Below are 57,671 nucleotides of genomic sequence, written 5' to 3'. Positions count from 1 at the left end.
CTATTTTTTCCGTAAAATGAGTTGGGTGAATAGTACCCTTTACTATTGAGGTTTTCTTTTTGGGATCCTTATTTACTTTTTGAAATTTATCGGAAACTACTACACCGTTTATGGGTTCTGCTGGAAAACTAGGCCACCAACCGACTAAGTTACTTTTTAAACCTTGGTTATGGAATATATTCCAGAGCGCTCTTACCTTTCTTGAGTTTACAGTTACAGGCCGTATGCCATTACCGTCAGGATTAACTTCAATAAATCCAAGAACACCATGTTTGTCTGGGGTTTTACCAGTAGCTACTGAACTCCAAAGCATGGGTGAATATGGAGGATTCATGGTGCTCATATTACCATATACACCACGAGACATTAAACTTTTAAGAGCAGGCATTTGTCCACTGTTAACCAGTGGCCAAATAATTTTCCAATCGGCAGCATCCCAACCAATCAGTAATACTTTTGGTTTCTTCATTCATTGTTTTTATTGGTTACATTTTGCTTTACCTTTCTCCACTCCCGTAAACCTATGTCACCATACGCTAAAAGCCCAAGAGAACCCTTTTCGGTTATAACAAATGTTTTTGGATTCTGTTCTTCATTTTTATTTTGCATATCAACTACTTTTTACGGTTAACAAATTTAAATGATATTTTAAGGATTAATGAATATCATCTATTGTTAAATAGATAAAATTTGAATTTAAAATATTGTAATTTGATAATTAACTAGCTTAATATCAAATTATTCAATAAGGAACTATATTTTTTAATTAAAAATGTCTAACTTTAAAACTAGATATATTTAAATATTTTACAGCTTATGAAAAAAATTACTTCAAAAAAATTACTGAAATATAGTGCTCTTTCTGCGGCAATTGCAGGAATTGCTGATGTTAATGGTCAAATCGTTTATACAGACATAGCAGATTTTACAGGTGGTGGAGCTGTTGATTACAATCTTGATTTGAACAATGACTCTACAATTGATTTTATAGTTAACGCTAGTTCATACAATTCCTCGATTTTTGCGGTTTTTTTAAACTCTTCTAGCTTATCAACAAATTCATTTCTAGGCTCACAGCCCAATTATACATATCCTTTTGCCATGAATGCAGGAGATGCAATTAGTTCTGGGCAAACTGGATGGTATAATATTGGCACATTAAATTATGTCAGTTGCTATAATGGTACAGGAAGTAGCAACTGGTGCGGAGTATCTGATAAGTTTATAGGCCTAAGATTTGATATTGGAGGGAATACTCACTATGGCTGGGCCAGACTTGACGTGAGTGCCTCTGGTGATAGCTTTACAGTTAAAGATTATGCTTATAATTCCACGCCTGGAGAAGCTATTAACGCTGGGCAAACGACCTTAAGCATAAATGAATTCGAAAATAGTAATACACGTATTGTACCTATAAATAAGAGCATAGGCTTATACAATTTACCTGCGTCTACAGAATATAGAATTATTGACATTACAGGAAAATCTGTTCTTAACGGTAGTTTAGAAACTGACTCTTATGTTATTGAAGCAAATTCTCTTTCTAACGGTGTATATATCGTAGAGCTGAACGATGTAAATTCTAAGGCCGTTATTCGCAAGAAAATTGTTTTATAAATTCAGGTTTAAAAACGAATAAAAGCCTAAAGCAATAACTTTAGGCTTTTTTATTACCCTTTATTAGCCAACTGCCCACAAGCAGCATCAATATCTTTTCCTCTGCTTCGTCTTACGGTCACAGTAATATTATTAGCTTCAAGAACATTAACATACATATCCAATGCTTTAGGGTTGGCTTGTTGAAATTCACCATCATCAATAGGATTGTATTCTATTAAATTAACTTTACTTGGTGCAAATTTGCAGAATTCCACCAACGCATCTACATCCTTTCGCTTGTCATTAATCCCCTCCCAAACTACATATTCGTAAGTAATTCTATTTTTTGTTTTGGAATACCAATACTCAAGTGCTTCTCGCAAATCTTTTAACGGAAACGTAGCATTAAAGGGCATTATAGAAGTTCTTACCTCATCAATTGCAGAATGCAACGACACTGCTAGCTTAAACTTCACTTCATCATCTGCCATTTTTTTTATCATCTTAGGCACTCCAGAAGTAGAAACCACAATCCGTTTTGGCGACATGCCCAAGCCTTCGGGTGATGTAATTTTATCTATGGCTTTTAAAACATTATTATAATTCATCAATGGCTCGCCCATGCCCATAAAAACAATATTGCTCAATGACCTGTTATGATATAATCTGCTTTCGTTATCAATAGCCACAACCTGATCATAGATTTCATCTGGATTTAGGTTACGCATACGTTTTAATCTTGCCGTAGCACAGAATTTACAATCCAAACTACACCCAACTTGAGAGGATACGCATGCTGTAGTTCTTGTAGCTGTTGGAATTAATACCGATTCTACAATTAAGTCGTCATGTAGTCTTACAGCGTTTTTTATAGTACCATCAGAACTACGTTGCATTTGGTCTACTTTAATATGATTGATGACAAAATTATCTTTCAGCATCTGGCGTGTTTCTAAAGATATATTGGTCATATCCTCAAAACTGTGCGCTGACTTTTGCCATAACCATTCGTACACCTGATTTCCTCTAAAAGCTTTATCACCTTCTTTAACGAAAAAATCCCTCAGCTGTTCTTTGGTTAATGCTCGTATGTCTTTCTTTTTAGTTTCCATTGGGTGCAAAGTTACTTAAATGTTATCGTAATATCCCATGCATAAAAAAAGCCTCTTGTCACTGAGTTTATCGAAGTGAAGAGGCTTTTAAGATTATTTTATTTTCTGCTCTAGATAATTAGCATAGCATCACCATAAGAATAGAATCTATACTTTTCCTTTACGGCTTCCTCGTATGCTTTTTTCATAAAATCGTGACCTGCAAATGCAGAGACCATCATCAACAAGGTTGATTTTGGTGTATGGAAATTAGTAATCATACAATTGGCAATGCTAAACTCGTAAGGTGGAAAGATAAATTTGTTTGTCCAACCATCGAATTCATTCAATCTCCCATTAGAAGATACTGAACTCTCTACTGTACGCATAGATGTAGTACCTACAGCGCAAACACGCTTTTTATTCTCAATACCTTTATTAACTTTATCTGCAGCTCTTTGGGTAATAACGATTTCTTCGCTATCCATTTTATGTTTGGATAAATCCTCTACTTCTACAGGATTAAAAGTACCTAAACCAACATGTAATGTTACTTCTGCCATTTCCACACCTTTGATCTCTAAACGTTTTAATAGGTGCTTAGAAAAGTGCAAACCTGCAGTTGGTGCAGCTACAGCACCTTCATTTTTTGCAAATATCGTTTGATAACGTTCCTCGTCCTCTGGCTCTACATCTCTTTTTATGTACTTTGGAAGTGGTGTTTCACCAAGCTCCGTTAATTTTTTTCTAAAATCTGTGTAAGATCCATCATATAGAAAGCGTAATGTACGACCTCTAGACGTTGTGTTATCAATAACCTCAGCAACCAATGTTTCATCTTCACCAAAATACAACTTGTTCCCAATTCTTATTTTACGTGCAGGATCTACCAACACATCCCATAAGCGCTGGTCTTGATTAAGTTCTCTTAATAAAAACACTTCAATACGTGCACCTGTTTTTTCCTTATTTCCAAAAAGTCTGGCGGGAAAAACTTTGGTATTATTCATTATCATAACATCACCTTCGTCAAAATAATCAATAATGTCTTTAAATTGCTTATGTTCAATCGTTTGCTTTTCCCGATTGAGAACCATTAATCTTGATTCGTCTCTGTGTTCTGCAGGATGTTCTGCTAATAATTCTTCCGGAAGGTCAAAACTGAAGTGTGATAATTTCATTTAAATAGTAATTTTTTGAAGTTGCAAATATACAATCTCAGCATAGGCCTTGTCAAGTAAATAGAGGTTTATTTTAAATTAAAGCCCAAAGACTTTAGATCGTTCCAAAAATCAGGGTACGATTTACTTACAACATCAGCATCTTTAATGGTTAATGACGTTCTTAAGCCAAGTGGTGCAAATGCCATTGCCATTCTATGATCTTTGTATGTTGCTATGGAAACATCACTGTTAATTATACTAGAAGGTTTAAGGTGCAAAGTAGCGTCTGTAATTTCTACCTCAGCTCCTAACTTTTCCAACTCTATTTTTAATGCTACTAAGCGGTCTGTTTCTTTGATTTTTAAGGTATGTAAACCTGACATATAACATTCTAAACCTAAGCCAAATGCTGTAACAGCAATAGTTTGTGCTATATCTGGCGCATTACTTAAATCGAAATCAATTGACGACTGACTATCGATGTTTGACGATTTGGTGAGTGTAATGGAGTTATCTTTAAACTTGGTTGCAACACCAAATTCTTTGTAAATCTCTGCTAACACTGAATCTCCTTGCAGTGAATCTTTTTTATAGGATGTCAACGTAATTTCCGTATTCAATTCACTCAACGCTACAATACTATAAAAATAGGATGCTGAAGACCAATCTGATTCTACAACCAACGTTTGAGATTTATCACTTGAAACATGTGCCTGAACACTGATTTTATTGCTTTTGAATTCGGATTTAATTCCAAGTTCATCCAAAAGACTTAATGTCATTTTTATGTATGGTATGGATGTAATCTTTCCGTCTAACGTAAGCTCAATACCATTTTCTAATCTTGAAGCTATTAAAAGCAATGCGGAAATGTATTGACTGCTGACATTGGCCTTTAATGTGACTTTTGATTTGGATAGTTTTTTACCTTTTATCTTTAGCGGTGGAAAACCTTCATTTTCCAAATAACTAATATCTGCTCCCAAATCTCTTAATGCATCTACCAGGATTTTTATTGGCCGTTCTTTCATCCTGGACGAACCAGTAAGAACCACTTCTCGGTTGTTTTGAATAGAAAAATAGGCTGTTAAAAAACGCATGGCAGTGCCTGCATGGTGTATATCAATAACTTCAGCTTTAGATGCTAACGCTTTTTGCATAAGTACCGAATCGTCTGAATTAGAAAGGTTTTCAATCCGTATATGAGGATATAAAGCTTGTAGCAAGAGCAATCGGTTAGACTCACTTTTAGACCCTGTAATAGTTATAGAAGATTGACGGTTGGCAATTGACGATTTAAGAATATGAATATCCACTAATACTTAAATTATTTGTAGCTACAAATCTACTTTAATTTATCGTTATTATGGTGCCTATCGTGGTCTCGTTTAGTCTTTTTGTTTATTTTTTTATCAAAGGCATCTTGCAAATCTATTCCGGTTTGGTTAGCTAAACATAGCACCACAAATACCACATCTGCCAATTCTTCTCCTAAATCTTTGTCCTTATCGCTTTCCTTTTCACTTTGCTCACCATAGCGCCTCGCAATGATGCGTGCCACTTCCCCAACCTCTTCGGTAAGCTGAGCCATATTGGTAAGTTCATTAAAGTACCTTACTCCATGCTCCTTAATCCATTTATCTACTTCTACCTGTGCACCTTTTAAATCCATTATTACGTCTTTGTTAATACTATCTGCTCTCCCTGCTTTTCTACAATTTTACTAAAAAATGCCTTAAAATCTTCATAATCTACAGGTTGAATCAATGGATTGCTTATCTCCAACCTTACCATTAGCTGTAAATATTTACCATTCTCTTTGACTACATAATCAAACTTTGCTTGTCCTTCTTTAAATGACATGGCTTCACTTTGTGGAAGCGATTCTGCCACATAACCATCTGGCAACATTATGTTCACCATGTACTTATCTTCGTAAGGTATAACAAAATCTATTGGGTATAAACGTTCTTCAAGTTTAAATGGGTTCTCTTTCATTGCCAAGAATAAAAGTGGAGAGAAATATAATTTATCACCTACTTCATCCACTCCATCAGATAGCTCATAGTCGTAAGTAACTTTAACAGGTTGGCTCAAGTCTTTATCATTCTCATAGCTTAATTCACTAATCTCTAAAGCTCCTTTATCGGATTCCAGAGATTTTATATGATCATCCGTGCTTAAATTGGTATAACGCTTTCTATAATTCATTGCCAAATAAGAAGTGAAGTTCTTTCTCACTTTTCCTGTTGCCATAAAATCCTCGTCTAGCTTTACATTTAGCATTGTAGATTCTGATGACTTTTCGTTAGGCTTAATGTTTACCCATCTCGATGTTCCTCCATCTAACAGCAATCTTCCTTGCCAATTGAGCACACGTTCTGGCAACACATTACCTGCACTGTATGGTTCTGTAGCATCTATTAACAGATAAGAATTACCGCTTTGCACCATACAAATCACATAATTGAACCCTTCTCTTGTTGGGAATAATGGCACTCCATTATTTCTGGTACTTATTAAAACCGGATTTGCATTTAGCCCAATAGACTGAAGCATGGAAGTAACCAACAAATTTATATCGGCAACATTACCTTCACCATCCTTATAGGCAGATCGAATTCCTTTCTGCGCATATTTACCATAGTTGCCATTCCATTTTACTTTAGACTTCACTAAGTTTTCTACTAAAAAAGCTTTCTGAAAATCGTCCTCAACTCCTTCTAGAACAGAGTTTAAATCATCCTTATAGAAATTAAACTTAACGAGTTGACCTCCAAAATTTTGACTGTCATAAATACTTTTAGACACTCTATCCCAACTAGAAGCATAAGATTTCTCAACAACGCCACTTAATGATAACCTTGCTTCATATTCTAAACTTAACTTTGCTCTATAATTATTAATATTACCAGCAAAAGACTCTGCTTTTAACGCAGGAATACCCTCAAGGTTAAATAAAATTACATTATCAAAATAATTGGTGTCATTTTTGTCGTAAGAAGCGGAACTAAGAGTACCTCCTTGCCCTCCCTGTCCAACAAATCGGGTTGACGTTCTTGTTTTGGTAGTTGTCGTTAAAGTCTTATCCTCTTTTGTAGTAGTATAAGCAGGCACATAAAAGGCTTTTGGATTTATACGAGCGTTGTATCTATATATTTGAGGTGTAGCAATCTTAGCATCTAGTTTTTTTACAGGAATTCTAAATTGAAGATTAACGTCATCTATTTGCAAGAAGGGAGAAATTACTTTATAGGTGTACTCAATTACAGATCCCTCTTTAATATTAGGCATGGTAAAAGTCGAAACTTCAAATATATCAGAAGCTTTTTCTTCAAAAATCCCGTCACTTTTTAGCTTATCTTTTTTGATTTTATTTCCTTCGAGGTTATATGTTTGTCCTTTGAGACCTTTTATTTTTTCATTATTTCCGTTATCGCCCTTATACAATAAAACCCTTTCAGTAGCCCATTCAAAACCTTCTCTATTATAAATTTTTATACGCATTGTAATCTCCTTTTGTTGCGTAAAGCCCGTATTTTGGTTAAACGTAAATTTGATATCTTCATTTCTGTACAAAATGGCAGCATTAGCAGATGAATCAGAAGGATGAAATTTTTCTTCTAATTCAGCTTTAGACACTTTACCAAAGTTATAATTTTGTGCATTGATTACGGTAATTCCGAGAATTGTGATTATAGTAAATAACAGATTTTTCATTGATTGGTTAAATTGATGGTTATTAATTGATTTGAATTTTTATTCAGGATTAAATGGCGACAAGAACAATCTTAGTTTTATCGTTTTTCACAATTTTCTTTTTGAAATCCCTAAAAGCCTTATAATCTTCTTTTTGGTAGTTACCCTTATTTAAGATATATGTTCTTGTATATTTTATGGTGTTGTCTTCTAGTTGTTCTATTTTAAATTTATAAGTCCCAAATTTAGTTTCAATGGTTTTACCCTCACTCATAGCTTCCACTTTTAGGGCCTCTGGAAACTTAATTATAAATTCATCTACATCCTTAAAAGAACGGTCTATCTTAAATTCTAATTTGCGTTCTGAATATCTAGGTGGAATATTGGTGACCTTATTAAACATATTGGGCTGAAATATGAGCCTTGTACCACTTTTAGACGCATAATTAGTTGATGATAGTTTCACATCTTCTTTAAATACTATCTTTTCTTTATCATTTTCTATTGTAATATTATCAATGGTTATATTATTGATATTGTCCCAATAATCCTTGTAATGTAACTGCTGATCTCTTGCGGTTTTGTTTTCGACACCTTCATGCAAATTGTATTGATAGCCCGTTGTTGTGATATTTACATTGGCTTCAAAACTTCCTGTTTCATCCAAGTTAATATTTGCCGTTGTTTGTTGAACACTATCATCAGCTTCATAAACTTTGGTATGCACTATTTCTCCACCTTCGGGTTTTACCAATAATACATCTCTATCATCAGTGAAACCTGCCGTAAAGCCGAAAGGGCTAGTTTGGCTTGTACATTCCAAGAAAATATTTTCGTTTTCATCTGGCACACATAGAATCACATGGTTTCCTTCTATAGCAGAAAACTCAGCATCAATACTTGTAATACTTCTTCCTCCGTAAACAACCGTATAGTAAGATGGTACCTCTACAGCTTCCAATAGCGCTTTAGTGTAATTGGTAAGACCTTTACAATCTGCATAGCCAAGTTTATCCACATCGTTCGCCATCATGGGTTTCCAACCTCCAATACCAACCTGTATGCTTATGTAGCGGGTTTTATCTTGCATGTACTTATAGACCATTTTTGCACGCTCTATCTTATCATCTACTCCTGCCGTGAGTTGTTTAACCTCATCAATTGTAGTCTGTGGTATAGCGTCTGTGCCAGTCAATAACCTATCATACATCCATTTGCCAAAGTCTTGCCAATTGTTATTGATTCCTTCTACACCTACCATATTAAACTTTTTCATAGCTACTTTATAACGTGGAGCAATGCTACTCAATCCTGGCGTATAGGCTTCATACTTAATTGCTGGCACATTTGTAGCAACAAAATGATGCTCTGAAAGTGCTTCGATATTAGTGCCTTCAAAATTTTCTTTCTTGGTTTTTAGCTCTACTCCTGCTGTATTAATAATTTCATATTCGGCATGTTGTAAGCTAACATAATAATCACCTACAGGTCTCCAATCTGGAAAAAAAGCGGTACTCCTATAAATTACCTCAGACGTGTATTCTACAGTATAAGGATACTTTAAAGGCATATAATTTAGGTATTTCACCCGATCATCTTCATAAATAGATATCTCACTTACAGCACTTGCATCTGTAAAATCTCTTTCCTTTACTTTTTTTATTTCTTCACCCAGGGCATCATAAATACGCGCCTCCATATGCTCTATTTCCCTATGATCATCATAAAATTGTACCGCATTGGCGTGTCGTTTTCCATACTTATTAAAGATGGTTACAATACGTTTATTTTTAACAACAATTTCATCATAGCCTACAATCTCAACGGTCTTTTTCTCGTACCTGACCACAGCATTTGCCTTGGTCTTTAACTCTACAGGAACGAGAAGTGCGTTATAATCTGCTTCGGACTGGGAAAAACAAAAAAAAGAAAATGAAAATAAGAAAGCGAAAAAGGCCGATTTTATGCTGGGCATGTAGTGATTTAATTATGTTAGGTACTACAATATAAAAAGGAAATCTAGTTCAGCAAATAATTTATATCATATATTTCTTACGTCTTTGAAATTTTCGATTATCTGCAATTAAAATAGAATTCCTGTATTATTCAGTTTCGATTTTTTACATAAAATGTTACTGCTAAAAGTATTAAACAAGGAACAGCTATATATTTTAGTTCACTGATAATAACATGCATTCCCCATTCTGAAAAGAAATTTTCAATACCTAAAGGTGATACAATAATTTCCCTAAAAGGAAAAAAGTATCTCGTATTATCAAACGGAATAAACAACCCAACTCCTCTTCCTCCATTTGTCATCGCGTCTAAAATACCATGAGAGATGGTTGACAGGAATAGAACAATTGAAAATATGAGCTTTCTGTTTTTTCCGAAGTACAAGGCCAGCGAAGCACTCCAAATAATCGCAAACAGAATAGAGTGTGTAAAACCTCTATGCCCAAATGGATGTGAATAAGGAATTCTAAAATTAAACGCCAATACATCAATATCTGGGATGATTGCCGATATAATTGCTAAAAGTAAAAGTAGTTTACTCGATTTTGAATCTATGACTTTTGACGTGGTATAAGCTACTAATCCATGACCAAATATTGATGCCATTACTCTCTGTTCTTAGAATCTATAATAATGGTCACAGGGCCATCATTAATCAAATGGACTTTCATATCAGCACCAAACTCACCTGTTTGTATGGGCTTACCTAATTGTGTTTGAAGTTCTTCGATGAAGTTTTCATATAAAGGAATTGCAACATCTGGCTTCGCCGCTTTTATATAACTTGGCCTGTTTCCTTTTTTAGTACTGGCATGTAGCGTGAATTGACTCACAAGAATTACATCACCTTCTGCATCTAAAAGCGATGTGTTCATCACACCGTTTTCATCTGGAAAAATACGAAGATTCACAATCTTTTTACAGAGCCAATCTATATCTTCTTGAGCATCATCATTAACTATACCGAGCAATACCAAAAGCCCTTTTTCAATGAAAGCTACTGTTGTATTATCGATAACGACTGAAGCTTCTGAAACTCTCTGAACAACTGCTCTCATTCGTTATCCCAATTATCAGTTCTGTAATGCTCATCTTCTCCTTCTAAGATTTGAATATAACTCCTATATCTTGAGTAAGACACCTCATCATTCTCTAAGGCTTCCTTAACAGCACATTTTGGTTCTTTAAGATGTAAGCAATTATTGAATTTGCAATCTTGCTTTAATTCAAAAAATTCTGGAAAATAATCACCAACCTCTTCTTTTTCCATATCTACAACACCAAAGCCTTTTATACCTGGTGTGTCAATAATCTTTGCACCGAAACTTAAATCGAACATTTCAGCAAAGGTTGTAGTATGCTGTCCTTGCATGTGTTGCTCGGATATTTCCTTGGTTTTTAAATTTAAGGAGGGTTCTATAGCATTAACCAAGGTAGATTTACCCACACCAGAGTGACCCGCAAACATACTTACCTTATCTTCCATTAGAGATTTGACCTTGTCTATATTTTCACCTGTCTTTGCTGAAATATTTATGCATTCGTAACCGATTTGCCTATAAATACTCGCTAAATATTTTACTTCTAGCAAAGTTTCTTCATCATAAGTATCTATCTTATTAAACAGTAGAATCGTTTTGATGGAATATGCCTCTGCAGTCACCAAAAAGCGATCTATAAAACTTGGAAAGGTTGGCGGATTGTCTATGGTAACCAAAAGAAATACCTGGTCTATGTTTGATGCAATGATGTGTGTTTGCTTAGACAGGTTTACCGATTTGCGCACAATGTAATTTTTACGCTCTTCAATTCTATTTATGACTCCCGTTTCAGTATTATTCTTTGTTTCGAGTTCAAATTGTACTTTATCTCCAACCGCAATAGGATTGGTACTTTTAATGCCTTGCAACCTAAATCTACCTTTAATACGGCAGTCGTAGAACTTGCCGCTCATGGTTTTAACGGTGTACCAACTACCTGTAGATTTATATACTGTTCCTGTCATTACTACAAAGATGACTAATATTGTTTAATGGTACAAAAAAAGACTGCCTAATAAGACAGCCTTTTTAATTTTTTATAATAGAGTAGATTATTGACCCACACTCATTCTTCCTAATTTATCTTTACTCTTTCTAGAAGAATAGATAATATATTCTGAAGGTGATGTTCTATAAAAAACCCTTGGACGTAATACCAACTGATATTTCTCCACGTTTTCTTGGTCTAGTCTCGTAAAACTACCATCATCATTAAAGGTCATTGCAGCTGGTACCGCTTTATTGTAATTACCTAACCATTTGATTTTTTCGATATCAGTTACACCATAATTTTTTGTGTTATCGTTAAAGATTACAGTTAGCTTATCATTATGATAAATTGGCATCGCACTAAGATATTCTGGCCCTTTTCCCATAACGGTTAATGGCACCATAATACCTGCACTTACTGAAAAGTTTCCTTGGTTTGAGAATCCAAAAATTCCAAGAGATAATGTTGTGTAAGCCGCTTTTTGCTTTTTAGGAATTACATTAGACCATGCTACAGTACCGTCTGGATTTAAAGAGGTTACTATAATTTCATTATTTATAAACGTTATTGGAGTAAATGCCAATGGACCAATACCAGAACTTCTACCTTGAATAATTAACTGATATTCTGACAATAATATTAAACCTCCATCATTTTTTTCGATTAAGCTATGCGTAACGTATAATGGTTTTACATCCTTTCCTTTCTTAGCTCTGCGCTCACCGATTAATTTAACTTTAGTATCGTAATCGAACTCATTAAAGTTTAAGCGCTCTACTTCATTATTGGAAACTTTTATAGCTGCAGCATAAATTCCTTTCAGCTCTTTATTTGCTTTTCCGTTTTTTCTAACACTAGAATAAAATCCAACTAAATGCAACAAGCCTTCCTTATTGGCTAGCATCTCACAGTTGATAATTTCTTTATCCTGAAATTTTATATCTATAACTTCTTTAGCATAACCATTTGAGCTTTTGAAAGCATGCACCTGAAATTTTTCATTATTGGTTTTAGCCTTTTTATCCCTAAAGCTTTCATTGATTACCAAAAACACATCGTCGTCTACACTCACATCATAATCTGCGATGGTAAACTCAAGATCTCTTCTGTCTTCAAAAGGTACTTTTTCGATATGGGACATTACCGTATCTAGGTTTTCATTCAATAATTTAATTTCATATTGAATCACTTCTTCTTTATCAAAAAGTGCTGCATGCATAATTAGCAGACGGTCACCAGCTGGTGAATCCTTAAAGTAAAATGCACCTTGCTCTCTCTTTTTGGTTACCTCAGTAGAAAATAGTTTTACTTGCTCGTTTGCAAGCTTTCCACTTTCCATAACTTCAACTCCAAATAGATGTGCTGTTTTTGCTTTTTTATCGTAAACACTTCCAAAAACATATACCTTATTACCTATCATGCCTACTTCTTCAAAATCTATGGATCTATCTTTAAAACTAGACAGGTCTATTTCATTTGTAGATATAATAGACATATCTGAAGATTTAAATACTTTGATGTAGAATTTCTTTTTCTTGTTAGCCAATGCATAAATTTTTCCATCGGCTTCGCCAGCAATTCTTACTATTTTTAAAGAGTTATCCTCAATTTCTGCACCATGGGTAATTGTAAAATCTCCAACTTGGATTTGAGAGAATGACAGCATGGTAAATAGTAAACCACATGCTAGCAATAGGTAATTTTTTTTCATTATTAAATACATTTGTTGTTGAGGTGGCAATGATAAGAATTTTATTACAATGCAACAGTGTTTTTAGCCTATTATAGCTTTAACTACCTCTAAATGATGTCCATCTGCAATAATATTGATTGTAGAACTCGCTTTAAGTTAGTAAACACAACACATAAAAAAGGCTCGCCATTGGCGAGCCTTTTTTAAAATACATTCTAGTCTTAATGATTTATAATCTTTTCTTGGTGATTAATCGATTCTTGGTGAATGGCTTTAAACACACGAAGAATAAATTCTTCACTTAAGTTCTTCTCTTCTCCTTGAAGAATCATTTTTCCTAAAATCTCATTCCAACGTTTAGACTGTAACACGGCAACATTGTGCTCTTTTTTTAACTGCCCTATATCGTCGGCTATATTCATACGCTTCCCTAACATTTCAATCAACTGATGATCCACCACATCGATTTGAGTTCTTAAGGTGTTTATTTTGTTATTGTATGCCTTATCATCACCTACTTCCTTTCGGATTTTTAAATCTTCAGTGTACTTTATTAAAGTTTCTGGTGTAATTTGTTGTGCGGCATCACTCCACGCGTTATCAGGATCGTGGTGTGTTTCTATCATTAAACCATCGTAGTTTAAATCTAAAGCTGTTTGACTTAAATCAAAAATAATATCACGACGACCTGCTATATGTGATGGGTCTAGAATTAACGGCAAATCAGGAAAACGGTTCTGTAGATCTACAGCCACTTGCCACTCCGGATTATTTCTATATCGTGTTTTTTCATAAGTTGAGAATCCTCTGTGGATGACACCTAAATTCTTGATATCATTTGTATAAAAACGTTCCACAGCTCCTAACCATAATGATAAATCTGGGTTTACTGGATTTTTTATCAACACAGGCTTATCTGTTCCTTTTAGAGCATCAGCAATATCTTGAACTATAAATGGGCTTACAGTTGTACGTGCTCCAATCCAAAGGATATCTACATCGTGCTTTAAGGCCAATTCTACATGGTTCGCATTGGCCACCTCTGTAGTTATCTTCATACCTGTTTCTTCTTTTGCTTTTTGAAGCCATTTTAGGCCCAATGCACCAACTCCTTCAAAATTTCCAGGCCGTGTTCTTGGTTTCCAGATTCCTGCTCTAAATACTGTAGCATCGCTATCTTTTAGTTGATGTGCTATTTTTAACACCTGCTCTTCAGTTTCCGCACTACATGGTCCTGCGATAACCAGTGGATGGTCTAAGTTATATGCATCTAACCAATTCCTTAATTCTTTTTTGTTTTCCATCTGCTATTAATCTTCTTTTTCTAAATTTTATTGTATTCCGTTTAATATGTCTTTTATATGGTTTGTAGTTTCCATTTCATTATAGACGGCTTCAAAATCACCATCCTCCATAAGCTGTTTAAAATGTTTAAGATTACTTATATATTCGTCTAAAGTTTCTATAACATTGGTTTTATTTTGCTTAAAAATGGGTGTCCACATGGCTGGCGAACTTTTTGCCAAACGCACTGTACTTTCAAAACCACTGCCTGCCATATCAAAAATATCGCGTTCGTTCTTTTCTTTTTCAATGACCGTTTTACCCAACATAAATGAACTGATGTGAGACAAATGCGATACATAAGCAATGTGCTTGTCATGAGCCTTAGGGTTCATATAGCGAATACGCATCCCTAATTCTGAAAATAGCTTCAACGCTTTCTCTTGAAGCTTAAAAGCTGTCTCTTCAACCTCGCAAATTATATTTGTTTTGTTTTTATACAAACCTTCTAGAGCAGCTTTTGGTCCAGAAAATTCCGTACCCGCAATAGGATGTGCTGCTAAAAAATTTCTACGTTTTGGATGGTTTTTCACCTTTAGACAAATATCCTCTTTTGTTGAACCTACATCAAACACAATTGTGTTGTCATTGATTTTATCCAACACCTTAGGTAAAACATCTAAAGTAGCATCAACAGGAATGGCAATGATCACCAAATCGGCTTTATCCAATTCTTCAAAACTTGATTTTTCATCAATTACACCTAAACCAATTGCTTCATCTAAGTGCGATTCGTTTTTATCTATTCCAAAAATGTGACATTCAGAATTTTGCTTTTTTATATCCAAAGCAAAACTTCCTCCAATTAATCCTACTCCTATGACAAAAACATTATTCATTCCCATCTGTCTCTTTGAGACATCTTCCCAAAGGGAAGAATATCATTATTAAATTTTTTACTTGTACAAATTGCGACTGTTAAACGTTGACTTGTCATACTCTTGCGATTGCTTCTTTTATTATTTCTTCTGGTGCACATAATGAAAAGCGAACATAACCTTCTCCATTACTCCCAAACACAGTGCCTGGAGCAATGAAAATAGAATGCTTTTTTAATACCATATCCGTAAACTCTTCGGATTTTGTGTTTGGTGGTAATTTTGCCCAAACAAACATTCCTGTGGCATGCTCATCGTATTTACAATTGAGTGCTTCTACTAATTTCCAAATTAGTTCACGCCTTAGTTGATATACACTGTTTAAACTTACAAACCACATGTCTGAACATTTTAAAGCTTCTATAGCACCTTTTTGGACACCATAAAACATTCCGGAATCCATATTACTCTTCACCTTTAAAACGGCACTTAGATGCTCGTGGCTCCCTACAACCATACCTACCCTCCAGCCAGACATATTAAACGTCTTGCTAAATGAATTAAGCTCTAAACACACCTCTTTAGCATTCCTATAACGCATAATACTTATAGGTCTTTCGTTTAATACAAAACTGTAAGGGTTATCGTTGACGATAAGAATATTATGGCGTTTGCCAAAAGCAATGACCTCATCATAAAATTTGTTGGGTGCATTTGCGCCTGTTGGCATATGCGGATAATTAATCCACATAATTTTTACTTTAGTCAGATTTAAGCGTTCTAAGGCTATAAAATCTGGCAACCAATGATTGTCTTCCTTTAAATCGTATAAAATTGGCTTCGCTTCCAATAGTTTGGTTACAGAAGAATAAGTTGGATACCCTGGATTTGGTATTAAAACCTCATCTCCTTTGTTTAAAAAAGCCATTGAAATATGCATTATACCTTCCTTACTGCCCAATAATGGCAGCACCTCTACTTGTCCGCTTAGGTTGACTTTAAAACGCTTTTTATAAAAATTAGCTATTTCTTCCCTTAGCTCTGGCAAGCCTTGGTAACTCTGATATTTATTTGCACCCTCATCATCTAAACTCTCTTTTAATTGAACTATTGCTTTAGAAGGAGGCTCTAAATCTGGGCTACCAATACCTAAGTTAATAATTGGTTTTCCTTGCGATTTTAAGAACGCAACTTCGCGCAACTTTTTAGAAAAGTAGTATTCTTCAACATGTTTTAAACGGTTGGCAACTTCAATCATAATCTTGCATTTTTATATTCGCCCAACACTTTAAAATTCTCTGCCATTAACTGCATAATGGAACTCGCTTTTTCGTAATATTTATAATCTTCAAAAGTGACATCGACAAAAAAGGCATATTTCCAAGGAGTATCAATTTTTGGTAAAGATTGAATTTTGGTTAGGTTTAGTTTACAATCACTCATTACGTTGAGTATTGTAGCTAAGCTACCACGTTTATGGTCTAATTCAAATTTTAAGGATGCCTTATTGATTCCTTTTCGTTCAACTTCGTAATTTTCTCGCTTAACAATAACAAAGCGTGTTTCGTTATGTTTTATGGTTTGAATGCTTTCTGCCAAAACATCTAAGCCATACAAATGCGCTGCTTTTTTGCTTGCAATGGCTGCAATGCCCTTTATATTTTCTTCTGAAATTTGTTTAGCTACGTCTGCTGTGTCCTTAGCTTCAACTAATTTAACATGCGGATAATCTTTAAAAAAGACTTTACATTGGAGTAGAGCCATTGGGTGGGAATGCACTTCTTTTATAGATTCTACTGTTTCACCTTTTAATGCCAACAAATTATGCTGAATATCTAAATAGTACTCACCAACCATAGTTAAATTATGATTGTCGATTAAAGCATAATTAGGGATAATTGAGCCAGCAATAGAATTCTCCAAAGCCATAACAACAAAATCCGTATTGCCTTTTAAAAGACTATCTACTGTACCGTCAAAGGACATACACTCAATCACATCTGCTTTATCGTTAAAATAAAGTTGAGCAACTTCGTGATGAAACGACCCCTTAATTCCTTGTATGGCTATTGGTTTTGTCATAATAAAAAAAGCCTCGATATTATCGAGACTTTTTTAATTTATATTTTAAATAAAACATACCCAGTCTCGTTCCTTTAGCTATAAAAGAAATAAAACCAGTTAAAATATGTTTTAGATGTGTCCATATTTATTTTCCACAAATGTGGAAGTCTTTAATTATGTGGCTAATGTAATTAATATTTTTACAAATCAAAATGCTTGGATTAGTTTTTTGAAATTAATTTTTAAGTTTTAAAGAATAACCAATTATTACTTCATAAAATTATATAATCCTTACTTTTGATTAAACTTTTTCCAATATGTCTATTGAAGTTAAAAACATTACAAAGCTTTATAAGGATCAAAAAGCGCTCAATAATGTTTCGTTTAAGGTGAAAGATGCTGAAATAGTTGGCTTTTTAGGACCAAATGGTGCTGGAAAATCCACAATGATGAAGATTCTAACCACTTATATTGAAGCTTCTGAAGGCTCTGCAAATGTTAATGGTTTTGATGTTAACACCAATAAGAAGAATGTACAAAGCAGTGTTGGCTATCTACCAGAGCACAATCCACTTTATACGGATCTGTACGTAAAAGAGTATTTAAATTTTAATGCTAATGTATATGGCGCTTCAAAATCTAGAATTGAAGACGTGATTAAGTTAACAGGTTTAACACCAGAGGCGCACAAAAAGATTGGACAATTATCTAAAGGTTACAGGCAACGTGTTGGTTTGGCAAATGCTTTATTACACAATCCTGATGTGTTGATTTTAGATGAACCTACCACTGGTTTAGACCCAAATCAGTTAGTGGACATTAGAAATTTAATTAGAACTATTGGCAAAGAAAAAACCGTTTTTCTATCCACACACATTATGCAAGAAGTTGAAGCGATGTGTGATCGTGTGATAATTATAAATAAAGGCGAAGTTGTTGCCGACAAATATTTAAAAGATTTAAGAGACGGAGAGAAACAGGTTGTTATTGTAGAGTTTGACTATCGTGTAGAAGATGCCTTTTTGCTAAAATTACCTAAAGTTACTTCGGTAAAAAACACACACGATTTTATTTACGAAATCACTTTTTCTACCAAAGACGATATGCGTTCTCATGTGTTTGATTTTGCACATGATAACAAATTAAAAATACTACAGCTCAATCAGAAAAATGCAAGTTTGGAGAGTTTGTTTAGGGAATTGACTAGTAGCTCATCCTAATCTTCCTACTTCAACTGAGCTCAGTACAGGCTCAAGAAGGAACTCTTAATGTTATAAAGATATCTAATCAAAAATCAATTGCCCAGTATAAATCCTCTCTACATCAACAATAGGTGGCTCGTTTACTGCTATAACATTTCCTGTTCCTCTAAGCTCTCCTGTTAACGATTGTATCGGGTTTACAATCATATCATTGCTTCCTCTATGGTTTACTTCGATATTTTGGGCAACTAAATTTTCTCCTTCAAAACGACCAGAACCAGCGAAGAAACCTACAAACAAATTTTCAGCAGTGCCCTCAATATAAAACGAGGAAATATTATTAGATATAATGTTTAAATTCTCGCTATCAACTACCAACCTAAAGTCACCAACCGTAAATTCAACATTTTCATTGTAGTCTTCTGAGATTAGATTTAAACTTGGATAAGTTAGAGTGCTATTGGAAGACACCTCGTATTGTGATGAATTTCTTATCTCTGTTAAGTTCGGTGCTTCTACATAAATCTTAGTGATACCATAGTCCCTAACATAATTACAGGTATTACCGTCCGTAAGCACTAAGCGATTACCTATAACCTCAGCTTTTACATCATTCAGTAAATTTTCACCTGTTTCTATGGTGACTTTATAGTCTGAAGCCTCAGAAATAAAAAGCTCTATGTCTCTATTGACTAAAATCCTTTCAAAATCTGAAACCTCAACCTCTTGTTGAATAATGTTTCCTGAAGTCTGAAAGCAATCGTTAGCGTCTTCACTGTTACAGGCGAACATTACAAAAACACATATGTAAATTATTTTTTTCATAGTCTTACTCCAATTCCAAATTCAACAGCTTCGGCTTTTGCTCCATGGGATTTTAAAGTTATTGCACCGAAAAATTTATTTCCAAAATAACGTTTTAGTCCTATTCGCATATAGGTTCTTCCTTCAAAATCAAAAGGGTAATATACATAATAGCCCAATTGTGTTTCTATGGACATACTATTGATAAAAAGCTCATGTCCAGCGAATAACCCAACACGTTTATAATCTTCATCTCCGCTAACATTCTCTTCTGGAAAGGAAACAGATTGATAATAAATTAGCTCTTTTAAAAAGTTTGAAAAAAACACATCAGCACCAAACTGAACAGCATTAATGTGGCTCAATCGTTTATCGGCATAAGCAGACACCACATAAAACGGAAATTGACCACTACCAATAATATCGCTTTGGTTAATACCGCTTCTAAACGCGATATTGTATTTAATCCGTTTCGTGAATTTAACATCATCGAGGTTATCAATAAACTCTTGATCTTCTTCACCCAGATTATAGTTTAACCCTACGTTAAAAGCGATGGTATTGACGCTTGTGTTTGGTGCTTTTACATTAGCATTAGAATAGTGAATTAAAGACAAACCCGCTTGCAAACCAACACGATCAATCAGTCGTTCTTTTTTATAATTCAGCATTAGATATGTTGAGCTCAACAAATGCGAACCAAAGGCAATGTTCTTATGGTTTTCCAATTTATCGTATGGATTGGTATTATAGGCTATACCTTGACCAACACGAAGCGTTAGATTTCGCTTAAAAAAGTAGAAATTGTAATGCGCATACAGTCCATAATTATTACCTAGAACATCATTCTTTAAATCTTGATAAATAAATGAAGCTCCATAATCTGGATAGTTAAAACGTTGCTCCCAAGGGTCGTTTCCAAAGGTTTTTTTGTTCCAACTAAAAATAACACCTTCGGGATGACCTGTAATTAAATGAAGAATATCGTTATTATGAAGCGCAATGTTTCCTGAGAAATAATTCAAATCGAAATACGAGTCAGATGTTCTCTTTTCTTGAGAAAACAACAGCAATCCAAATAGAATTATAAAACCTGTAAGCCAGTACTTCATAGATAATATGGTTACTGGCAAAAGTAATAGAATAATTAATTTAAAAACAAGGTCGCCAATAAAGATACTGCGGTTATCAACAATAGCTTTATAGCAAACCTAAATTCGGCCTTATTATTTTTTATGAGTTTCATTTTTAAGGGGCTTTTGAAATACAATACAAATATGAAGCGCAATATCCGTTTTAGTGTTAAGCTAAGTCTAAGGAAATGTTACCGTTTAATAAATATGTATGCTACTGTAAATGAATGCCACACTCTCTATTTTGTAAGACTTTTATAGGGTCGAAATAATCTATATTCTTTGGTAACTGATGCTTTTCTATATACGCATCTAAATCGGCATCACTCCAATAATAAAATGGACTGACTTTAAGAATACCATCCTTGCTATAGCTTAAAATGTCCTTCTTGTTTCTATATTCGGTTTGTCTTACTCTAATATTAGTAAACCAAACATCTGGATTTTGTTCTTTCAAGGCACGTCTAAAGGGCTCTAGCTTTACCACTTCAGAGAAAACGGAATGGTTATTATCATCTATATTGGGTAAACCAATGGTTTTATCGATTTCTTCCTTGGTCAACAAGGATTGGTACTTTTGAATGTTAAGATTGTAATCTTTTATTAAACTTGAGGCGTGAGTATAGGTATTTGGCTCATTATATAATGTATCACACCAAACCACTCTAATATTTTTATCATGGCGAGACATTGTGCTCAATAATACTGCTGAATAGACACCAAAACTTGTCGTTACTATTCTATTGTCTGACAACCTCAAAGCCCATTCAACAATCTCATCAGGCGTTCTGTTTCTTAATTTTTTATTCCAAATATCTAGATCTAATCTAATCATTACTTAAGCTTTAAAATTTTAATACCATTACCCTATAGACTTAGTAGGGTAAATGCAAACATATAGATAATTAAGTGTTTTTCTGAATATTAATTTAAAAATATAGTGGGTTTAAGGATGAGACAAATCAGCCAAGCTTGTATTTCTAAAAATCTCTAAGGTATTATCCCTTACTTTAATCATTATGTTATGAACGGCACAAGCATTTTCATCTGGGCAATCATCACATTTTTCATAAAAATTCAGACTCACGCAAGGCACCATAGCTATTGGCCCCTCTAATAATCTCATTATGCTTGTCATTGGAATTTGGCTTGGATCTTTTAATAAATAATATCCACCACCTTTGCCTTTTTTTGAGCCTAAAATTCCATTTTTCTTTAAAGTGAGTAATATGCTTTCTAAAAATTTTTGAGAAATATTTTCTGCTTTGGAGATTGAAGAAATCTGAACAGGAACCCTATCTTCTTTCTTCGCTAAATGCACTAAAGCTTTTATCCCATATTTTGTTTTCTTTGAAAGCATAGTGTAAATCTAATACATTTTTATAACTCTATGATTTACACTTTTGCCAATTAAAAACTACAGTTATATCTAATTTATGCTATCATTTCTTTCTTTTTTATACTAAAAACTGGTCGTAAAAGTTTAGCCAATTGATGATATTCAATTAAAAAGGCATCATGCCCATGTATAGACTTTATCTCACCTATGGTTACGTTTTCTTTTATTGATTTTAGTTCTACAAAAGTCTTCCAGTTTTCTTCTGGTTTAAATAACAAATCTGAATTAATGGTTATTATATGAATATCTGCCGTTATGTGTTTAGCAATTGACTCAAATCTGTGTTCACCTTCACCTTGCGTAATATCTATGGTTCTTAAAATTTGATTCATCATTTTATAGGCTTTTAGATGAAATCTATTTGAAAGATTGTCTCCATGATAATTCAGCCAAGATTCTACATTAAAAAAGGTACTCATTTTTTTTGATCGCTCAAATTTCTGGGTCAATGACTCTGGTGTACGGTATAATGTCATTGCATGTCTTCTTGCGTCTTCAAGTGGTTTTGAAGAGTTATTTAGAATAGCATCTTGTATATGACAATTGGCAATAATCCAGTCCGTAGATTTCCAATCTGTAGCGATTGGGATGAGATGTTCAATTAAATAGGGTTTCAACGCTGCCAATTCCCAAGCGATACCTCCTCCAACAGAACCACCTATAACAGCATACAGTTCATTTATATTTAATCGCTCTAAACCTATCGCAAACAATTTGGCAATGTCCTTAGCCGTAAAATCCTTATAGTTATCAATTAGGTTTTCTCTAATGTCACCATAACCATTGCCGGGAATATTAAAGGCTAAAATTGTGTAATAATTAGTATCTATACATTTATTATCACCTATTAAATCATTCCACCAGCCATTTTCGCCAACCACATTTGAGTTTCCGGTAAGCGCATGATTGACTAATATTATCGGTGCAGTACCCAGAGTAACACCAAAAGTTTGATAAGACAATGAAATAGCTACAGTCTCACCATTTTTAGTTCTATAATTTGGAATATTAATATGTTTTAAGTTTCTCATGAATCTTTTTTTAAGATTAACAGATGCCCTAGTACAAGGGCATCTGTTCTAAACTAAACAACACTAAAGGCTAATCTTGAAAAACGTTATGCTGTTTTACAACAGCAAACGCTTCCTTCAAATCGGCTTTTAAATCTTCAATATTTTCTATACCCACTGATAAACGGATAAGATCTTTCGTCACACCATTGCTTTGTTGAGCTTCATCAGTCAATTGCTGATGTGTAGTACTCGCAGGATGTATAATCAGTGATTTTGTATCTCCAATGTTCGCTAAAAGTGAAAAGAGTTTTGTTGTGTCTGCAATGGTCTTTGCAGATTCATAACCACCATCGACACCAAAAGTAACCACACCACTCTGACCTTGAGGTAAATATTTTTTAGCAAGCTCATGGTATTTACTGGTTTTTAGACCTGGATAATTTACCCATGTCACTTCTGGTTGCTCTTGTAGCCACTTCGCCAACTCTAGAGCATTCTGGCTGTGCTTTTTTATACGTAATTCTAAGGTCTCTAAACCTTGAATAATCTGAAACGCATTAAACGGACTCAAAGCACCTCCATAATCTCGCAAGCCTTCTATCCTTACTTTGGCAATAAATGCAGCTTCTTCAAGAGCTTCATTATACACTAAGCCATGGTAACCAGGTGATGGTTCTGTGAATTCAGGAAACTTTCCATTAGCCCAATCAAAAGTACCTGCGTCAATGATGACTCCTCCAAGTGCTGTTCCATTACCATTGATATATTTTGTTAATGAATGAATGACAATATTTGCACCATAGTCAATTGGGTTTAGCAGATAAGGTGTTGCAACTGTATTGTCAACAATAAGAGGTACTTTGTATGTTTTTGCTTCTTTTGAAATAGCTTCAATATCCAACACATCTAATTTTGGATTCCCTAAGGATTCAATGAAAAAAGCCCTTGTATTTTCTTGAGCAGCATTGTTGAAGTTTTCTGGATCTGATGGATCTACGAAGGTGGTCGTTATTCCATGTCTCGGTAATGTTACGCTCAACAAATTATAGGTTCCGCCATACAAACTGTTGGATGCTACAATATGATCTCCAGCTTTTAACAATGTTAGCAAACTTGTTGCGATTGCCGATGTACCTGAAGCTATAACTACTGCTGCAATTCCGCCTTCTAATGCCGCTAACCGTTGTTCTAAAATATCATTTGTTGGGTTGTTGATTCTAGTATAGATATTACCCGTTTCTGCTAGAGCAAACAGATTTGCAGCATGGTCAGAATCATTGAAAACATATGCTGTGGATTGATAAATAGGAACAGCTCTGGTTCCTCCATTGTTTTGGACATCGTGTCCTGCATGCAACGCCTTTGTTGCGAATTTTTGTGTACTCATTTTTCTAAGTTTTTGAGTTAATAAATAATTAAAACAAAAGCCAAATAGACCTCGGTTAGAGGCATACTTAATAGAAAAATGTTATAAAGAAATATGCTAATTACAGATGAGTAATTAGTCTTGGGTTATCTATCTAAATTTGCAAAAAATGACTCGCAAATTCAAGTAGAATTTAGCACCTTCTTAGTAAATCTAAGGGTTGCTAAGGCTTCAATGGGTCTAATCCCTCCACCTTTCTTGATAACATTTCAGTAAGTGTTTTGAACTTTGTGAGTACAAATATTGTGTTATAAATTTTTAATTTCAAAATAAAACGGCAAGTTTTTAAATTATTTATGAAATTGACAAAATAAGCGCTTGTTTTTGAAAAATATGTAATATATGTTAAATCTATAATCATATTGATATAGATTCAATTGTAAATGAACAAACTATTTTCAAGTTTCTTATCGCTTAAACCTTTTTTATCTTAAATTTTAATCTGTACATTTGCCCAGATTAAAAAAGAGGAAAAATTTGTTCTGATTGCAACCTCAATAAAAAATGCTAAAGCAGTTAGGTTTTCAACTTCTCTAGCAACCAAGCAATCTCAATAGGTTTTTCAAGAATACATTAAAATTTAAAAGAGATTTATGCCATATTTATTTACTTCAGAAAGTGTTTCGGAAGGTCATCCAGATAAAGTAGCTGATCAAATAAGTGACGCTTTAATAGATAATTTTTTAGCTTTTGACCCAGAGTCTAAAGTGGCTTGCGAAACTTTAGTAACCACAGGACAAGTGGTGCTTGCAGGCGAAGTAAAATCCAACACCTACTTAGATGTTCAAAAAATAGCTAGAGATACCATTAATAAGATTGGCTACACCAAAAGCGAATATATGTTCGATGGCAATTCTTGTGGTGTTTTCTCAGCAATACATGAGCAATCTGAAGATATTAATCGTGGTGTGGATAGAGCTTCCAAAGATGAGCAAGGTGCTGGTGACCAAGGGATGATGTTTGGTTATGCTACAAACGAAACCGATAATTATATGCCTCTGGCTTTAGACATTTCGCACATCATTTTAAAGGAACTAGCTGAGCTTCGTAGGGAAAATAAAGACATCACCTATTTAAGACCAGATTCTAAAAGTCAAGTAACGATTGAGTATAGTGACGATAACACACCTCAACGTATTGACGCTATTGTGGTTTCTACACAGCATGACGATTTTGATTCTGATGAAGCCATGCTCGCTAAAATCAGAAAAGACATTGTAGAAATCCTCATCCCAAGAGTAGTAGCAAAAGTACCTAATCATATTAAACCGTTATTCACTGATGATATTAAGTACCATATTAATCCTACCGGAAAATTCGTCATCGGTGGACCACATGGAGATACTGGTCTAACAGGAAGAAAAATTATTGTAGATACTTATGGTGGTAAAGGCGCCCATGGCGGAGGAGCTTTTTCTGGTAAAGACCCAAGTAAAGTAGATCGAAGTGCTGCTTATGCCACAAGACATATTGCAAAAAATCTGGTCGCAGCCGGACTTTGTGAAGAAATTTTAGTGCAAGTATCCTACGCAATTGGAGTTGTTGAGCCCATGGGAATTTTTGTAGATACCTATGGTACGTGTCCATTTAACTTAACAGATGGTGAAATCGCTGAAAAAGTATCTGAAATATTTGATATGCGACCTGCTGCTATTGAAAAACGTTTAAAATTACGTCAACCAATGTACAGTGAGACAGCTGCTTATGGCCACATGGGACGACAACATAAGACCGTAACCAAAACATTTGAGCAGCCTTATGGTGAGCCTGTTTCACTTGATGTAGAGTTATTTACATGGGAAAAACTAGATTATGTTGATAAAGTTAAAGCAGCTTTTAAGATATAATACTTATTCCTTTTATTATATATTAAACCCTCTTGAAATTTATCTTGAGGGTTTCTTTTTATCGAAAACATGCTATTTAAGGTAGGAATTTATACTTTCTATCTGTTTTATACCAAACAAACACATAAAACTCAATTAAATCAACACATTATGATCAACATTAAAAAATTCCCAAATCTTATTTTAATGCTTTTCTTTTCGTTACTCACCATCATATCTTGTCAAAAAGATGATGGTCCAGGAGGTGGCGGACCACAAGAAAACATTCCAGACACTTTTTCAGAATATTTTGGCAACTCAGTTTCACGAAATTTTCTTGGTAACGTTATAGACACTAATAAAAACCCTATTGAAGGAGTTACCATAACCATTGGTAACCAAACCGCTCTAACAGACAGCAATGGCGTTTTTATATTGAACAACGCAACAGTTAACGAACGTTTTGGTTATATAAAAGCTGAAAAAACAGGTTACATTCATGGCTCTAGAAGTGTTGTCCCTTCCAATGGTACTAACAAGGTTACCATTATGTTACTAGAAGCCACAGTAGTTGGCACTGTGAGTAGTGGTACACCTGAAACTGTAACCGCCAACGATGGTAGTTCAGTAAGCTTTGACGGTAATTTCACAAAAGAAGACGGTTCTCCCTATTCTGGTTCTGTAGATGTCATTATGCATCATTTAGACCCAGCAGATGAGGATATGCCAATGCAAATGCCAGGCATGCTCTATGCTGAAAATGAAGAAGGTGCCGAACGTATGTTACAAACTTTAGGAATGTTGGCTGTAGAACTAAGCGGCTCTGGTGGTGAGGATTTAAATTTAGCCGAAGGTTCTACTTCTGAAATTAAAATTCCTGTAGATGCCAGTTTAATGGGAATTGCACCAGCAACTATACCACTTTGGTATTTTGATGAAGTTAACGGTTACTGGAAAGAAGAAGGTGTCGCTACATTACAGGGCAATATGTATGTTGGTACAGTATCGCATTTTTCATTTTGGAATTGTGATATACCAGCCGAAGCCATCACACTCTGTGTTACCGTAACAGATGAAGACAACAACACACTTAACAATTTATACGTCACCATTACAAGTGCAACATTTGGCACAAGAGGTGGTTATGCCAATGATAATGGTGAGGTTTGTGGTTTTGTCCCTAGCGATGAAAGTTTAGTTCTTAATGTTTATAATTATAATGTATGTGGCGAAAATGCCTTACATACCGAAACTGTTGGGCCTTTTAGTTCAGATTCAAACATTACGGTTATTGTACCCGATAATCCTGATATTATCCAGGAAACGGTTGTTGGTACATTTAACACCTGTGATGATAACGCAGTAACGGATGGCTATGTACAAGTGACTTATGGTAACCAGTCGTTTACAGATGCAGTAACTGACGGAACTTTTGAAGTTAACCTTTTAAGATGTAACGAGAATAACGAGTTTACCATTAAAGGAAGCGATTACGTTAACTTACAAACTACGGACAGCATTAGCTATACCTTTACGACACCTTTAACCGATATTGGTGTGATTACAGCGTGTAATTCGATTACAGAATTTATTCAATATACCATCGATGGAGAAACCGCATTTTTTATCTCTGACAATATCACTGCTAACTTTTATACAGACAGCCCTAACACAAATGGACCATCATTGGATATTTATGGCAATGGCGATGGGCAAACCACATGTTTCTATTTATTTAGTAGGCTAGATGAAACATCCTATGAAGGTACGTATGATAACCTAGATTGGAATGACATCAATGACACAGGATTTAACATTTCAGAATGTATTGGCATAGCTAATACCAATAACAATATTATTTACAACCTTACCACTTTAGGCGACGTAGGAGAATATATTGACATCAATTTTAGTGGCTCTTATGAAGATGGGAATGGAGGTTCCCATACCATAACTGGTACCATACATGTACTAAGGGATAACTAAATAAATTTTTTTAGTCAAGAAAGTCTTCAGGATTATGTTAAATAACCTGAAGGCTTTTTTATTTGTGAGAATTTTAACACAACTATTTTAAGCTTTCTGTATCTTAGTTTTAGAAACTATCATCAATCATCAATCAAAAAATGAAATCAGTTCTATCCATATGGCTGGTGCTATTTATCTGTTTTCTCAATACAACTTCCTGTAGGGAGAATACAGATAAAACCAACCAAAACAATACCATAAACACCTTTGCTGACTATTTAGGCGAACCAATTAAAATTGACCTAAAGGGTAAAGTTATGGACCTTAACAATACTCCACTGGATAGTGTTTTGGTTGTTGCCGGAAACAAGTCTGCCACAACCGATGAATATGGTAATTTTACAATTAATAATGTATCGGCACACCAAGAATTTGTAGCTCTAGAAGCTCAAAGAAAAGATTACAAAAATACAATGGTAACCCTTGCCCCTAAAAAAGATACAAGTGCAGTAAACATAATACTTCTCAAGGCTACAGAACCGTGTTTGTTTTGGTTTTGTAAACACAATCACAACTTACCCAATACCATTGATTAAGAAAAATTAATACGATTTTTCACGCAACCTTTTGGTGGTTTTTACATCTAAAAGATAAAACCAACAACCAATCACTATGAAATCATCAACAATTATCTTTTCATTTTTATTCACTTTTCTTCTAGTATTTTCTTCTTGCCAGAAAGATGATGGCAGTTTTAGAGACGGAGAGCAACAAGGGAATATTCCGGATACCTTTTCACAATATTTTGGCAATACCATTAATAGGGATTTTCTCGGAACTATAGTCAATAAAAATAATCTTCCCTTACAAGGTGTTACAATAACCATAGGCAATGAGACTGCCCAAACCGACAGCAATGGTGTTTTTATTATTAAAGATGCTGAAGTTAATAAGCGTTTCGGCTATATAAAAGCTGAAAAAGCAGGATACATTCATGGTTCTAGAAGTGTTGTCCCATCTGAGGGCACTAACAAAGTAGAGATTATGTTGCTCGAAGCTACTCCTATTGCCACAATAAGCAGTGGTACTGCCGAAACGGTGTCTTTATCTAATGGCAGTTCCGTAAGTTTTGATGGCAATTTTATTAAGGAAGATGGCTCAAATTATGAAGGCAGTGTAAATGTAATTATGCACCACTTAGATCCTGTTGACGAAGATATGCCAATGCAAATGCCAGGCATGCTTTATGCTGAAAATGAAGATGGAGCTGAGCGCATGCTGCAAACTTTAGGAATGCTTGCTGTAGAATTACGAGGTTCTGGTGGTGAAGATTTAAATTTAGCCGAAGGCTCAACCTCTGAAATTAAAATCCCTGTGGATGCCAGTTTAATGGGAATTGCACCAGCAACCATACCGCTTTGGTATTTTGATGAAGCCAATGGCTATTGGAAAGAAGAAGGCGAAGCTACGCTACAAGGTAATATGTATGTTGGTTCCGTATCGCATTTTTCATTTTGGAATTGTGACATTCCTGCTGAAGCGATTACACTTTGTGTTGCAGTTACAGATGAAAGTGGTAATGCCATAAATAATCTTAGTGTAAATATAACAAGCCTAACATTTGGCACAAGAGGTGGTAACACCAACGAAAATGGCGAAGTCTGTGGTTTTGTTCCAAGTGGTGAAACCTTAGAACTTAATATCTATGTCCAATACTCATGCGATACTTCACTTTTGTATTCTGAAATGATTGGACCTTTTAATGCAGATTCCAGTATTTCTGTTATCGTTCCCAATCATCCAGTTATAAGTTTTGAGACAATTAGAGGTAATTTTTTAAACTGTGATGGAAATCCTGTAAGTAACGGTTATATACAACTGACCTATGGTAATCAATCGTACACAGAAATTGTCAATGAAGAAGGTGACTTTGAATTTCAATTTTTAAGCTGTTCAACGAATGATGCATTTGGTATTAATGGTACTGATTATGATAACTTAACAGAAACCGACCATCTAAATTTCTTTTTTACTTCTCCTGTTACAGACATAGGAACGATAATGGCATGTAATTCCGTTGAGGAATTTGTTCAATATGTCATAGGAGACAATATTACCGTGATTGATTTTGATAATATTAATGCAACATTTACGGAAATTCCTAATAATATTTATCCAATAACACATATGCTATCGATAAATGGAAGTACCAATGTTGACAATATTAACCATAATTACAATTTAAAGGTTTGGGCCCATGCTCCAGACTTCATTGGCTTATATAATACCGATGACACATCTTTTATAGCATCTAGTGGCGTTGCTTCAATTGGGATATTATCCATAAACACTCTTGGTGAAGTTGGAGAATACATAGATATAAGTTTCAGTGGATTCCATAGTTCACAAAATGGCGTTTTACCTGTACATGGCACAATTCATGTATTAAGAGATGAGTAAAAACTAAAAAAAGCCCTATCAGTTGATAGGGCTTTTTCAAAGTAGACTATATTTTCTATAGCGTATAAGTCAACCTAAAAGTTACAAATCGTGGCTGAATAAACGTCTCTGAGCTAAACACTGAGATGTTACCTGCACCATTACTAATATTAGAATCAATATCTAATATGTTAGAGGCTCTTAATGAGTATTCCCATTTAGCATCACTATTTTTTCTGTACATCAAAGACGCGTTCCATGTTTTAAACACATCTTTACTTCCATTACTTTCTTGCTCGTTATAGGTAAAGTCTGTAACAAAGGTTAAGGCATCCCATATATAAGCATCAAACTCTATAGATGGTGCTCTTGTAATAAACTTTGTGGTATTGGTACCTTGGTCATTATCCCTAACTGTATAGCTATATCTTAATCTTAAGTTTGGAGCCTCTCTAAAATTGGTTCTAATTTCTGGAGTATAACTCTGCGTAAAACTCTCGTTAACGGATTGTCTGCCTTGAATAAACTGGTTAAGTTTACTATAATTAAAGTTAGTTCTAAGACTAGCTCTAACTTTTCCAAACGTACGTTGTACTCTACCGAATACACTTGCACTCTCATCTGCAAACTGAGAATTAAAGAATGAACTTGTTCTAATAACGCTTTCAAAGTTTGTTAATGAACGTATTTGGTCAATATTTTTACTATAGTTGGCACCTGCAAATACATTGGTATAATTAAATAAGTTGAAACTACTATAAAACAAACTTAAGTTGTGTGATAATGCATTTTGCAGTTCTGGGTTACCAAATTGAATACTATTAAAGTTATTTAGCACCAAGCCTTCTGCAATATTAGTAACATCTGTAAAGGTATTAGACATACGGTAATTGAATGTTAAACTCTCACTTTTCTTAAATTGAATACGCGTTTCAAAATCTGGTAATACATTAAAGAAATTGTCCTTAAAGGTTTCTCCTCCTTGTGTATTCTGATTGCTATACATATGGAATGACACACCAGGTGTAAAGGTAAATTTACCGGTTTTGAACCTGTAGTGCACACCTAAATAAACATCACCAAATCGGTATTCTACGTCATCATTCATTGCAGACAAGGTATTACCATCTGTATCTGTAATGGTTGGTGTTGGGTCAAAACGTGTTCCATCATCTAAAAACTGAAATATATTGGAGTTGAATTTTTGATTGCTCAAAATTGTCCCAAGGGTCAGATTGATGTTACTCTTTGTGTTCAGAATATTATAGTAATCTAACTTCGCATCCAACTGATTAGATTTTACACGTCTTTCTTGGTTGATATCATAACCAAACTGATCTCTATTTAAACCTAAGCCTTCAGCTGTATCATCAAAAGCATCATTATCTGGGTCGTCATTATTAGATGGATCGTTCATCAACAACGCATTGTAAAACGGATCTTCATCTTTTATTAAATGTTGTGCTTCAAAAGCAAAAATGTTGTTCTCATTGAGCGTGTAGTAATAATTTAAAGTTTGATTAATGCTATAGGGCTTAGCAGTATCTAATTGATTGGTATTGCCAACGACTGAAGAAAATAAATTCTGTCGTTCCTTATCATCTGAAATACGACCCAAAAGATCATAATCTAATTGATTATTAACATTAGGTTTATAGGTAGCACTTAATTTAGCTATAGCCTGATTAGACGCTTCCCTACCTGTTGAAACAGTAGCTTCATCTGGTGGCACACTTGCTGATTCATCAATTGGAGTACTAGGATCGTCTTCAATATCTATATAGTCGATAAAACTTTCTTCTCTGGTTCTAAGTCTACTACTGTTATAAATGACGAAACCACTTAAATCCAATGCCTTATTAGGTGAATAACTAAAGTTAGTAGCTATTAGTTTTGTCACTACTTCTTGCGAGTTTTGGATATTTGTTAACCCTCCCAGACCATTGTTACCTAAATTAATATTAGTACCACTTGTTCTACTTGGTGCTCTAAATCCAAAGCCTCCTCCAAAATTTCTTAAATCCCTATTGGTTAGTGCTACTTCACCAATATTATTCATGTCGCCTATAACATTGATACTGTATTTAGGACTATAGTAAAATAACTTTGGTTGCACTAAGTACAACTCATCATTAGGCGATGGTGCTGTACCAACTCCTGCCGTAACATCTCCAAACCAAAAGTTACTTTTTCCTTCTTTTAGTTTAATGTTTATTGCCACATTATCTTGGTTATTCTGTACACCACTTAACTGACCAACCTCTGCATAATTACGAAGTACTTGTACCTTATCCACAGCATTAGATGGAATATTCTTGGTTGCCAGTTTTGTATCTCCATCAAAGAAATCCTTACCCTCAACCATAACCTTGTTAACAACCTTTCCTTCTACTTCTATTTGTCCATCAGCATTTATTTCTACGCCAGGCAGTTTTTTAAGTACATCTTCCAATTTACGTTCACTACCATTTTTAAATGAGTCTGCGTTATAGACTATAGTATCTCCTTTTATGGTCACAGGCATTTCATACGTCAACTCTACAGCATCTAATGAATTGTCTGGTTGCAGGATAAAATCCTTAGTGATGTCAGCATCAAGAGTAGTAACAGTTTCATCTGCGGTTTTATACCCAATGTAACTGACTTGTACTTTATACTTTCCATTTTTTCCTAAGGCCAAAATATATTTACCTTGTTCGTCAGTAGTAGCATAAGACTCAAGTGTATTACTTTCTTGGTTGATGGCAATAACATTTGCCAATTCTAAAGGAGTCCCAATGCTATCCTTTACTATACCTTGCATTTTAATTTGAGCAAAAGAACTGCTTGATGCTACTATGCATAGTAGCATTAATAATTTTTTCATGTTGTTGATTGTTTTCTTTTGGTTGGTTGAGAAAACTTCTTTGATAGAAGTTTTCCCATATAACTTTAGATGCATTTATATTAGTTTCTACGTCCTCCGCCACGGCCACCTCGACGGCCTCCGTACATTTCTCGCATCTCTTCCATCTTTTTGGTTATGATCTCATTATACTCGGCCTGTGTAACTTCCTCGCCTTTTTCAGGTTTTTCAATCTCCTCTTTTTCTTCAGGATTCATTACAATTTTTGTACACAGTATTGTTGTTCTATCTGCGCTAACTTCCAAGATTAATCCTGGTAAGCCCCAATAATCATCTGGCCCTTGGTTAATTGGAATTTGTGGAGTGTACCAAGCTGTAACTTCAATAGTTTTTGGCACTTCAATCTGGCTCATTGGATCGTCTTTATCTACTTTAGTAGAATCTTTGACTTCTTCTCCTTCTTTCTTTTCGTCATTGTCTCGATCTCTCCCTCGTCTTGGCCTCATACTTCTCCAATCAAACTCATCTACGGTTTTGATGGCTGTTGCCTTAAAGCAAGTGTATTGACCAATCTGTTTGGTTTCGGTTCCCATTTTCCACTCTAGCCCTTTTAATTCATCTTTAATTAAAAATTGCTTTCCGAAGAATTCCTGATCTTGTATCAACTCCTTATCCTTAACATTTTTATATTTAGGACCACCTGTTAAACTACTACTAAAACCACCAAAACCTCCACCAGAACCTGGTGCCTCTAATTTTTCGTCTTCTTTGTAAATGGATTCTGTTTTGTTGAAGGTTAAGATGTATTCTTTTTCAAGAAAACTCTTCATGCGTTCTTCAATACGCTTTTTTTGCTCAGGGCTCATCTCCCTTCCACCAAATTGATCTAAATCCATAGTTGTTTTAGTTTGGTAGTACGCTTTGCCCTGAAAGTCTTGCCCATACGAAACAGTACAGAAGCAAAATAACAGTAATGATGTAAGTTTAAAAACTAGTTTTTTCATCTTAATAAGGTTAATGTTGAGTGTTAAATGTAGCTTTATAATTTTAAGTATTGATTAAAAAAAGTGTTACATAAATCGACAATCAACTAAATTGATATTGCATTAGACTTATTTAGATGCAAAACGTAATAATTACTTGCGTTAAAGTTGTGTTAATAAAATTAACCTCGTCTTCGACCCATTCTATTATTTCGAAATTCCTTCATTTTAGAAACAATCGTTTCTTGATATTCTGCCTTAGTAATTTCCTTTCCTTTATCTGGTACTTCTATCTCAATTTGTTCTTCTGGATTTAATATAAGTTTTGTGCAAAGCATGGTTGTGTTACCCGCACTGACTTCTAATATTAATCCTGGTAGTCCCCAATATTCTGAAGGTCCATGTCCTACAGGTATCTGAGGCGAATACCACGCCTCAACTTCGGTCATTGCTACTTTAGGCTCTTCAATGGTTGTATTTGTAGAATCATTTTCTGTCTCCTCATCATTGGTGCTTCTCAATCGACTCCATGAAAAGTCGTACCACGTTAAATCACTCGTCGGTATGGAAGCCGTTGCCTTAAAACAAGTATAATTACCAATCTGCTTAGTTTCTTTTTCTAACTGCCACTTAATGTCTTGAAGCTTATCCTTAACCAAAAACTGCTTGCCATAAAACTCCTGGTTTTGAATTTGAGTATTGGTTTTAACATTTTTGTACTGTTTTCCTGGTGCGAAATTTTTTCCCCAAGAATCTGTGGCTCCAGACATAGCATCTAATTGTTCGTCTTCATAGAATAGAGACTCTTCCTTGTTAAAGGACAGTATGTATTCTTTTTCAAGTCTATTTTTAAGTCGAGCTTGTACTTGCTTCTTTTGTTCTTCACTCATTCTTGCTCCCCATCTTCCTAAATCCATAGTAGATTTTGAAACATAAATGGCTTTACCTTGAAACTCTTGTATACCTATTTTGTTTTGTGGATCAGTTAGGTCTTTATCTTTGAAAGAACTAGAAAATAAGACGGAAATAACAAGAATGCTAGATTTTAATAATATGGACTTCATGATAGATAAACTTATTTTGTTTAACGAATTTAATTAATTATTAAACATTACTATTCTCTTTACCATAATATTAACATCAAAATATTTTCTTTTGGTCTAGCCACCAATAGTTATTGAAAAACTTTCACCATCTCTCTGGCCTTTTCTAGGTCTATAACGCTCTTGCATTTCCTTGGCTTTTTTCTCCATGATTTTCTCATATTCCTCCTGTGAAACCTCTTTACCTTTAGTCGGTTCAGCTATTTCTACCTTTTCTTCTGGGTTCAAAACAATTTTACTACAGATAATGGTTAACTTACCATCATGCACTTCTAATATTAATCCAGGTAAACCTTGGTAATTATCCGGACCATTGTTTATTGGAATTTGTGGTGCATACCAAGCTGTTACTGTACGCTCTTCCATTTCTGGTTCTTTATCTAGATCACTTTCTTTTTCCTCATCATCCGTACTCACAACAACCCTAGGCTTTTCTACCATTTTGGTGTACGTTGCTTTAAAGCATTGATACTCTCCTATGAACTTAGTTTCAGACTCTAGCTTCCACTCAATAGGCTCTATTTCATCTTTAATGAGAAAAAGCTTGCCAAAAGTATCTCTCAATTCGGCATAACGGTTTTCCTTTGTGTTTTTATAGAGCACATCATCTCCGCCTCCATTGCCCATAACCACAATTTGGAAATCTCCTCCACCAACTTGCGGCTTACTCAATTCCTCTTCTTGTTTGTAGGTTGAAGCTTCTCGGTTAAAATCTAGGTGGTATGTTTTTTGAAATTGCTTTTTCATCATCTCTACCATCTTGGCATGCATCTCGTCATTTACCTGAGTGCTATCCATTTTAATGTCGATATCTCGATGTGTCTTGTAGGTTGCCACACCCTGAAAATCTTGGGCGTGCAAACCTGTTACGCTAAGCGCTATTGCTACGACTAATGTTCTAATAATTGTTGTCATTTTGATTGAATTTTATAAATGTTACAATACAAATATCTACAATCTACACTTTTCTGAGCGTTAATGAACGTTAACGTGTGTTAACCAATGGTCAATAATTGAACTTTAACATTTACTTTTGAAATATGAACGATAAACGATATCAATGGATACTGTACATAATTATTGCTGTGATAGCTATCACTATTGGTATTCAGGTGTTTTGGAATTACAAGAACTACCAAACCAATAAGCAGCAATTAATCAATGATGTGCAGATAAGTTTGGATAAAGCCGTAGATGATTATTATGCTGCCTTAGCTGAACGCACCACACTTAACTTTTCGTTAATCAATAATTACACTGTTGATTCATTAAATCCAGAGACGGAAATTTCAAAACTTCTCAAAAAAATTGACCATCCTTCCAAAGGGCTAAAAAGCATAGACTCTTTAAAAACAAATAATTACAAAAGCTTCACATTTATAGACACTAGAGAAGCCGATTCTGCAGTCTTTAGCTATCATACGGATCACCAAACTATTAACGAAGACTCATTTAGACTTAGAGTTGGCAATTATAAATTCATTGACAGTATAAGCCCTTCAAGTTTTGAGTTGCTCACATCTAAAGTCGTCGTTGCAATAAGTAATGATTCTTTAGACTTAAAAAAGGTAGATAGCTTAATGAAAATTGAATTTGAAAGAAAAAACATTAACATACAACACAAGCTCTATTTTGATAAAAATTTACCTAATAAAAATTTTGAACCAATTATCCATACAGCAAGAGACTCTGTCCTTAAACATATGGACATTCTCAGCACCACATCAAAATCGACTTTTTTACCTAAGGGCAGTTCGCTAAGACTATATTTTTTTAATTCTACTTCTACCATTTTAAAACGAAGCTTAACAGGTATATTAATATCAACAATATTGGTAATTGCAGTGATAAGCTGTCTGTTTTATCTATTGCGCATCATAAAACATCAAAAACAACTCGCCGAAGTAAAAAATGATCTTATCAGTAATATTACTCACGAGTTTAAAACACCTATTGCCACTATAGGAGTCGCCTTAGAAAGTATCAATAATTTTAATGCTATTGAAGACAAAGAGAAGACAAAAAAATACATCAATATGTCCTCTGAACAATTAGGTAAACTCAACCTAATGGTTGAAAAGCTACTGGAAACGGCAACTTTAGACAGTGATAACCTAGAATTAAACAAAGAGTCGATAGATTGTGTTGAGTTGCTTAACTCGCTAGTTAGTCGTTACAAAATTCAATATCCAGAGAAAGAATTTAATACCAGTTTTAAGGTTGAAAGCTTAAAGGCCAACGTTGATGTCTTTCATTTTGAAAATGCCTTAAATAACATTTTAGACAATGCCGTTAAATATGGTGGAGAGCTAATTTCCATTGATTTAGTTCCAAAAAAAGATATGTTTGACATCCTTATTTCGGATAACGGAAATACGCTATCCAAAGAGAATAAGGAACGTATTTTTGAAAAATTCTATCGTGTTCCAAAAGGTAATACGCACGATGTAAAAGGCTTTGGAATTGGCTTATATTATACAAAAACCATTATTGAAAAGCACAATGGTTCCATCTCTTTAGATTTAAACAAAAACTTAACGACCTTTAAAATTACACTTCCAAATGGTTAGTAAAATAAAATTATTATTAGCCGAAGATGAATCTGCACTAGGGCAAATTATAAAGGAAAGTCTCGAAACAAGAGATTTTGAAGTCATTTTATGCGACAATGGTGAAAAAGCTTTTGAAAAATACAAATCTGAATCGCCAGAAATTTTAGTGTTAGATGTTATGATGCCCAAAAAAGATGGCTTTACTCTAGCAAAAGAGATTAGAGCTATAGACGACACTATTCCTATTATTTTTTTAACCGCAAAATCGCAAACTGCAGATGTGGTTGAGGGTTTTTCAATTGGTGGCAACGATTACCTTAAAAAGCCATTTAGTATGGAAGAGTTAATTGTTAGGATTTATAATTTGTTGAGCCGTACTAAAGTTCAGAAAGCGTCAAAAATTTTAGAAATTGGAAACTATATTTTTGATTTCCCTAAACAACGACTTCAATTTAAGGATGAAGAAACCATTCAACTTACGCACAGAGAAGCGCATCTTCTTTTTCATTTAATAAATAATAAAAATCAAGTACTAGACCGCTCAGTCATACTCAATAAACTTTGGGGAACGGATGATTTCTTTTCGGCACGTAGTATGGATGTCTTTATCACTAAACTGCGTAAAAAACTAAAAAAGGACGAAACCATTCAGATTATAAATGTTAGAGGGTTTGGTTATAAATTGACTGTTTGAACATTGTAGACTTTTCAAGTTTTAAAAACCTAATACTCTAGCAAGAAAGTGGTTCAATTTTTGTACTTTTCTCGTTCGTATGAGAGCGCCTATTTATATCTTTTTTTTATTTAGTGTTTCATTGTTCTCCCAAGAACAAATTTCAGCTAGCATTATGGATTCAACATCCATTAAAGTCGAGAGGATTTTTGGCGTAGATACTTTTGGCACACTATATTACTCAACTGAAGATCATACGTTTCACAAAAAAGCAAAAGACACTACTATTACCTATTCCAATTTTCAACTTGGTGAGATTACGTCTGCAAACACTTTTAACCCTTTAAAAATCAATCTTTTTTATCGAGATTTCAATACTGTTATCATTTTAGACAACCGATTGGCCGAGATTTTTAAGATTGACTTTAACACCGTACAGCCTTATAAAAATGTCAGCTTTGTTTCTACAGGCTTTGACAATACGCTTTGGATTTTTAATCAAGATTTACAGCAGTTAGAATTATATGATTACAAAATCAATAAAGTACGATTAAAAACGGTGCCAGTGCAGTCCGACGTATTGGACCTTAAAAGCGATTATAACAATTGCTACATGCTTACCGAAAACTACCTTTACGTTTACAGTTACTTCGGAAGTTTAATTTCTAAACACAAAAATGAAGGTTACGAGAGTTTAGCTTTTAGTAAAGCACATTTAATTCTAAAAAAAGAAAATTCATTACATATTTTATCAAAGACGGGTAATAAAATTCAACCGATTAAGCATCCATATTTGTTAATAAATCAGTTTTTGGTAACCAATGAAACCTTGTATATTTACGACGACGAAATTCTACGTCGATACCAACTTAAACTAGAATAAATTATGCATGTTGCTGTTGCAGGAAATATAGGAGCTGGAAAAACTACGCTCACAAAATTACTAGCCAAACATTACAAATGGGAAGCGCAATTAGAAGACGTTGTTGACAACCCTTATTTAGATGATTTTTACAATCAGATGGAACGTTGGAGCTTTAATTTACAAGTCTATTTCTTAAACAGTAGATTTCGTCAGGTCAACCAGATTCATAATAGTGGAAAGGATATTATACAAGATAGAACCATCTATGAAGATGCTCATATTTTTGCACCCAACCTTCATGCCATGGGATTAATGACCAATCGCGATTTTGAAAATTATTCCTCTCTATTTGAATTGATGGAATCGTTTGTAAAAGGTCCGGATTTATTGATTTATTTACGTAGTTCTATCCCAAATCTCGTTAACCAAATCCATAAACGTGGTCGCGATTACGAAAACACCATTAGCATAGATTACCTAAGCCGATTAAATGAGCGTTACGAAGCTTGGATTACCAAATACGACAAAGGCAACTTACTTATTATAGATGTAGACCATCTAGATTTTGTGGCTAATCCTGAAGATTTGGGTGGTATTATCAATAAAATTGACGCACAGATTCATGGTCTGTTTTAATCTTATGAATTAAGTAACACAATTTCAGTTTAAATAGTTTTATTTTTACATCAATGAAATTGTACAATTCCAAATTTTACCATCGTGACCTATCGTGGCTACGCTTTAACCATCGTGTGCTACAAGAAGCAACTGACAAGAGAAATCCGCTTTATGAACGCATAAAGTTTCTAGCTATTTTCTCTTCAAATCTTGATGAATTTTTTAGAGTAAGGGTTTCAGACATTAGGCAAATTAAAAGTTTAAAAAAGCCTTTAAGAAAAAAACTTATCACTAAACCCAACAAGGTTTTAAAGGAAATTAAAAAGCAAGTCCATAAGCAACAAGAGGAATTTGGTCATATATTTAAGAATGAAATAATTCCAGATTTAGAAAAAGAAGGTATTGTTTTAATTGACTACCATGCGTTTACAGATTCTCAAAAACAAATAGCAAAAACCTATTTTGAAGAACAGTTAAAACCTCTTTTAGATCTAGAAAATTCATTTCATAAGAACCCGGAATCTATTTTTGTTGAAAATGAAGCATCCTACTTAACTACTCTATCGAATGGAGAACTTCAACTCGTAAAAATCCCAGATTCCGAGCCTCGATTTTTTACGTTTCCTACAAAAAACGGCAAGCACTACATCACCTTTATTGACGATATTTTAAAATACAATCTCGGCGAAAACCATCCTGAAGATGAAGTCACTTACTATGCCTTGAAAATTTCACGTGATGCGGAATTATATATTGAGGATGAGTTTTCAGGAAATTTAATGAATAAGATTAAAAATTCGTTACCAAAAAGAGATAAAGGTCAACCAACACGTGTTCTCATCGATAAAAGAATGCCAGAGGAATTTCAGGATGTATTGAAAGAGGCTTTGGATATTTACAATGCGGACTTGGTTATGGGTGGCAGGCATCATAATTTTAAGGATTTCTTTGCCTTCCCTAATCCTACTGAAAAAGATTTATCGTTTAAAAAACTAGAGCCATTACCGCATCCTATACTATCAAGTACAGAAAATATTTTTGATGCAATAGATAAAAAAGATCAATTACTCCATTATCCTTATCAGCAATTTGACCCTGTAATTAATTTGGTTGAAAATGCTGCAGAAGATGCAACGGTAACTACCATTAAAATGACGCTCTATAGATTGGCAGACGAATCTCGATTAAATACTGCCATTGCCAAAGCTGCAAAAAATGGAAAAGAAGTCATTGTGTTTATTGAAATAAAAGCCAGATTTGACGAGCAGAACAATCTTAAATGGGGTAATATTTTCAAAAAAAATGGTGCTACGGTAATCTATAGCTATCCTGATATAAAAGTTCATTCTAAGATTTTATACATTGAGCGGTTGGTAAATGACAAGAAGAAACGCTACGCTTATATTAGTACAGGAAATTTTAATGAAAAAACCGCAGAGCTCTATACGGATTTTGGACTTCTCACAGCTCATAAAAAAATAACCAAAGACTTAAACAAAGTATTTTTAGTTTTACAAAAGGTCACTATAGTCCCCAAAACTAAAAGGCTATTAGTCTCTCCTTACACTACAAGAAACAAGCTTGAAAAATTAGTTAATGCAGAAATAGAGCATGCTAAAAATGGTAACAAGGCCTATATAATTTTGAAGATGAATAGCCTACAAGACAAATCCATGATTGAGTATCTTTATAAGGCAAGTAATGCCGGAGTGCAAATAAAGCTAATCGTTAGAGGCATCTGTAGTCTTGTCCCAGGCATTAAAAATCAAAGCGAAAATATTGAGATTATAAGTATTCTAGATCGATTTCTAGAACATGGACGTGTTTATATTTTTGGCAATGGTGGTGACGAAAAAATTTACATAGGTTCTGCAGATTGGATGACCAGAAACCTAAGCCATCGTATAGAAGTACTGACACCTATCTACGATAAGGATGTGCATAAGACCTTAAGAGACTTAATAGAAATACAGTTAAGTGACAACACAAAGGCCAGAATTATAGATGCTGAACAGAAAAATGAATACGTCGACAATTCCAAGAAAAAGGTAAGGTCACAATATGCTACTTATGAGTATTTTGAGAATAAGCTTTAATAAACAAGCTATTGTATAAATCCATTTTTTCTAGCATGGTCAATGGCTTGAGCACTTTTTTCAACCATTAAAACTTGTGTGGTTTTATAGTTTTCTATCAACCCTTTTACCCTTACCATTTTTTTCTTATGCTTCACACTTCTTAAATAAATGGCTAATATTCTGTCTGGAAACTCTTCGGCAATCTCCATGTATATATCTGGATCGTGCTCACCACTATCACCAATTAAAATAAAAGGTAAATCAGGATAAGTTTTTAGAAGATTAAGAATTTCCTTTTGCTTTTGTGGCTTTTCATCCAATGATTTTCTTTTCAAGAAATTACTTAGACTTCGTAATAAAATTGGCCCCTTAGGAAAATTGTTCTGTCTCAAAAACAATTCTAGATAACGATATAAATTCCATGGGCTGTGGCTTACATAAAAAATCGGGTTGGCATTTTTTCCAGAAGCTCCTCTGTGGAGTCTGTGATAGAAATCAGCTGCACCTTCTAACGGACTTCTATTTTTGGCGTGTTTAAAAATTGAATTGTAAACCACTCTCCACTTTAACATAGAAACTACACCTGTATGCAAAATGGTATCGTCTATATCACTAGCAACACCAAATTGTGAGGTAGTGGACGGAATTAATATTTCACCAGGAAACCTATTTTCATTCTGTATGGTTCGTTTAATATTGACATCACTGTACGAGAGCTCAAAAGACAGCCATCCTTCTTCATTGGTCAGCTTCTTTAAATCTTGGAGATTTGCTTCGACTTTGTAGTACCCATCATTGTCCGTAACTCCCTTTAAAATTTTATTATTGGGCAGTTTAATATTAATATCAACATTTTTGATTTCATCGGTTTCAAAACGTTTCCATGTATTAACAATAAGGTGCCATATATGCTGGTCTTCCAGGTCAATAGATTCGTCCTCCAAAGCTCTTCCGCGTGCATAAAAATGCGAATCCGTGCCATAACCCTGAAATGCAATTATTTGTAATGGATCTTTTTTTAACCAGCCCAATGAAATCAAATTTTAAAAATTTCAAGATACTAAAATCCGTATATACGAAATAATAATACAAACTAAATAACTTAATAAATGTTAAAAATTATCGAAGTTATCTAAGTTCATAATTTTTCAAAGTATTTTAGTAGCAACACAAACATCAAGAACTATACTCAAACCATCTCAATTCATGAAGAATCTTATTCTCCTTCTATCTTTTTGCCTATCATTCTGTTTTTTAAATGCTCAAACTGATAGAGAAAGTAATACACCAACACCCAACTATAGAGCCGCTGCTAAATACTCACCAACTAATTTAGGGAAATTGGTTCACTCTACTTCTGTTAGGCCGCATTGGTTAAAAAATGGCAACCGCTTTTGGTACCAATATAAAACCACAGAAGGTTCTAAATACTACATTGTTGATGCCGATAAGCGAAGCAAAAAAGAACTGTTTGACAATGAAAAAATGGCAAGATGGCTTACCGAAATAACCAAAGATCCTTATGACGCAAAGCATTTACCACGCTTTAATTTTGAGTTTGTAAAAAACGAAACAGCGATACGGTTTTATGTTACCTCAACTGAAAAAGTAGAAGAAGAAAAAGAAGTTGAAAACGAAGGTGAAAATGGAGAAGAAGAAACCGATTCTACTAAAACCAAGAAAAAGAAAAAGGGTAAACCAAAAATGGTAAATAAAGTTTATCATTTTGAATATGTTCTTGGCAGTAATAACTTAACTGTTTTAAGCAATAAAAAGAAAGGTAAAGAAGAGTGGAGAAAATGGGCAAATATTGCTCCTGACAGCTCTGTAGTCTTGTTCTCAAAGAACTATAATTTGTATTGGATGGATAAAGAGAACTTTCTGAAAGCCGTCAAAAACGAAAAAGACAGCACAATAGTTGAAAACCAATGGACTACAGACGGAGAACTATATTATTCTTATGGAGGAAGTAGCGGAAGAGGTGAAACCAACGAGTCCATGAAGAAAAACAAAGACAAACGACAACGTATTTATGGTCTATGGTCACATGATTCTAAAAAGTTTGTGTTTCAACGAACAGATTCAAGACACATAAATGAGTTATGGGTTATCAATACCACGGCGAGCAAAAGACCAACTTTAGAAACCTATAAATATCACATGCCAGGTGAAGATGAATTTTACAAAACTGAACTTCATGTTTTTGATATGCCCACCAAAAGTAGCTTACAGGTTCAATTAGATACAGTAAAACAACAAAGTGTCCAAGTCTATAGAGAACCCTTGAAAAAATCAAATTACGATGATGATTTTAACCCTGCCTTGCTACTCTCAAAAAAAGGAAAAATTTATTATAACACAATCAGTAGAGACCGAAAAAAGCTTGATATCTGTGTCGCTGATATAAATACCGGAGAATCTAAAGTATTGATAGAAGAGCGATTTAATACCTATATAGAATCACGTCCCTTAGTATTATTAAATGATGAAACAGAAATGTTGCATTGGGCAGAACGCACAGGCTGGGCACATTATTACCTCTATGATATTAATGGAAACTTAAAAAATCAGATAACTAATGGTTCTTTTCATGTTGAACGTGCTATTGGAGTAGATGATGAATCGCGTACACTTTACTTCACAGCTCATGGTATACCAAAAGACCAAGATCCATATTACGAACATTTATATAAAGTTAATTTAAATGGGTCTGGCTTGAAAGCATTGAATCCTGGTAACTTTAACACAAGAACAGATATGGCTGACTCCAATGATTTTTTTGTTAGCAATTATTCAAGGGTTAATACAGTGCCAAAATCAGAATTGAGAAACAGTGCAGGCAAGGTAGTTTTGGAGTTAGAGGAAGCTGATTTGTCACAACTTATGGCAACGGGTTATAAATTTCCAGAACCTTTTAAAATGAAAGCTGACGATGGTATTACGGATATTTACGGAGTAATGTATAGACCTTTTGAAATGGATTCTACTAAAAAATACCCTTTACTGGAATATGTATATCCAGGCCCTCAAACTGAAGCGGTCAATAAATCTTTCTCTGTACGTATGGATAGACTAGACCGTATGGCACAGGTAGGATTTATTGTTGTAACCATGGGTAATCGTGGTGGTCATCCTGATCGTTCTAAGTGGTACCATAATTATGGCTATGGAAATTTAAGGGATTACGGCTTAGCAGATAAACGTCACGTAGCAGAACAGCTAGCTGATAAGTATGATTTTATCGACATTGAGAAGGTTGGAATTTACGGGCACTCTGGTGGTGGTTTTATGAGCACCGCAGCTATTTTGGTTTATCCAGATTTCTTTAAAGCAGCTGTGTCTTCAGCTGGTAATCATGATAATGCTATTTATAATAGCTGGTGGAGTGAAACGCACCATGGAGTACAAGAAGAAACTGATGAAGATGGTAATACCAAATACAAGTATCTTATAGACAACAATCAATCACTTGCCGATAACCTAAAAGGAAAATTAATGTTGATTACGGGAGATGTAGATAACAATGTTCACCCTGGTGGTACTATTAGAATGGCCAATGCTTTAATAAAAGCCAACAAACGTTTTGACTTTATGTTAATGCCAGGACAGCGTCATGGTTTTGGAAGTATGACGGAATACTCCTTTTGGCTAAGAGCAGATCATTTTAGCAAACATCTTTTAGGAAAAGAAGCTACCGAAGTAGATATTACGGAAATAAACAGGGATAAACCTAAAACTAAATCCTAGTATTAAAAAAACCAGGATTCAGGCCAAAGGAACATAACTAGTAATCCGAAAGCGATTGTGAGTCCAAAAGAAATAATAATCCATTTCATTATTTCTTTGGCACCAAGCACTATAGCCATAACTCCTTTAAAGAGCATATTAGAGAGCCCTGCCAATAGTATAAGTTTCCACCCTACGGTAGCTTTTAGAGTCCCTTCCATTATCAATTGGGATAATGATAGTGTTATGGCGTCAACATCTGTTAAACCACTAATAATTGAAATAATATACAACGCATTATTACCAAATTTTTCTTTGGTAAATGCTACAGCCAAGAGTATAAAACCATAGAGCAATCCAAAAACCAATGCACTTTTAAACTGTGCTGGGTTTTTAGGTTCAGGCATTTTTTCTTCTTCTGAATCTTTTTTATTGATTAGATAGAAAAGAGCGACTGCAGTCAACGCCATAAAAATAATTACTGCTCCTATAGGTACAGCAATAATATTGAGGTACTGCGGAATAACTACACCAACTTCAAACAAAACTCGCACAAAAGATATGGCTGATGCTGTCACAATTACAAACACAGCCGTTTTGCTAATTGACGCATTATCTGCAGTTTTCCTCGCATAACTAACCGTCGTTGCCGTACTGCTTATTAAACCACCCAAAATACCATTTGAGATTACACCTACCTTTTTCCCTACGAACTTGTAAATAAAGTAACCCACAACACTAATGCCCACAATTAATGTAATCATTAACCAGATATTCCGAGGATTGATAACATCGTAAGGCCCAAAGGTTTTATCAGGAAGAATTGGCAAAATGACTAAACTTATACCAGCCAAAGTCATTATTGCAGATAAATCTTTCTCCTTAAGATTTTCTATAAATTCGTGTAAATGTTCTTTAACATACAATAAAATGGCAACAGAAGCACCTATAAGAACACCAATAAGTTGACTTCCCATAACAAGATAAGCACCAACGGCAAACATCAATAAAGCCGCAACCTCTGTAGTTTGACCAATGTCTGCTTGATTGAGTTTTTTAAGTTTTATATAATTAGCCATCAAAAGCATTGAAGCCATACATAAACCCAATACAGGAAGAATAAATGGATTGTCAAACTCTCGTGTTAGCAATCCAGAGATGGTACCAAGAACAGTTATAAGTGTAAAAGTTCGCACTCCTGCCATATGGTTATCAGTTTTTTCACGTTGCAATCCAACCAATAGCCCTAAACCAAAGGCAATACCTAATGTCGATAAATCTGAATAATCCATATGTCTTTTTTGGCTATTAGAAAATTACACATTTCTGACGAAATTTAGAGCAAATCCAAAAAACATCTCGTTTCAATAACTAAATTTATTAACGTAAACGATAAAAAAAGCCTCATCAATGATGAGGCTTTAAACTATAAACTGGTCAGTAATAATTATTAGTTATTTACATCTTCCTTTACTTCTTCAATTACTTTCTTGACTTTTACCTCTACATCTTCCGAAGCTTCATTCATGGCGTCTAATTTAGCTTCAACCTCTTCTTTAGTTCCTTCAAAAGTTTGAGTGTCCGTAGACTCTTCTCCATATTTAGAAGTTACAGTTGTAACCACAGCTTTAACGGTTCCGTCATCATTGCTCTCCATATTTACCTTTACTTCCTTAGATATTTCCATTTTTTCAACGTCCATATTATTAGAAGCATAAGCAGACAAATCGTCTGAAGATAGTGCAATACTTGGCGCTATTACCAATGCCACAACAGACATTAACTTCAATAAGATATTTAACGAAGGACCTGAAGTATCTTTGAATGGATCACCAACGGTATCCCCAACTACAGCAGCTTTATGAGCCTCTGTTCCTTTTCTGCCTTCTTCTTCAATAGTCTTCTTAGCATTATCCCAAGCACCACCTGCATTCGATTGGAAAATTGCCATAAGCACACCACAAGTTGTTACACCTGCCAAAAGCCCACCTAACATTTCGGCACCTCCAATAAAACCAACTGCTACTGGAACAACGATTGCCAGTAAACCTGGTAATACCATTTCCTTAATTGATGCTTTTGTAGAAATATCAATACATTTTCCATAATCTGCAACACCATCTGCATCATCAAATATTTTTCTATCTGCTTCAGATGCTTTAGACATATCACTATCATATTTACGCATTACTTCTAAAGCAGCCTTTAATTGTGGAATATCTCTAAACTGACGACGAACTTCTTCAATCATTGCCATAGCAGCACGACCAACAGCATTCATGGATAAGGCTGAGAATACAAATGGTAGCATACCACCAACTAATAATCCAGCCATGATTTTTGGCTGAGATACATCAATGGCAATTACGCCAGCTGTCTGCATAAAAGCGGCAAATAATGCCAATGCCGTCAATGCAGCAGAAGCAATTGCAAAACCTTTTCCAACAGCCGCAGTTGTATTACCAACAGCGTCTAATTTATCTGTACGCTCACGAACTTCACTCGGTAATTCTGCCATTTCAGCAATACCACCTGCATTATCACAAATTGGTCCATAAGCATCTACAGCCAATTGAATACCTGTATTTGCTAACATACCTACAGCTGCGATTGCGATACCATATAAACCAGCAAAATGATGAGAAATAATAATAGCTGCAGCTATTAAAATAATAGGAATAGCTGTAGACATCATCCCAACACCTAAGCCTGCTATAATATTAGTTGCACTACCAGTTTCTGATTGTTTAACAATAGAGTTTACCGGTTTTTTACCTGTAGCCGTATAATATTCGGTTATTTTCCCAACTGCTAAACCAGCTATTAAACCAGCTATTACAGCAATAAATACTCCTAAAGATGTGTACTCTACTCCATTTAAATTAAATGTCTCTGGTATAAACTCTTGAATTAAAAAGTAGGTTGCAACAGCCATTAAACCTGCTGAACCAAATTCTCCAATATTTAATGCTGTTTGAGGGTTTCCTCCATCTTTTACTTTTACAAAAAACGTACCTACTATAGACATTATAATACCAACAGCTCCAAGAACTAAAGGTAAATATACCGCTCCTAAGCCATCAAAACTGGGAGTTATAATAACAGCACCTAATACCATAGTACCTATAATAGAACCAACATACGATTCGAATAAATCTGCTCCCATACCAGCAACATCACCTACATTATCACCAACATTATCTGCAATTGTTGCAGGATTCAAAGGGTGGTCTTCAGGAATACCAGCTTCCACCTTACCAACTAAATCAGCACCTACATCAGCCGCTTTTGTATAAATACCGCCACCAACACGTGCAAACAAAGCAATTGAAGATGCACCTAAAGAAAATCCTGAAAGTACATTTAGTACCATACCTAAATTTTCTGAACCAGGCCACATGCTTTGATATATTGCAAATAAGCCACTTAATCCTAAAATACCTAAGCCTACAACACCTAAGCCCATTACTGATCCACCTGCAAAAGCAACTTCTAATGCTCTACCTAAAGACGTTCTCGCAGCTTGTGTGGTTCTAACATTTGCTTTAGTAGCAACTTTCATCCCAATAAATCCAGCCAAAGCTGAACAAATCGCTCCAACTATAAATGATATTGCTACCATCCAGTTTGAGCCTTCTTCATTACTTCCCTTAAAGAACAATAATACTGCTACCGCTACAACAAAAATTGCCAAAACTTTATATTCAGCTTTTAAAAAGGCCATTGCACCATCAGCAATGTTTTTGGCTATACGTGCCATTTTATCACTTCCTTCATCTTGTTTGTTTACCCAAGCACTCTTAATGAATACAAATAGTAATGCCAAAATTCCAAAAGCTGGCAAACCTTTAATTAATAATTCCATATTGATATGTGTTAGTTTAGTTAATTTTTAACGTTGCCAAAAATAGAAAAATATACCTGATAAAAAAAGCCACCTTAAATTAAAGGTGGCTCAACACTATTGATGTTATTTTATCAATATCGTAATTATATTGTGAAAGTTCTGTTTTTCTTATGTTCACTAGCTTCGTAACGATCTATACATTTGTTGAGAATATCGTAAGCCTCTTCAGCATTTCCCCAACCGCCAACATCAACTTTCTTTTTCTCTAAATCCTTATAAACCTGAAAGAAATGGGTTATCTCTTTCATTCTGTGCGGATTTAAATCCATAATATCCATGTAGCTGTTCCAAATAGGATCGCTTACAGGTACACACACCAGTTTCTCATCTGGCCCTTTTTCATCTGCCATATGAAATACACCGATAGGTTTTACTTCCACCACGCACATAGGAAATGTTGGCTCTGTTCCCATTACCAAAACATCTAAAGGGTCACCATCTAATGCCAAAGTTTCTGGTATAAACCCATAATCTCCTGGATACATCATTGATGAAAATAACATTCTATCGAACCGTATTTTATTCAACACAAAATCGTATTCATATTTATTACGGCTACCTTTTGGTATTTCTATTAATACATCGAAGGTCAGTTTTTTAGGCTTAGTCATATTCTCTATTTTTTTAAGGGGCTGCAAATATATAACTTCGATACAGTTATACCTAATGAAAACGCAAATAGTGAACAGGGTTAAAAGTAGAATCCAAAACTTCCTGTTACGCCGAATTTTCTAGCATCAGGGTTATCTAAATAGTTACCTCTAAAATTAAAATCTATACGTAATATCTTAAAGATATTTGCGACTCCAAAACTGTACTCGTAATACACTCTAGAGTCTGGTGCAACCAGTGGAAATTCTACTGGATTTCCAGTAGTGCTTAATGCAATATTCTCATCTGACAATTCTCCCCAAACACCTCTAATACTTGCAATAGCCCTTAAATTGTATTTTTTTAAGAATGGAATACGAGAGAACAATCGTCCATTAAAATTATGCTCTATATGCATCGATGTGTAGGTGTCGGTTACGAACTCATAAAAATCGAGTTGAGAGAATGTATTATAAATTGAAAAATACGTTTGATTACCTGGCACAACACTTAGCAAAGCCAAAGGCACTTCACCAAAGGTTTTACCCATTTCTATGGATGTGGTTAAACGACCAAAGCCTCCAACCTGCCATGGTTGTATATATGAGAACTGTAGTTTTGTATAATCAAAATCGCTATCAAACCAATCACGATCACCTCTGGTAACCTGAGCAAATAGTTTAGCGAAATTATCATTCTTTGTTTTTCGTTCTACACCAAAACCCGTCATTTCTCGTTTTGGGTAGAAGTTTAGTGAGAGTCGAGTTTCAAACTGTTTTACTTCAGAGGAGATTCCTGTAGGTGATTCAGGATCATTAAAATCCAAGCTAAAAGTTGGTGATGCTGATCGTACATTTCTAAAACTTCCGTCTAAACGCACCACAAAATTTCGGGAAGGCTCAATAGACATACCCAAATTGGTCAGCTTTATATTGCTGAGTTTATCATTAGCTCCTGTATTTATAACTGAAGATGACGCTAAACTTCTTCCCAGCACATCCGTAGAACTTGTTAAACTTGCTCCAATTTGCTCCACATCCCTTCGCGTACCACCAAATAAGGTCAATCGGCTTTTTTTATCCAACAACCATTTACCTGATAAACCGTATTTAAACTTATTGTCTCTAAAGCCGTATGCCAAAAATCCTTCGAGTCTCCATGGGTCATTTGGACCAAAATACGTTCTTCCGCCAGTTCTTAACCGTAAACCCTCTACTTCGTTAAAACCAAAAGTTGAAAAGATCGGTCCATAATCGAAATTTATACTTGGAAACTCAACATAGCCAGAAGCCAAAATGCTCCCTATATTATAAAGTCGCTTGAATTTTTTTACGGTTTTAAGCGTGTCCAACATTTTATAGACACCTTTTTCATCTTTATTTAACGCTTCTAGTCTGTTCTTTTCCCAAAAATCATCTTCCCTATTATAAACATCTTTATCATAATTATAAACTTCTTTGTCATAGAAATCTTCATCCTTTGGCTGGTTAAATTGATAGTTATCATATAGAGTTGTTCGTTTTCCATAAACACCTCTAGACTTTTCTTTTTTGTTTAATGCAAAATCCGACAAGAAATAATCGCGTTTGATTAGGAATACAGAATCGTTCAGCACCTCAAATTCTTGTTCAATATAAATCTCCTTAACCCAATTAATATTGGCGCTTTTTGAAGCCTGCATATTAATTTCTTTTATCGCATAGGTAGAATCGTTAACCCAAAAATCTCCTTTAAAGGTCAACTCATTTTTTCGTCTAGGATAATAGATAATATTATAGCACCATTTATTGTCGATGTAAGCACTGTCTGAAAGCACATAGTTATAGGTTTGCACACCTGTTCTACTCAATGGGCTAACAAAACTCTTGTCAAAAAACTTTAGGTAATTATCATAGACATTATAGTCTGAATATAAATCATCAACAAAGTCTATTATAACCTGGTTGTTACTAAAACCAGAATTTTTATTGCCCAATAAATCCTCTCGTTTTTCATTAAGGACATTATCACCATAAACTTTTTTTACAGACTCATTTAAAAAGATTGGTAAGTATGTTTTACCTGTTACAGAAGATGTGTCCACTTCTTCAAACACAAACTCCATACCCTTAAAAAGTTTACTTTTAATCAGCGAACTATCTATAGTATTGAGATCAAACTCTACTTTTTCATATTGGTCATACTCATACTGCTTAAATTGACTCAATCCATTTTGTCGTTTACGTTCCCATATTTTTTGCAGAATACGGATCGCAGGATTTTCAGAAGCTTTTTTAGATTGCTTTCCTGTTACAATAACCACCTCATCTAAAGACGAAGCCTCTTCTTTTAGAATAAATTTTAAATCGTAGTTAACTTTTTTAGTAAGTGGAACTTCTAAAATTTCGAAACCAATGAAGGACACTATTAAGGTTTCCCATGTTTCATCAGATTCTAAATAGAACTTTCCATCTTCATTGGTTATAGTACCTTCTGTTGAGCCTTTGAATAGTACATTAGCAAAAGGAATTGGGTCGTTGTTTTCATCATAGACATAACCGCTCACTTTCGTTTGAGCAAAAGCCGTTATAATTCCAAAAAACAAAAAGAGTATAAGTAGTTTCTTTTTCATAATAAAAAAACTTCATCAACTATTGTGCAAAACTTACACTTTACTTGATGAAGTTTATATAACGCAAAAAGTTGCGCTTTATTTGTACATAACTTTTTTCACCGCTTTTATAACGTCTTCACTATTTGGCAACCATTCTTCTAAAAGCACAGGTGAATATGGTGCTGGTGTATCAGCTGTATTTATTTTTACCACAGGAGCGTCCAGGTAGTCAAAAGCTTCTGATTGCACTAAATACGTAATTTCGGTTGCTACATTACCAAAAGGCCAGGCTTCTTCTAAAACCACTAATCTATTTGTCTTTTTTACAGACTCCAAAATAGCTTTTCTATCCATAGGACGAATAGTTCGTAAATCTATGATTTCACAAGAGATACCTTCTTTTTCTAATTCGTCTGCTGCCTTGTAAGCTTCCTTTATAATTTTCCCGAAAGACACAATAGTAACATCTGTCCCTTCACGTTTAATATCCGCTACACCAATTGGCAAAATATACTCACCTTCTGGCACTTCACCTTTATCTCCGTACATCTGCTCACTCTCCATAAAAATAACAGGATCGTCATCTCTTATTGCTGCCTTTAATAAGCCTTTGGCATCGTAAGGATTGGATGGTACGATTACTTTTAAACCTGGAGTATTAGCGAACCAATTCTCAAATGCTTGCGAGTGCGTTGCTCCCAATTGACCTGCAGAAGCCGTTGGACCTCTAAAAACAATAGGGCATTTAAATTGTCCACCAGACATTTGCCTAATCTTTGCGGCATTATTTATAATTTGATCAATTCCAACTAAAGAGAAGTTAAAGGTCATATATTCAACGATTGGTCGATTTCCTGTCATGGTAGACCCAATAGCAATGCCTGCAAAACCAAGCTCTGCAATGGGTGTATCTATAACTCGCTTTGCACCAAACTCATCTAACATGCCTTTAGATGCTTTATAAGCACCATTATATTCTGCCACTTCCTCACCCATAAGATAAACGCTCTCATCTCTACGCATTTCTTCGCTCATGGCTTCACAAACGGCCTCTCTAAATTGAATTGTCTTCATACTCTTGTTCTTAAACGAAAAACAAAAGTAAGCATAATTGAAAAACTAAATAAATCAAAATTCTTTAAAATTTACTATGCATGCATAGTAAATATTCAAAATAAAATAATTACCTTCGTATCCGCAATATTTAGGGCTATTTTTTACACTAAAAGTTAAAAATAATACAGATTAACAACCATTATGTTGCGAAAACGTTTTAGTGTAAAGGAATTACAATTTAAAAATTAAATAATATAAAGAATATGAAGATTTTAGTATGTATTAGCCATGTACCAGATACAACTTCAAAGATTAATTTTACTGATGGTGATACCAAGTTCGATACCAATGGTGTACAGTTTGTGATTAACCCAAATGATGAGTTTGGCTTAACACGTGCAATGTGGTTTAAGGAAAAGCAAGGTGCTAGTGTAGATGTCATTAACGTAGGTGGAGCAGAAACAGAACCAACGCTAAGAAAAGCTTTGGCTATTGGTGCTGACACTGCAATTAGAGTTAACACTCCTGCTACAGACGGTTTTTCTGTAGCTAAACAATTAGCGAATGTGGTAAAAGAAGGTGGTTACGATTTGGTAATAGCTGGTAGAGAATCTATTGATTGTAATGGCGGCATGGTACCAGGAATGTTAGCTGCAATGATTGATGCAAACTTCGTTGCCAATTGCATTGGTTTAGAAATTGACGGCACAAACGCTAAAGCGGTTAGAGAGATTGATGGTGGAAAAGAAACCGTTAGTACGTCTTTACCTTTAGTTATTGGAGGACAGAAAGGATTAGTTGAAGAGAGTGATCTTCGTATTCCTAATATGAGAGGTATTATGATGGCACGTAAAAAACCATTGAATGTGGTTGAGCCTACCGATGTCAGTGCTGAAACCAAATCAGTAAGCTTTGAAAAGCCAGCTCCAAAAGGCGCTGTTAAACTGGTTGAGCCAGATAATTTAGATGAATTAGTGAACTTACTTCATAACGAGGCTAAAGTAATTTAAAGCCTACCCTAACCCTTCCAAAGGAAGGGAACAATTGAGGATAAAAAATTATAATGTCACACTGAGCGCGGTCGAAGTGTAACTTACGAAAAACAAAAAATTATGTCAATACTAGTATATACAGAATCAGAAAACGGAAAATTTAAGAAAGCAGCTCTAGAGGTTGTATCTTATGCTAAGGCCATTGCAGACCAAATGGGAACTTCAGTTACTGCCGTAGCTGTCAATGCAGACAACGCTGATAGCTTAGGGAATTACGGAGCATCCAAAGTGCTTTCAGTAAAGAATGATGGTTTAGGTAAATTCAATGCCAAAAAATATGCTGCTATTTTAGAGCAAGCTGCAAAGCAAGAAGATGCTAAAGTTGTAGTCGTAAGCTCTAGCGCAGATAGTAAATATTTGGCTCCACTTTTAGCGGTTGAATTAAACGCAGGCTATGTTTCTAACGTCGTTGAAGCACCATCAAGCACATCTCCTTTTACAGTTAAGCGTACCGCTTTTACTAACAAAGCTTTTGCTAATACCGAAATTACAACGGATATAAAGATTGTTGGGTTATCTAACAATTCTTTTGGTGTTGTTGAATCTGGCGGCAGTGCTTCAGTAGAAGATTTTTCTCCATCAATACCAGAATCTGGAGTGACGGTAGAGTCAATCGATAAGGCCACAGATAAAGTAAGTATTGCCGATGCAGAAATCGTTGTGTCTGGAGGAAGAGGTCTTAAAGGCCCTGAAAACTGGGGAATGGTTGAAGAACTTGCAGAAGTTTTGGGAGCAGCAACGGCATGCTCTAAACCTGTATCGGATTTAGGCTGGAGACCTCACAGTGAGCACGTGGGGCAAACAGGTAAACCTGTAGCTTCTAACTTATATATTGCCATTGGTATCTCTGGTGCCATTCAGCACTTGGCAGGTATCAACGCCTCTAAAGTAAAAGTTGTAATTAATACAGATGCTGAAGCGCCTTTCTTTAAAGCTGCTGATTACGGAGTTGTTGGTGACGCCTTTGAAGTTGTACCAAAACTAACAGAAAAATTAAAAGCTTTTAAAGCAGAAAACGCATAATTTTAGTAACTTGTAATATTCATAAGGACTGTTTAAATTGGCATAAAATCGAAATCTGCTAAAGCAGTTTGGTAAAGTCCTAATTTAAACAGTTCTTTGTGTTTTATAAATTATGAGCTTAGTTCGTTTAAATATTAAAGGTATTTCTTACAGCCAAACCCAAAATGGTGCCTATGCCTTAATTCTTAATGAAGTTGATGGTGACCGTAAACTACCTATAGTTATTGGTGCATTTGAAGCTCAATCCATTGCCATTGCCCTAGAAAAGGAAATTCGTCCACCAAGACCGTTAACACACGATTTATTTAAAAACTTTGCCGATCGCTTTGATATAGTGGTGAAGCAGGTTATTATTCACAAATTGGTTGATGGTGTATTCTACTCAAGTTTGATTTGTGAGCGCGATAAAATTGAAGAAATCATTGATGCCAGAACCAGTGATGCTATTGCTTTAGCATTGCGTTTTCAAGCACCAATTTTTACTTATAAAAATATCTTGGACAAAGCAGGTATTTATCTTAAAGTCAATCCCAAAAAGGAAGACGAGGAACAAGATAGTATTCTGGTTGATGACATTATTGCCGAAGAAATTGAAGCGGCAGCAAGTGAGCAAGAAAGCTATAAAGACAAATCCCTAGAAGAACTTCACAGTCTCTTAGATGAAGCCGTAAATAATGAAGATTATGAAAAAGCTGCCAAGATAAGAGACGAAATTTCTAAGCGCTAACTAACATAACCTTTATGAATCATTTTTTCAGAGCCCTGATTGCTATTTTTATTGGACTTTCATCAATTACGGCACAAGAGCTTGAAAAGACATGGCAATTTGAAGCCATAGAAAATTCAGAAGGCAATTCACTTTTTAATATATCTGAAAACGATAGCATTGTTTTTAACAAAGGGGAATTTCAATATAATCTCGAAGCTAAAGATAATCTTGAAGCCTCAGGTGATTATATTTTTCAAAATAATCTCTTAGTATTTTATTACAACAAGCCTAATGATACTATAAGACGCTATAAAATTCAGGAATTAACGGACTCTACTCTTGTTTTTTCTGAAAATGGCACTTCTTATAAGTTTAAAACACTTACCTCAAGCGAAGTCGAAGTCATCGTTAATGAATTAACGGATTCTGACATTATCCCTAGTCAAGGTTTCTCTTTCAATAGTTTGTGGCGTGGTATTTTAGGAATGATTACCTTAATCTTCATCGCTTTTTTATTCAGTAGCAATAGAAAAGCTATTAACTGGAAGACTGTCGGTATTGGATTAGCG

48 protein-coding genes and 1 riboswitch (2 of these 49 cut by a window edge) are annotated in these 57,671 nt (G+C 34.7%); of the genes, 16 read left to right on the top strand and 32 right to left on the bottom strand.

The window, feature by feature from the left end:
- Together ACQ65V_RS07500 and ACQ65V_RS07495 are read right to left on the bottom strand one after the other, a co-directional pair.
- On the bottom strand, window positions 1–469 hold the 5' end (the start) of the coding sequence (locus ACQ65V_RS07500; RefSeq protein ID WP_430467445.1) for an alkaline phosphatase family protein. 2,138 nt of this gene lie to the left of the window's left edge; the window shows 469 of its 2,607 coding nt (coding positions 1–469); the start codon lies at window positions 467–469; its stop codon lies beyond the left edge, outside the window.
- Window positions 466–609, bottom strand: coding sequence for a hypothetical protein (locus ACQ65V_RS07495; protein ID WP_155090118.1), 144 nt, complete (start codon window positions 607–609; stop codon window positions 466–468). Before ACQ65V_RS07495 ends, ACQ65V_RS07500 begins: the two co-directional genes overlap by 4 nt.
- Before the next feature lie 207 nt (window positions 610–816).
- Between ACQ65V_RS07495 and ACQ65V_RS07490 the strand changes: the two genes are divergently transcribed.
- A complete protein-coding gene (locus tag ACQ65V_RS07490; RefSeq protein WP_430467444.1) occupies window positions 817–1,617 on the top strand; it encodes a T9SS type A sorting domain-containing protein in 801 nt (266 codons plus the stop codon).
- A gap of 53 nt (window positions 1,618–1,670) precedes the next feature.
- On the opposite strand, the gene rlmN is transcribed toward ACQ65V_RS07490, so the two are convergent.
- The 14 genes from rlmN to ACQ65V_RS07420 form a co-directional block, all read right to left on the bottom strand.
- Window positions 1,671–2,711: a 23S rRNA (adenine(2503)-C(2))-methyltransferase RlmN gene (gene rlmN / locus ACQ65V_RS07485; protein WP_430467443.1), complete on the bottom strand. Its 1,041-nt coding sequence runs from the start codon at window positions 2,709–2,711 to the stop codon at window positions 1,671–1,673.
- 110 nt (window positions 2,712–2,821) lie between these two features.
- Window positions 2,822–3,871, bottom strand: coding sequence for a tRNA preQ1(34) S-adenosylmethionine ribosyltransferase-isomerase QueA (gene queA, locus ACQ65V_RS07480; protein WP_155090121.1), 1,050 nt, complete (start codon window positions 3,869–3,871; stop codon window positions 2,822–2,824).
- A 68-nt stretch (window positions 3,872–3,939) separates the two neighbouring features.
- Window positions 3,940–5,169, bottom strand: a complete 1,230-nt coding sequence (locus ACQ65V_RS07475; protein WP_430467442.1) for a 3-phosphoshikimate 1-carboxyvinyltransferase — start codon at window positions 5,167–5,169, stop codon at window positions 3,940–3,942.
- A gap of 29 nt (window positions 5,170–5,198) precedes the next feature.
- Window positions 5,199–5,525 (bottom strand): nucleotide pyrophosphohydrolase, encoded by a 327-nt coding sequence (locus ACQ65V_RS07470; RefSeq protein WP_430467441.1) that lies wholly within the window; start codon window positions 5,523–5,525, stop codon window positions 5,199–5,201.
- A 2-nt stretch (window positions 5,526–5,527) separates the two neighbouring features.
- Window positions 5,528–7,573, bottom strand: coding sequence for a hypothetical protein (locus ACQ65V_RS07465; protein ID WP_430467440.1), 2,046 nt, complete (start codon window positions 7,571–7,573; stop codon window positions 5,528–5,530).
- A 49-nt stretch (window positions 7,574–7,622) separates the two neighbouring features.
- Complete coding sequence (locus ACQ65V_RS07460; RefSeq protein ID WP_430467439.1) at window positions 7,623–9,527, bottom strand: DUF3857 domain-containing protein; 1,905 nt, start codon at window positions 9,525–9,527, stop codon at window positions 7,623–7,625.
- Between the two features lie 131 nt (window positions 9,528–9,658).
- The gene (locus tag ACQ65V_RS07455) at window positions 9,659–10,174 is read right to left on the bottom strand and encodes a metal-dependent hydrolase (RefSeq protein WP_430467438.1); all 516 of its coding nucleotides are present in this window, start codon (window positions 10,172–10,174) and stop codon (window positions 9,659–9,661) included.
- Window positions 10,174–10,626, bottom strand: coding sequence for a D-aminoacyl-tRNA deacylase (gene dtd, locus ACQ65V_RS07450; RefSeq protein ID WP_430467437.1), 453 nt, complete (start codon window positions 10,624–10,626; stop codon window positions 10,174–10,176). The genes ACQ65V_RS07455 and dtd overlap by 1 nt, the downstream gene beginning before the upstream one ends.
- Complete coding sequence (rsgA, locus tag ACQ65V_RS07445; protein WP_430467436.1) at window positions 10,623–11,573, bottom strand: ribosome small subunit-dependent GTPase A; 951 nt, start codon at window positions 11,571–11,573, stop codon at window positions 10,623–10,625. The genes dtd and rsgA overlap by 4 nt, the downstream gene beginning before the upstream one ends.
- An 87-nt stretch (window positions 11,574–11,660) precedes the next feature.
- A complete protein-coding gene (locus ACQ65V_RS07440; RefSeq protein WP_155090128.1) occupies window positions 11,661–13,310 on the bottom strand; it encodes a hypothetical protein in 1,650 nt (549 codons plus the stop codon).
- Between the two features lie 203 nt (window positions 13,311–13,513).
- Window positions 13,514–14,596 (bottom strand): bifunctional 3-deoxy-7-phosphoheptulonate synthase/chorismate mutase type II, encoded by a 1,083-nt coding sequence (locus ACQ65V_RS07435; RefSeq protein ID WP_155090129.1) that lies wholly within the window; start codon window positions 14,594–14,596, stop codon window positions 13,514–13,516.
- A gap of 27 nt (window positions 14,597–14,623) precedes the next feature.
- A complete protein-coding gene (locus tag ACQ65V_RS07430; protein WP_430467435.1) occupies window positions 14,624–15,475 on the bottom strand; it encodes a prephenate dehydrogenase in 852 nt (283 codons plus the stop codon).
- A gap of 94 nt (window positions 15,476–15,569) precedes the next feature.
- Complete coding sequence (locus tag ACQ65V_RS07425) at window positions 15,570–16,712, bottom strand: pyridoxal phosphate-dependent aminotransferase (RefSeq protein ID WP_430467434.1); 1,143 nt, start codon at window positions 16,710–16,712, stop codon at window positions 15,570–15,572.
- On the bottom strand, window positions 16,709–17,536 hold the full coding sequence (locus ACQ65V_RS07420; protein WP_430467433.1) for a prephenate dehydratase: 828 nt from the start codon (window positions 17,534–17,536) through the stop codon (window positions 16,709–16,711). Before ACQ65V_RS07420 ends, ACQ65V_RS07425 begins: the two co-directional genes overlap by 4 nt.
- Window positions 17,537–17,835: 299 nt before the next feature.
- Here ACQ65V_RS07420 and gldA point away from each other — a divergent pair, with 299 nt between their 5' ends.
- On the top strand, window positions 17,836–18,738 hold the full coding sequence (gldA, locus tag ACQ65V_RS07415) for a gliding motility-associated ABC transporter ATP-binding subunit GldA (RefSeq protein ID WP_430467432.1): 903 nt from the start codon (window positions 17,836–17,838) through the stop codon (window positions 18,736–18,738).
- 63 nt (window positions 18,739–18,801) lie between these two features.
- On the opposite strand, the gene ACQ65V_RS07410 is transcribed toward gldA, so the two are convergent.
- The 6 genes from ACQ65V_RS07410 to ACQ65V_RS07385 all read right to left on the bottom strand — a co-directional run bounded on the left by ACQ65V_RS07410 (window position 18,802) and on the right by ACQ65V_RS07385 (window position 24,456).
- Complete coding sequence (locus ACQ65V_RS07410) at window positions 18,802–19,545, bottom strand: head GIN domain-containing protein (protein WP_430467431.1); 744 nt, start codon at window positions 19,543–19,545, stop codon at window positions 18,802–18,804.
- On the bottom strand, window positions 19,542–20,636 hold the full coding sequence (locus ACQ65V_RS07405; RefSeq protein WP_430467430.1) for an acyloxyacyl hydrolase: 1,095 nt from the start codon (window positions 20,634–20,636) through the stop codon (window positions 19,542–19,544). The genes ACQ65V_RS07410 and ACQ65V_RS07405 overlap by 4 nt, the downstream gene beginning before the upstream one ends.
- A 235-nt stretch (window positions 20,637–20,871) precedes the next feature.
- Window positions 20,872–21,492, bottom strand: coding sequence for a phosphoadenosine phosphosulfate reductase family protein (locus ACQ65V_RS07400; RefSeq protein WP_430467429.1), 621 nt, complete (start codon window positions 21,490–21,492; stop codon window positions 20,872–20,874).
- Between the two features lie 111 nt (window positions 21,493–21,603).
- A complete protein-coding gene (locus ACQ65V_RS07395; RefSeq protein WP_430467428.1) occupies window positions 21,604–22,017 on the bottom strand; it encodes an RrF2 family transcriptional regulator in 414 nt (137 codons plus the stop codon).
- A 74-nt stretch (window positions 22,018–22,091) separates the two neighbouring features.
- A complete protein-coding gene (locus ACQ65V_RS07390; RefSeq protein WP_430467427.1) occupies window positions 22,092–23,087 on the bottom strand; it encodes an alpha/beta fold hydrolase in 996 nt (331 codons plus the stop codon).
- 70 nt (window positions 23,088–23,157) lie between these two features.
- Complete coding sequence (locus tag ACQ65V_RS07385) at window positions 23,158–24,456, bottom strand: O-acetylhomoserine aminocarboxypropyltransferase/cysteine synthase family protein (RefSeq protein WP_430467426.1); 1,299 nt, start codon at window positions 24,454–24,456, stop codon at window positions 23,158–23,160.
- Between the two features lie 122 nt (window positions 24,457–24,578).
- A riboswitch (SAM riboswitch) is annotated at window positions 24,579–24,703 on the bottom strand.
- 385 nt (window positions 24,704–25,088) lie between these two features.
- Here ACQ65V_RS07385 and metK point away from each other — a divergent pair.
- The 4 genes from metK to ACQ65V_RS07365 all read left to right on the top strand — a co-directional run bounded on the left by metK (window position 25,089) and on the right by ACQ65V_RS07365 (window position 30,749).
- Entirely contained in the window at window positions 25,089–26,342 is a 1,254-nt protein-coding gene (metK, locus tag ACQ65V_RS07380) for a methionine adenosyltransferase (protein WP_430467425.1), read from the top strand.
- A 150-nt stretch (window positions 26,343–26,492) separates the two neighbouring features.
- Window positions 26,493–28,307: a hypothetical protein gene (locus ACQ65V_RS07375; RefSeq protein WP_430467424.1), complete on the top strand. Its 1,815-nt coding sequence runs from the start codon at window positions 26,493–26,495 to the stop codon at window positions 28,305–28,307.
- Between the two features lie 140 nt (window positions 28,308–28,447).
- Window positions 28,448–28,885 (top strand): carboxypeptidase-like regulatory domain-containing protein, encoded by a 438-nt coding sequence (locus ACQ65V_RS07370; protein ID WP_430467423.1) that lies wholly within the window; start codon window positions 28,448–28,450, stop codon window positions 28,883–28,885.
- A gap of 76 nt (window positions 28,886–28,961) precedes the next feature.
- Complete coding sequence (locus tag ACQ65V_RS07365) at window positions 28,962–30,749, top strand: hypothetical protein (RefSeq protein WP_430467422.1); 1,788 nt, start codon at window positions 28,962–28,964, stop codon at window positions 30,747–30,749.
- Between the two features lie 55 nt (window positions 30,750–30,804).
- Here ACQ65V_RS07365 and ACQ65V_RS07360 read toward each other — a convergent pair whose 3' ends face one another.
- The 4 genes from ACQ65V_RS07360 to ACQ65V_RS07345 all read right to left on the bottom strand — a co-directional run bounded on the left by ACQ65V_RS07360 (window position 30,805) and on the right by ACQ65V_RS07345 (window position 36,574).
- Window positions 30,805–33,594: a carboxypeptidase regulatory-like domain-containing protein gene (locus tag ACQ65V_RS07360; protein WP_430467421.1), complete on the bottom strand. Its 2,790-nt coding sequence runs from the start codon at window positions 33,592–33,594 to the stop codon at window positions 30,805–30,807.
- An 80-nt stretch (window positions 33,595–33,674) separates the two neighbouring features.
- A complete protein-coding gene (locus ACQ65V_RS07355; protein ID WP_430467420.1) occupies window positions 33,675–34,577 on the bottom strand; it encodes a GLPGLI family protein in 903 nt (300 codons plus the stop codon).
- Window positions 34,578–34,738: 161 nt separating this feature from the next.
- Window positions 34,739–35,620 (bottom strand): GLPGLI family protein, encoded by an 882-nt coding sequence (locus tag ACQ65V_RS07350; RefSeq protein ID WP_430467419.1) that lies wholly within the window; start codon window positions 35,618–35,620, stop codon window positions 34,739–34,741.
- Window positions 35,621–35,716: 96 nt separating this feature from the next.
- On the bottom strand, window positions 35,717–36,574 hold the full coding sequence (locus ACQ65V_RS07345; RefSeq protein WP_155090146.1) for a GLPGLI family protein: 858 nt from the start codon (window positions 36,572–36,574) through the stop codon (window positions 35,717–35,719).
- Between the two features lie 125 nt (window positions 36,575–36,699).
- Between ACQ65V_RS07345 and ACQ65V_RS07340 the strand changes: the two genes are divergently transcribed.
- The 5 genes from ACQ65V_RS07340 to ppk1 all read left to right on the top strand — a co-directional run bounded on the left by ACQ65V_RS07340 (window position 36,700) and on the right by ppk1 (window position 42,463).
- Window positions 36,700–38,229 carry a sensor histidine kinase gene (locus ACQ65V_RS07340; RefSeq protein WP_430467418.1) on the top strand — a complete coding sequence of 510 codons (1,530 nt, stop codon included), beginning with the start codon at window positions 36,700–36,702 and terminating at the stop codon, window positions 38,227–38,229.
- Complete coding sequence (locus ACQ65V_RS07335) at window positions 38,222–38,905, top strand: response regulator transcription factor (RefSeq protein ID WP_155090148.1); 684 nt, start codon at window positions 38,222–38,224, stop codon at window positions 38,903–38,905. Before ACQ65V_RS07340 ends, ACQ65V_RS07335 begins: the two co-directional genes overlap by 8 nt.
- 154 nt (window positions 38,906–39,059) lie before the next feature.
- Entirely contained in the window at window positions 39,060–39,767 is a 708-nt protein-coding gene (locus tag ACQ65V_RS07330; RefSeq protein WP_430467417.1) for a hypothetical protein, read from the top strand.
- A gap of 3 nt (window positions 39,768–39,770) precedes the next feature.
- Window positions 39,771–40,385, top strand: coding sequence for a deoxynucleoside kinase (locus ACQ65V_RS07325; RefSeq protein ID WP_273288988.1), 615 nt, complete (start codon window positions 39,771–39,773; stop codon window positions 40,383–40,385).
- A 53-nt stretch (window positions 40,386–40,438) separates the two neighbouring features.
- Window positions 40,439–42,463 carry a polyphosphate kinase 1 gene (gene ppk1, locus ACQ65V_RS07320; protein WP_430467416.1) on the top strand — a complete coding sequence of 675 codons (2,025 nt, stop codon included), beginning with the start codon at window positions 40,439–40,441 and terminating at the stop codon, window positions 42,461–42,463.
- An 8-nt stretch (window positions 42,464–42,471) separates the two neighbouring features.
- Here ppk1 and ACQ65V_RS07315 read toward each other — a convergent pair whose 3' ends face one another.
- Window positions 42,472–43,476 (bottom strand): App1 family protein, encoded by a 1,005-nt coding sequence (locus tag ACQ65V_RS07315; protein ID WP_430467415.1) that lies wholly within the window; start codon window positions 43,474–43,476, stop codon window positions 42,472–42,474.
- A 175-nt stretch (window positions 43,477–43,651) separates the two neighbouring features.
- Here ACQ65V_RS07315 and ACQ65V_RS07310 point away from each other — a divergent pair, with 175 nt between their 5' ends.
- Window positions 43,652–46,192 (top strand): prolyl oligopeptidase family serine peptidase, encoded by a 2,541-nt coding sequence (locus tag ACQ65V_RS07310; protein ID WP_430467414.1) that lies wholly within the window; start codon window positions 43,652–43,654, stop codon window positions 46,190–46,192.
- A 2-nt stretch (window positions 46,193–46,194) separates the two neighbouring features.
- Here ACQ65V_RS07310 and ACQ65V_RS07305 read toward each other — a convergent pair whose 3' ends face one another.
- From ACQ65V_RS07305 to ACQ65V_RS07285, 5 genes are all read right to left on the bottom strand, one after another.
- Window positions 46,195–47,463 carry an MgtC/SapB family protein gene (locus ACQ65V_RS07305; protein WP_430467413.1) on the bottom strand — a complete coding sequence of 423 codons (1,269 nt, stop codon included), beginning with the start codon at window positions 47,461–47,463 and terminating at the stop codon, window positions 46,195–46,197.
- Window positions 47,464–47,621: 158 nt separating this feature from the next.
- Window positions 47,622–50,036, bottom strand: a complete 2,415-nt coding sequence (locus ACQ65V_RS07300) for a sodium-translocating pyrophosphatase (protein ID WP_430467412.1) — start codon at window positions 50,034–50,036, stop codon at window positions 47,622–47,624.
- A gap of 125 nt (window positions 50,037–50,161) precedes the next feature.
- Window positions 50,162–50,689 carry an inorganic diphosphatase gene (locus tag ACQ65V_RS07295; RefSeq protein ID WP_430467411.1) on the bottom strand — a complete coding sequence of 176 codons (528 nt, stop codon included), beginning with the start codon at window positions 50,687–50,689 and terminating at the stop codon, window positions 50,162–50,164.
- A gap of 80 nt (window positions 50,690–50,769) precedes the next feature.
- Window positions 50,770–53,280 (bottom strand): DUF5686 family protein, encoded by a 2,511-nt coding sequence (locus tag ACQ65V_RS07290; RefSeq protein ID WP_430467410.1) that lies wholly within the window; start codon window positions 53,278–53,280, stop codon window positions 50,770–50,772.
- 78 nt (window positions 53,281–53,358) lie between these two features.
- Window positions 53,359–54,336, bottom strand: coding sequence for a pyruvate dehydrogenase complex E1 component subunit beta (locus ACQ65V_RS07285; protein WP_430467409.1), 978 nt, complete (start codon window positions 54,334–54,336; stop codon window positions 53,359–53,361).
- 245 nt (window positions 54,337–54,581) lie between these two features.
- Here ACQ65V_RS07285 and ACQ65V_RS07280 point away from each other — a divergent pair, with 245 nt between their 5' ends.
- The 4 genes from ACQ65V_RS07280 to ACQ65V_RS07265 form a co-directional block, all read left to right on the top strand.
- Window positions 54,582–55,328 carry an electron transfer flavoprotein subunit beta/FixA family protein gene (locus ACQ65V_RS07280; protein ID WP_430467408.1) on the top strand — a complete coding sequence of 249 codons (747 nt, stop codon included), beginning with the start codon at window positions 54,582–54,584 and terminating at the stop codon, window positions 55,326–55,328.
- Between the two features lie 102 nt (window positions 55,329–55,430).
- The gene (locus tag ACQ65V_RS07275; protein ID WP_430467407.1) at window positions 55,431–56,393 is read left to right on the top strand and encodes an electron transfer flavoprotein subunit alpha/FixB family protein; all 963 of its coding nucleotides are present in this window, start codon (window positions 55,431–55,433) and stop codon (window positions 56,391–56,393) included.
- A 112-nt stretch (window positions 56,394–56,505) separates the two neighbouring features.
- On the top strand, window positions 56,506–57,120 hold the full coding sequence (locus ACQ65V_RS07270) for a bifunctional nuclease family protein (RefSeq protein ID WP_155090161.1): 615 nt from the start codon (window positions 56,506–56,508) through the stop codon (window positions 57,118–57,120).
- 14 nt (window positions 57,121–57,134) lie between these two features.
- Window positions 57,135–57,671, top strand: the beginning of a protein-coding gene (locus ACQ65V_RS07265; RefSeq protein ID WP_430467406.1) for a nucleoside transporter C-terminal domain-containing protein. 1,179 nt of this gene lie beyond the right edge of the window; only the first 537 of its 1,716 coding nucleotides appear in the window; the start codon lies at window positions 57,135–57,137; the stop codon falls past the right edge of the window.

The organism is Winogradskyella ouciana (genome assembly GCF_965284585.1).
GTDB lineage: Bacteria > Bacteroidota > Bacteroidia > Flavobacteriales > Flavobacteriaceae > Winogradskyella > Winogradskyella ouciana.
Note: the sequence above shows the minus strand (reverse complement) of the source record. Positions and strands in the feature narration are given on the sequence as shown.

Coding starts and splice junctions, on each gene's coding strand:
- ACQ65V_RS07495 (WP_155090118.1), bottom strand. CDS start 609: ATGCAAAATAAAAATGAAGAACAGAATCCAAAAACATTTGTTATAACC.
- ACQ65V_RS07490 (WP_430467444.1), top strand. CDS start 817: ATGAAAAAAATTACTTCAAAAAAATTACTGAAATATAGTGCTCTTTCT.
- rlmN (WP_430467443.1), bottom strand. CDS start 2,711: ATGGAAACTAAAAAGAAAGACATACGAGCATTAACCAAAGAACAGCTG.
- queA (WP_155090121.1), bottom strand. CDS start 3,871: ATGAAATTATCACACTTCAGTTTTGACCTTCCGGAAGAATTATTAGCA.
- ACQ65V_RS07470 (WP_430467441.1), bottom strand. CDS start 5,525: ATGGATTTAAAAGGTGCACAGGTAGAAGTAGATAAATGGATTAAGGAG.
- ACQ65V_RS07465 (WP_430467440.1), bottom strand. CDS start 7,573: ATGAAAAATCTGTTATTTACTATAATCACAATTCTCGGAATTACCGTA.
- ACQ65V_RS07460 (WP_430467439.1), bottom strand. CDS start 9,527: ATGCCCAGCATAAAATCGGCCTTTTTCGCTTTCTTATTTTCATTTTCT.
- ACQ65V_RS07455 (WP_430467438.1), bottom strand. CDS start 10,174: ATGGCATCAATATTTGGTCATGGATTAGTAGCTTATACCACGTCAAAA.
- dtd (WP_430467437.1), bottom strand. CDS start 10,626: ATGAGAGCAGTTGTTCAGAGAGTTTCAGAAGCTTCAGTCGTTATCGAT.
- rsgA (WP_430467436.1), bottom strand. CDS start 11,573: ATGACAGGAACAGTATATAAATCTACAGGTAGTTGGTACACCGTTAAA.
- ACQ65V_RS07440 (WP_155090128.1), bottom strand. CDS start 13,310: ATGAAAAAAAATTACCTATTGCTAGCATGTGGTTTACTATTTACCATG.
- ACQ65V_RS07435 (WP_155090129.1), bottom strand. CDS start 14,596: ATGGAAAACAAAAAAGAATTAAGGAATTGGTTAGATGCATATAACTTA.
- ACQ65V_RS07430 (WP_430467435.1), bottom strand. CDS start 15,475: ATGAATAATGTTTTTGTCATAGGAGTAGGATTAATTGGAGGAAGTTTT.
- ACQ65V_RS07425 (WP_430467434.1), bottom strand. CDS start 16,712: ATGATTGAAGTTGCCAACCGTTTAAAACATGTTGAAGAATACTACTTT.
- ACQ65V_RS07420 (WP_430467433.1), bottom strand. CDS start 17,536: ATGACAAAACCAATAGCCATACAAGGAATTAAGGGGTCGTTTCATCAC.
- gldA (WP_430467432.1), top strand. CDS start 17,836: ATGTCTATTGAAGTTAAAAACATTACAAAGCTTTATAAGGATCAAAAA.
- ACQ65V_RS07410 (WP_430467431.1), bottom strand. CDS start 19,545: ATGAAAAAAATAATTTACATATGTGTTTTTGTAATGTTCGCCTGTAAC.
- ACQ65V_RS07405 (WP_430467430.1), bottom strand. CDS start 20,636: ATGAAGTACTGGCTTACAGGTTTTATAATTCTATTTGGATTGCTGTTG.
- ACQ65V_RS07400 (WP_430467429.1), bottom strand. CDS start 21,492: ATGATTAGATTAGATCTAGATATTTGGAATAAAAAATTAAGAAACAGA.
- ACQ65V_RS07395 (WP_430467428.1), bottom strand. CDS start 22,017: ATGCTTTCAAAGAAAACAAAATATGGGATAAAAGCTTTAGTGCATTTA.
- ACQ65V_RS07390 (WP_430467427.1), bottom strand. CDS start 23,087: ATGAGAAACTTAAAACATATTAATATTCCAAATTATAGAACTAAAAAT.
- ACQ65V_RS07385 (WP_430467426.1), bottom strand. CDS start 24,456: ATGAGTACACAAAAATTCGCAACAAAGGCGTTGCATGCAGGACACGAT.
- metK (WP_430467425.1), top strand. CDS start 25,089: ATGCCATATTTATTTACTTCAGAAAGTGTTTCGGAAGGTCATCCAGAT.
- ACQ65V_RS07375 (WP_430467424.1), top strand. CDS start 26,493: ATGATCAACATTAAAAAATTCCCAAATCTTATTTTAATGCTTTTCTTT.
- ACQ65V_RS07370 (WP_430467423.1), top strand. CDS start 28,448: ATGAAATCAGTTCTATCCATATGGCTGGTGCTATTTATCTGTTTTCTC.
- ACQ65V_RS07365 (WP_430467422.1), top strand. CDS start 28,962: ATGAAATCATCAACAATTATCTTTTCATTTTTATTCACTTTTCTTCTA.
- ACQ65V_RS07360 (WP_430467421.1), bottom strand. CDS start 33,594: ATGAAAAAATTATTAATGCTACTATGCATAGTAGCATCAAGCAGTTCT.
- ACQ65V_RS07355 (WP_430467420.1), bottom strand. CDS start 34,577: ATGAAAAAACTAGTTTTTAAACTTACATCATTACTGTTATTTTGCTTC.
- ACQ65V_RS07350 (WP_430467419.1), bottom strand. CDS start 35,620: ATGAAGTCCATATTATTAAAATCTAGCATTCTTGTTATTTCCGTCTTA.
- ACQ65V_RS07345 (WP_155090146.1), bottom strand. CDS start 36,574: ATGACAACAATTATTAGAACATTAGTCGTAGCAATAGCGCTTAGCGTA.
- ACQ65V_RS07340 (WP_430467418.1), top strand. CDS start 36,700: ATGAACGATAAACGATATCAATGGATACTGTACATAATTATTGCTGTG.
- ACQ65V_RS07335 (WP_155090148.1), top strand. CDS start 38,222: ATGGTTAGTAAAATAAAATTATTATTAGCCGAAGATGAATCTGCACTA.
- ACQ65V_RS07330 (WP_430467417.1), top strand. CDS start 39,060: ATGGATTCAACATCCATTAAAGTCGAGAGGATTTTTGGCGTAGATACT.
- ACQ65V_RS07325 (WP_273288988.1), top strand. CDS start 39,771: ATGCATGTTGCTGTTGCAGGAAATATAGGAGCTGGAAAAACTACGCTC.
- ppk1 (WP_430467416.1), top strand. CDS start 40,439: ATGAAATTGTACAATTCCAAATTTTACCATCGTGACCTATCGTGGCTA.
- ACQ65V_RS07310 (WP_430467414.1), top strand. CDS start 43,652: ATGAAGAATCTTATTCTCCTTCTATCTTTTTGCCTATCATTCTGTTTT.
- ACQ65V_RS07305 (WP_430467413.1), bottom strand. CDS start 47,463: ATGGATTATTCAGATTTATCGACATTAGGTATTGCCTTTGGTTTAGGG.
- ACQ65V_RS07300 (WP_430467412.1), bottom strand. CDS start 50,036: ATGGAATTATTAATTAAAGGTTTGCCAGCTTTTGGAATTTTGGCATTA.
- ACQ65V_RS07295 (WP_430467411.1), bottom strand. CDS start 50,689: ATGACTAAGCCTAAAAAACTGACCTTCGATGTATTAATAGAAATACCA.
- ACQ65V_RS07290 (WP_430467410.1), bottom strand. CDS start 53,280: ATGAAAAAGAAACTACTTATACTCTTTTTGTTTTTTGGAATTATAACG.
- ACQ65V_RS07285 (WP_430467409.1), bottom strand. CDS start 54,336: ATGAAGACAATTCAATTTAGAGAGGCCGTTTGTGAAGCCATGAGCGAA.
- ACQ65V_RS07280 (WP_430467408.1), top strand. CDS start 54,582: ATGAAGATTTTAGTATGTATTAGCCATGTACCAGATACAACTTCAAAG.
- ACQ65V_RS07275 (WP_430467407.1), top strand. CDS start 55,431: ATGTCAATACTAGTATATACAGAATCAGAAAACGGAAAATTTAAGAAA.
- ACQ65V_RS07270 (WP_155090161.1), top strand. CDS start 56,506: ATGAGCTTAGTTCGTTTAAATATTAAAGGTATTTCTTACAGCCAAACC.